Annotated in this window: 51 protein-coding genes (2 of these 51 only partly in view); 34 read left to right on the top strand and 17 right to left on the bottom strand. The window is 60.4% G+C overall.

The features are described 5' to 3' along the window. The 5 genes from plsB to M1E04_RS19345 form a co-directional block, all read right to left on the bottom strand. Positions 1–380, bottom strand: partial view of a glycerol-3-phosphate 1-O-acyltransferase PlsB gene (plsB, locus tag M1E04_RS19365; RefSeq protein WP_456291882.1) — the 5' portion only. Its footprint begins 2,113 nt before the window's first position; only the first 380 of its 2,493 coding nucleotides appear in the window; its start codon is at positions 378–380; its stop codon lies off the left edge, out of view. Between the two features lie 97 nt (positions 381–477). Then, positions 478–855, bottom strand: a complete 378-nt coding sequence (locus M1E04_RS19360) for a hypothetical protein (RefSeq protein ID WP_065989871.1) — start codon at positions 853–855, stop codon at positions 478–480. Positions 856–920: 65 nt separating this feature from the next. Then, a complete protein-coding gene (locus M1E04_RS19355; protein WP_065989870.1) occupies positions 921–1,730 on the bottom strand; it encodes a putative RNA methyltransferase in 810 nt (269 codons plus the stop codon). Next, positions 1,730–2,881 (bottom strand): succinyl-diaminopimelate desuccinylase, encoded by a 1,152-nt coding sequence (gene dapE, locus M1E04_RS19350; protein WP_192132193.1) that lies wholly within the window; start codon positions 2,879–2,881, stop codon positions 1,730–1,732. Before dapE ends, M1E04_RS19355 begins: the two co-directional genes overlap by 1 nt. A 103-nt stretch (positions 2,882–2,984) precedes the next feature. Next, the gene (locus tag M1E04_RS19345; RefSeq protein ID WP_192132191.1) at positions 2,985–5,573 is read right to left on the bottom strand and encodes a glycosyltransferase family 2 protein; all 2,589 of its coding nucleotides are present in this window, start codon (positions 5,571–5,573) and stop codon (positions 2,985–2,987) included. A gap of 231 nt (positions 5,574–5,804) precedes the next feature. On the opposite strand from M1E04_RS19345, the gene tcdA reads away from it, so the two are divergent. Further along, positions 5,805–6,623, top strand: a complete 819-nt coding sequence (tcdA, locus tag M1E04_RS19340) for a tRNA cyclic N6-threonylcarbamoyladenosine(37) synthase TcdA (protein ID WP_410934468.1) — start codon at positions 5,805–5,807, stop codon at positions 6,621–6,623. Positions 6,624–6,640: 17 nt separating this feature from the next. Here tcdA and M1E04_RS19335 read toward each other — a convergent pair whose 3' ends face one another. From M1E04_RS19335 to M1E04_RS19310, 6 genes are all read right to left on the bottom strand, one after another. Then, positions 6,641–7,045 carry a SufE family protein gene (locus tag M1E04_RS19335; protein WP_456291881.1) on the bottom strand — a complete coding sequence of 135 codons (405 nt, stop codon included), beginning with the start codon at positions 7,043–7,045 and terminating at the stop codon, positions 6,641–6,643. Next, complete coding sequence (locus M1E04_RS19330; protein ID WP_456291880.1) at positions 7,042–8,247, bottom strand: aminotransferase class V-fold PLP-dependent enzyme; 1,206 nt, start codon at positions 8,245–8,247, stop codon at positions 7,042–7,044. The genes M1E04_RS19335 and M1E04_RS19330 overlap by 4 nt, the downstream gene beginning before the upstream one ends. Positions 8,248–8,311: 64 nt before the next feature. Continuing rightward, positions 8,312–9,346 (bottom strand): 2,3,4,5-tetrahydropyridine-2,6-dicarboxylate N-succinyltransferase, encoded by a 1,035-nt coding sequence (dapD, locus tag M1E04_RS19325; protein ID WP_065989858.1) that lies wholly within the window; start codon positions 9,344–9,346, stop codon positions 8,312–8,314. 31 nt (positions 9,347–9,377) lie between these two features. Then, positions 9,378–9,740 (bottom strand): ArsC family reductase, encoded by a 363-nt coding sequence (locus tag M1E04_RS19320; protein WP_410927887.1) that lies wholly within the window; start codon positions 9,738–9,740, stop codon positions 9,378–9,380. 622 nt (positions 9,741–10,362) lie between these two features. Further along, positions 10,363–10,731, bottom strand: coding sequence for a hypothetical protein (locus M1E04_RS19315; protein WP_456291879.1), 369 nt, complete (start codon positions 10,729–10,731; stop codon positions 10,363–10,365). After that, on the bottom strand, positions 10,731–11,852 hold the full coding sequence (locus tag M1E04_RS19310; RefSeq protein WP_456291878.1) for a hypothetical protein: 1,122 nt from the start codon (positions 11,850–11,852) through the stop codon (positions 10,731–10,733). Before M1E04_RS19310 ends, M1E04_RS19315 begins: the two co-directional genes overlap by 1 nt. A gap of 382 nt (positions 11,853–12,234) precedes the next feature. Here M1E04_RS19310 and M1E04_RS19305 point away from each other — a divergent pair, with 382 nt between their 5' ends. After that, positions 12,235–13,881: a Na+/H+ antiporter gene (locus M1E04_RS19305; protein WP_456291877.1), complete on the top strand. Its 1,647-nt coding sequence runs from the start codon at positions 12,235–12,237 to the stop codon at positions 13,879–13,881. A gap of 30 nt (positions 13,882–13,911) precedes the next feature. Here the strand turns inward: M1E04_RS19305 and dapC are convergent, their stop codons facing one another. From dapC to map, 3 genes are all read right to left on the bottom strand, one after another. After that, positions 13,912–15,108, bottom strand: coding sequence for a succinyldiaminopimelate transaminase (dapC, locus tag M1E04_RS19300; RefSeq protein WP_065989852.1), 1,197 nt, complete (start codon positions 15,106–15,108; stop codon positions 13,912–13,914). Positions 15,109–15,204: 96 nt separating this feature from the next. Then, positions 15,205–17,904, bottom strand: coding sequence for a [protein-PII] uridylyltransferase (locus tag M1E04_RS19295; RefSeq protein ID WP_065989850.1), 2,700 nt, complete (start codon positions 17,902–17,904; stop codon positions 15,205–15,207). A gap of 84 nt (positions 17,905–17,988) precedes the next feature. After that, positions 17,989–18,771 carry a type I methionyl aminopeptidase gene (gene map, locus M1E04_RS19290; RefSeq protein ID WP_192132179.1) on the bottom strand — a complete coding sequence of 261 codons (783 nt, stop codon included), beginning with the start codon at positions 18,769–18,771 and terminating at the stop codon, positions 17,989–17,991. Between the two features lie 338 nt (positions 18,772–19,109). On the opposite strand from map, the gene rpsB reads away from it, so the two are divergent. The 23 genes from rpsB to ispD all read left to right on the top strand — a co-directional run bounded on the left by rpsB (position 19,110) and on the right by ispD (position 45,293). Then, positions 19,110–19,850: a 30S ribosomal protein S2 gene (gene rpsB / locus M1E04_RS19285; RefSeq protein WP_192132177.1), complete on the top strand. Its 741-nt coding sequence runs from the start codon at positions 19,110–19,112 to the stop codon at positions 19,848–19,850. A 187-nt stretch (positions 19,851–20,037) separates the two neighbouring features. Continuing rightward, the gene (tsf, locus tag M1E04_RS19280; RefSeq protein WP_065989847.1) at positions 20,038–20,901 is read left to right on the top strand and encodes a translation elongation factor Ts; all 864 of its coding nucleotides are present in this window, start codon (positions 20,038–20,040) and stop codon (positions 20,899–20,901) included. A gap of 221 nt (positions 20,902–21,122) precedes the next feature. Further along, complete coding sequence (gene pyrH, locus M1E04_RS19275; protein ID WP_037014256.1) at positions 21,123–21,866, top strand: UMP kinase; 744 nt, start codon at positions 21,123–21,125, stop codon at positions 21,864–21,866. Then, positions 21,863–22,420: a ribosome recycling factor gene (gene frr / locus M1E04_RS19270; RefSeq protein ID WP_065989845.1), complete on the top strand. Its 558-nt coding sequence runs from the start codon at positions 21,863–21,865 to the stop codon at positions 22,418–22,420. The genes pyrH and frr overlap by 4 nt, the downstream gene beginning before the upstream one ends. Before the next feature lie 16 nt (positions 22,421–22,436). Further along, positions 22,437–23,192, top strand: coding sequence for a polyprenyl diphosphate synthase (gene uppS / locus M1E04_RS19265; RefSeq protein WP_065989844.1), 756 nt, complete (start codon positions 22,437–22,439; stop codon positions 23,190–23,192). Continuing rightward, positions 23,192–24,010, top strand: a complete 819-nt coding sequence (locus tag M1E04_RS19260) for a phosphatidate cytidylyltransferase (RefSeq protein WP_065989843.1) — start codon at positions 23,192–23,194, stop codon at positions 24,008–24,010. Before uppS ends, M1E04_RS19260 begins: the two co-directional genes overlap by 1 nt. After that, positions 24,007–25,197, top strand: a complete 1,191-nt coding sequence (gene ispC / locus M1E04_RS19255; protein ID WP_296309212.1) for a 1-deoxy-D-xylulose-5-phosphate reductoisomerase — start codon at positions 24,007–24,009, stop codon at positions 25,195–25,197. The genes M1E04_RS19260 and ispC overlap by 4 nt, the downstream gene beginning before the upstream one ends. An 87-nt stretch (positions 25,198–25,284) precedes the next feature. Then, entirely contained in the window at positions 25,285–26,637 is a 1,353-nt protein-coding gene (rseP, locus tag M1E04_RS19250; protein WP_369319499.1) for an RIP metalloprotease RseP, read from the top strand. A 75-nt stretch (positions 26,638–26,712) separates the two neighbouring features. Beyond that, the gene (bamA, locus tag M1E04_RS19245) at positions 26,713–29,100 is read left to right on the top strand and encodes an outer membrane protein assembly factor BamA (protein WP_192132171.1); all 2,388 of its coding nucleotides are present in this window, start codon (positions 26,713–26,715) and stop codon (positions 29,098–29,100) included. A gap of 46 nt (positions 29,101–29,146) precedes the next feature. Continuing rightward, on the top strand, positions 29,147–29,650 hold the full coding sequence (locus M1E04_RS19240) for an OmpH family outer membrane protein (protein ID WP_037014235.1): 504 nt from the start codon (positions 29,147–29,149) through the stop codon (positions 29,648–29,650). Positions 29,651–29,655: 5 nt separating this feature from the next. Next, a complete protein-coding gene (gene lpxD / locus M1E04_RS19235) occupies positions 29,656–30,711 on the top strand; it encodes a UDP-3-O-(3-hydroxymyristoyl)glucosamine N-acyltransferase (protein ID WP_192132168.1) in 1,056 nt (351 codons plus the stop codon). Between the two features lie 111 nt (positions 30,712–30,822). Then, complete coding sequence (gene fabZ / locus M1E04_RS19230; RefSeq protein ID WP_037014232.1) at positions 30,823–31,263, top strand: 3-hydroxyacyl-ACP dehydratase FabZ; 441 nt, start codon at positions 30,823–30,825, stop codon at positions 31,261–31,263. Further along, positions 31,260–32,036: an acyl-ACP--UDP-N-acetylglucosamine O-acyltransferase gene (gene lpxA / locus M1E04_RS19225; protein ID WP_192132166.1), complete on the top strand. Its 777-nt coding sequence runs from the start codon at positions 31,260–31,262 to the stop codon at positions 32,034–32,036. The genes fabZ and lpxA overlap by 4 nt, the downstream gene beginning before the upstream one ends. A gap of 2 nt (positions 32,037–32,038) precedes the next feature. Beyond that, positions 32,039–33,175 carry a lipid-A-disaccharide synthase gene (gene lpxB, locus M1E04_RS19220; RefSeq protein ID WP_456291876.1) on the top strand — a complete coding sequence of 379 codons (1,137 nt, stop codon included), beginning with the start codon at positions 32,039–32,041 and terminating at the stop codon, positions 33,173–33,175. Between the two features lie 11 nt (positions 33,176–33,186). Continuing rightward, entirely contained in the window at positions 33,187–33,828 is a 642-nt protein-coding gene (gene rnhB, locus M1E04_RS19215) for a ribonuclease HII (protein ID WP_122622967.1), read from the top strand. Between the two features lie 71 nt (positions 33,829–33,899). After that, on the top strand, positions 33,900–37,421 hold the full coding sequence (gene dnaE / locus M1E04_RS19210) for a DNA polymerase III subunit alpha (protein ID WP_456291875.1): 3,522 nt from the start codon (positions 33,900–33,902) through the stop codon (positions 37,419–37,421). A gap of 127 nt (positions 37,422–37,548) precedes the next feature. Further along, positions 37,549–38,496, top strand: coding sequence for an acetyl-CoA carboxylase carboxyltransferase subunit alpha (locus tag M1E04_RS19205; RefSeq protein WP_065989826.1), 948 nt, complete (start codon positions 37,549–37,551; stop codon positions 38,494–38,496). Positions 38,497–38,575: 79 nt separating this feature from the next. Further along, complete coding sequence (gene tilS / locus M1E04_RS19200; protein ID WP_192132160.1) at positions 38,576–39,913, top strand: tRNA lysidine(34) synthetase TilS; 1,338 nt, start codon at positions 38,576–38,578, stop codon at positions 39,911–39,913. 272 nt (positions 39,914–40,185) lie between these two features. Continuing rightward, on the top strand, positions 40,186–41,817 hold the full coding sequence (locus tag M1E04_RS19195; RefSeq protein WP_192132158.1) for a CTP synthase: 1,632 nt from the start codon (positions 40,186–40,188) through the stop codon (positions 41,815–41,817). 14 nt (positions 41,818–41,831) lie between these two features. After that, a complete protein-coding gene (kdsA, locus tag M1E04_RS19190) occupies positions 41,832–42,677 on the top strand; it encodes a 3-deoxy-8-phosphooctulonate synthase (protein WP_065989822.1) in 846 nt (281 codons plus the stop codon). A 170-nt stretch (positions 42,678–42,847) separates the two neighbouring features. Beyond that, entirely contained in the window at positions 42,848–44,134 is a 1,287-nt protein-coding gene (gene eno, locus M1E04_RS19185; protein WP_122537377.1) for a phosphopyruvate hydratase, read from the top strand. A 159-nt stretch (positions 44,135–44,293) separates the two neighbouring features. Next, positions 44,294–44,572 carry a cell division protein FtsB gene (ftsB, locus tag M1E04_RS19180; protein ID WP_037014212.1) on the top strand — a complete coding sequence of 93 codons (279 nt, stop codon included), beginning with the start codon at positions 44,294–44,296 and terminating at the stop codon, positions 44,570–44,572. 10 nt (positions 44,573–44,582) lie between these two features. Next, the gene (gene ispD, locus M1E04_RS19175; RefSeq protein ID WP_456291874.1) at positions 44,583–45,293 is read left to right on the top strand and encodes a 2-C-methyl-D-erythritol 4-phosphate cytidylyltransferase; all 711 of its coding nucleotides are present in this window, start codon (positions 44,583–44,585) and stop codon (positions 45,291–45,293) included. Between the two features lie 5 nt (positions 45,294–45,298). Here ispD and M1E04_RS19170 read toward each other — a convergent pair whose 3' ends face one another. Continuing rightward, complete coding sequence (locus M1E04_RS19170; RefSeq protein ID WP_192132152.1) at positions 45,299–46,195, bottom strand: LysR substrate-binding domain-containing protein; 897 nt, start codon at positions 46,193–46,195, stop codon at positions 45,299–45,301. A gap of 103 nt (positions 46,196–46,298) precedes the next feature. On the opposite strand from M1E04_RS19170, the gene M1E04_RS19165 reads away from it, so the two are divergent. The 8 genes from M1E04_RS19165 to rpoS all read left to right on the top strand — a co-directional run bounded on the left by M1E04_RS19165 (position 46,299) and on the right by rpoS (position 53,580). After that, positions 46,299–47,411 (top strand): S-(hydroxymethyl)glutathione dehydrogenase/class III alcohol dehydrogenase, encoded by a 1,113-nt coding sequence (locus M1E04_RS19165; protein ID WP_065989814.1) that lies wholly within the window; start codon positions 46,299–46,301, stop codon positions 47,409–47,411. A gap of 93 nt (positions 47,412–47,504) precedes the next feature. Beyond that, positions 47,505–48,350 (top strand): S-formylglutathione hydrolase, encoded by an 846-nt coding sequence (gene fghA / locus M1E04_RS19160; protein ID WP_192132149.1) that lies wholly within the window; start codon positions 47,505–47,507, stop codon positions 48,348–48,350. 106 nt (positions 48,351–48,456) lie between these two features. Further along, on the top strand, positions 48,457–48,930 hold the full coding sequence (ispF, locus tag M1E04_RS19155) for a 2-C-methyl-D-erythritol 2,4-cyclodiphosphate synthase (protein WP_456291873.1): 474 nt from the start codon (positions 48,457–48,459) through the stop codon (positions 48,928–48,930). After that, positions 48,927–49,985 carry a tRNA pseudouridine(13) synthase TruD gene (gene truD / locus M1E04_RS19150; protein WP_456291872.1) on the top strand — a complete coding sequence of 353 codons (1,059 nt, stop codon included), beginning with the start codon at positions 48,927–48,929 and terminating at the stop codon, positions 49,983–49,985. Before ispF ends, truD begins: the two co-directional genes overlap by 4 nt. Next, complete coding sequence (gene surE, locus M1E04_RS19145; RefSeq protein ID WP_456291871.1) at positions 49,973–50,722, top strand: 5'/3'-nucleotidase SurE; 750 nt, start codon at positions 49,973–49,975, stop codon at positions 50,720–50,722. Before truD ends, surE begins: the two co-directional genes overlap by 13 nt. Positions 50,723–50,763: 41 nt before the next feature. Beyond that, a complete protein-coding gene (locus M1E04_RS19140) occupies positions 50,764–51,399 on the top strand; it encodes a protein-L-isoaspartate(D-aspartate) O-methyltransferase (protein ID WP_192132497.1) in 636 nt (211 codons plus the stop codon). Positions 51,400–51,578: 179 nt separating this feature from the next. Further along, positions 51,579–52,472, top strand: coding sequence for a peptidoglycan DD-metalloendopeptidase family protein (locus M1E04_RS19135; RefSeq protein ID WP_065989802.1), 894 nt, complete (start codon positions 51,579–51,581; stop codon positions 52,470–52,472). Positions 52,473–52,575: 103 nt separating this feature from the next. Further along, positions 52,576–53,580 (top strand): RNA polymerase sigma factor RpoS, encoded by a 1,005-nt coding sequence (gene rpoS / locus M1E04_RS19130; RefSeq protein WP_065989798.1) that lies wholly within the window; start codon positions 52,576–52,578, stop codon positions 53,578–53,580. A gap of 578 nt (positions 53,581–54,158) precedes the next feature. Here rpoS and fdxA read toward each other — a convergent pair. Both fdxA and mutS read right to left on the bottom strand, forming a co-directional pair. Next, positions 54,159–54,482, bottom strand: coding sequence for a ferredoxin FdxA (fdxA, locus tag M1E04_RS19125; RefSeq protein ID WP_065989796.1), 324 nt, complete (start codon positions 54,480–54,482; stop codon positions 54,159–54,161). Positions 54,483–54,721: 239 nt separating this feature from the next. Next, positions 54,722–57,289 (bottom strand): DNA mismatch repair protein MutS, encoded by a 2,568-nt coding sequence (mutS, locus tag M1E04_RS19120; RefSeq protein ID WP_456293216.1) that lies wholly within the window; start codon positions 57,287–57,289, stop codon positions 54,722–54,724. 260 nt (positions 57,290–57,549) lie between these two features. Between mutS and M1E04_RS19115 the strand changes: the two genes are divergently transcribed. Continuing rightward, positions 57,550–57,671, top strand: partial view of a hypothetical protein gene (locus M1E04_RS19115; protein ID WP_265386899.1) — the 5' portion only. Its footprint extends 10 nt past the window's final position; 122 of the gene's 132 nt are visible here — the first part of the coding sequence; the start codon lies at positions 57,550–57,552; the stop codon falls past the right edge of the window.

Below are 57,671 nucleotides of genomic sequence, written 5' to 3'. Positions count from 1 at the left end.
CTGACCGGAATGATTTGCGCATCTTCCGTGGCATTTTGCGTGACTGCGCCGACCAGACGTTCAAGGGTCGGTGGCGCGCCGCGTTTGTCGTGGCGGCCCAGCCAGTCGGGCTCGGGCGTCAGGTAGAAAAACGCAGCCGGCTCGGTCAGATTGCCAACCGCCACGGAGAGTACCGGGCGCGGCAGACCGGCCTTGCGGCACTCGGTGTCGAGGACGGCAAGGTCGCTCATCGAAGGGTTTTGCAGCGCGTAGAAAACCGGGCGGCTGCGGTCGAGATTGAGGGTGAAAGACGACTGGTTGATCGTCTCCGAGCGCACCCAGAGGTAAAGCAGGCGGCGCACGGTGCCGAATACAAGACGGCGAAACGGGGAACGGGTCATAGAATTCTGCTGAGAGGGGCGACGCCCGCGAGGCCGCCAGTTTGCCGTATCTGGTGGGGATGGGCAAAGCGGCGCGGGTGCCCGGCGGGATGACGTATCAGGACGTATGCCAGGTGATTTCCTCTTCACCATCAACGCTGATGCGAATCCATTGATCGGCTTCGGCGTCACTCTCTTCCTCGACCCAGGTCCCCGGCGCGCAACGCACTTCGACTTTCAACGTGGCGAAGGCGGCGCGGGCGCAGGCGATATCGTCGTCCCACGGGGTTTTGTCGCTGTCCAGGCACAGACTGTTCCACTTGCCGACGGCCTTGGGAATCCAGGTCACGGGCACGTCGCCCGCTTGGCATTTCCAGGTCTGGCCTTTCTGTGTCCAGTCGGTGCAAGGGCCGATGTCTGCGGTGAGCCAGGCGGTGATTGCCTTGTGGTCGACGTCAGCGTCTTTCAGGTAAATCTCGATATCGGGTTGGCGCATGGATGCCTCTTGGTTGTGCTGGAAAATCCACTCGCGGATTCAGTCTGTTCGGGTGCTTCAAGCCGTCAATTCAGGACGAAATAATCGTAGCGCATGGACACCGTAACCTCGAACGGCTCGGCCTGATCGACAACGTTCGCGCGGCGTTCGGCACTGGCGCGCCAGCCGTGGGGCGTCATGGCGAGCAGATTGGCGCGGGCCTGGCCGTCCACCAGTGTCAGGGTGAAGCGCAGGGTTTCGCTGTGCTGCAGGCTCATGCCTTCCGGCACCAGCGCCAGGTGCTTGTCATCGCTGTAATCGCGGACTTCGTCGTACAGGCGCTGGCGCAATTCCATCAGGTGATCATTGGTCGGTCCTACACGCATCAGGCCGCCGCCCGGCGACAGCAGACGCTTGGCCTCGGCCCAGTCCAGCGGGCTGAACACGCTGGCGATGAACTGCATGCTCGCATCCGGCAGCGGCACGCGGGCCATGCTGGCAATCAACCAAGTGATGTTCGGGTCGCGTTTGCAGGCGCGCTTCACCGCTTCGCGAGAGATATCCAGCGCATAGCCGTCAGCGTCGGGCAGGCCCTGGGCGATCTGCGCGGTGTAATAACCCTCGCCGCAACCGATGTCGAGCCAATGCGCGGGGGCGCGCTCGGCAGCCAGTTCTGCCAGCCGTTTGGCCACCGGTGCGTAATGCCCCGCGTTGAGAAAGTCGCGGCGCGCCTCGACCATCGCCTGATTGTCGCCAGGGTCGCGGCTGTTCTTGTGCTGCACGGGCAGCAGGTTCAGGTACCCCTGACGGGCGCGGTCGAAGCGGTGCCCGGCCGGGCACACGACGCCGTTATCCGCTGAATCGAGCGGGGCGGAGCAGATCGGGCAAGTCAGCATCAGGCGAGCAACTTGACCAGAGTCTGGTAGTAGATCTCGGTCAGCACGTCGAGATCGCTGGCGAGGATGCGTTCGTTGACCTGATGGATCGTCGCATTGACCGGCCCCAGTTCAACCACTTGGGTACCGAGGGTGGCGATGAAGCGACCGTCCGACGTGCCGCCGCTGGTCGACGCACGGGTGTCGCGGCCGGTGACGTGTTTGATGCTCGCCGACACTGCGTCCAGCAGCGCACCCGGTTCGGTGAGGAACGGCAGGCCGGACAGCGCCCATTCCACGTGCCAGTCCAGGTCATGCTTGTCGAGAATAGCGGCCACGCGCTGCTTGAGGTCTTCGACGGTGGATTCGGTGGAGAAGCGGAAATTGAACACCGCCACCAGATCCCCCGGGATCACGTTGGTCGCGCCGGTGCCGGAATTCAGGTTGGAAATCTGGAAGCTGGTGGGCGGGAAGAAATCATTGCCGTTGTCCCAGTGCTCGGCGGCCAGCTCGGCCAGCGCAGGTGCTGCCAGATGAATAGGGTTCTTCGCCAGATGCGGGTAGGCGACGTGGCCCTGAATGCCTTTGACGGTGAGGGTTGCGCCCAGTGAGCCGCGACGGCCGTTCTTGACCACATCGCCCACCAGTGTCGTGCTCGACGGTTCGCCGACGATGCACCAGTCGAGACGCTCCTTGCGCGCCGCCAAGCGCTCGACCACCGCTTTGGTGCCGTGGTGGGCCGGGCCTTCTTCGTCGCTGGTGATCAGGTAGGCAATCTTGCCCTTATGGTTCGGGTGGTCGGCAACGAAACGCTCGGTGGCGACAATCATCGACGCCAGGCTGCCTTTCATGTCCGCCGCGCCACGGCCGCAGAGCATGCCGTCTTCGTCGATCAGCGCGCTGAACGGATCGTTCTGCCAGGCCTGAACCGGGCCGGTCGGCACGACGTCGGTGTGACCGGCAAAACACAGCACCGGACCCTCCTGGCTGCCGTGGGTGGCCCAGAAGTTATCCACATCCTGAATACGCATAGGCTCCAGGGCAAAACCGGCATCGCTCAGGCGTTTCATCATCACGGCCTGGCAGTCGGCGTCCAGTGGCGTGACGGATGGGCGACGGATCAGGTCGCAGGCGAGTTGCAGCGTGGGCGAGAGGTCGGCTGGGGCTGTCATGAAAAGTCCGAGATATTGAGTGAAGGCAAGGCGATAAACCGGCGAATAGCTTAAAGCAAAACGGCGACCCGAAGGCCGCCGTTTAGTACAGCGCCCCATTGTTTCAGGCAGTAGCGGGTTCGTCTGCCGGTTTTGGTTTCGGCAGCGAAGACAGAAACGCCATGATCAGCGCCGCGAGGTACGGCAGCGACTGCACCAGCAGCATGATGACCCAGAAGCGCATGTCGTTGCTCGGCAGGCCCTGCACCAGACAGATGCCCAGCGCGGCGCCCCACAGCATCAGCATGATGAACAGCTCTTCGCGGGCCTCGGAAATCGCCACCAGCAAGCCATGGCTTTCGGCGTTTTTCGGGGTGCGGAAGAACGGGATGCTGGTGGTGAAGAACCCGTAGAGCACCGCTTTGGCGATGGTGTGAGACAGCGCCAGCCCCGCGAGGGCCGCATAGAACGCATCCGTGAGGTTCACGCCCACGGCGCGACGGTAAAGGAAGATGATCTTGCCGACCTTGAAGAAGAACAGCGCCAGCGGCGGGATCGCGAAAATCAGCAGCGGCGGGTCAACCCGGTTGGGCACGATGATCATCGCCGACGACCAGAGCAATGCGCCAACCGTGAAGAAGATGTTCATGCCATCGGCCACCCACGGCAGCCACCCCGCGAGGAAGTGATAACGCTGGCCACGGGTCAGTTCGGTGTCTTTGCCGCGCAGCAGGCTGGCGGCGTGACGCTTGATGATCTGAATCGCGCCATACGCCCAGCGGAAACGCTGCTTTTTGAAGTCGATGAAGGTGTCGGGCATCAGGCCCTTGCCGAAGCTGTTGTGGGCGTACGCCGCCGAATAGCCTTTTTCGAACACGCGCAGGCCCAGCTCGGCGTCTTCGCAGATGCACCAGTCCGCCCAGCCCAGTTCTTCCAGAACCGAGCGACGGGTCATGGTCATGGTGCCGTGCTGAATGATCGCGTCGCGGTCGTTGCGGGTGACCATGCCGATGTAGAAGAAGCCTTTGTATTCGGAGTAGCAGAGCTTCTTGAACGCACTTTCGTGCTGATCGCGGTAGTCCTGAGGCGACTGCACCACGGCGATTTTCGGATCGGCGAAGTGAGGGACCATGTGCTTGAGCCAGTTGCGATCAACGCAGTAGTCCGAGTCGATCACGGCAATCACTTCGGCGTCCGGCGCGGTGTGCGGGATCAGGTAGTTCAGGGCGCCGCCCTTGAACCCGGCCAGCGGTGCGACGTGGAAAAACTTGAAGCGCGGGCCGAGCATTTCGCAGTGGGCCTTGACCGGCTCCCATACGGCGGGGTCCTTGGTGTTGTTGTCGATCAGCAACACTTCGAAATCCGGGTAATCCAGTGCGGCCAGTGCGTTGAGGGTCTGTTTGACCATCTCCGGCGGCTCGTTGTAGCAGGGCACGTGGATAGAGACTTTCGGTCTGTAGGCCGAATCCCCTTCAACGGGCAGGAATTCGCGGCGGCGCTTGTGCGTCCACACCGCTTCGGCCAGTTCGTGCGCCTCGGTCAGCAGCACGATGAAAACACCGAACGCGCCCAGTGCTAGTAAAAATCCTACGAGCAGGCTGAACCAGGTGCTGTATTGCTGACTGTAGTCGTAGCCGATCCACACCAGAACCGAGCCGCACAGGAAGGCGATGAAGGTCAGGAATGTCCGGCCACGCTGACGCAGCGCCGAGCCATCAATCAGCAGCAAGGCGAGGGCCAGCATCGCCAATACCGCCGAGCCGATCGCGAGCACGCGCCACTGCGGGATCGCCACGACCGGGCCTTCGAAATTGAATTTCTGCTGGCGGGCAGCGTTGTAAACGCCCCAATAGGCGCCGACCGATCCTTCGTCGCTGGCTTTCCACGGCTGGTCGAAGGCCTCGATCACGAAGTAGTTGAAGCCCTGGCGGTTGAGCTTGTTGACGAGCGTGCGCAGGTAAACCGCTTGATCCGCCTGGGTGGCGTCCGCACCGCCACGCATGTGGCCGTTGCTCGGCCAGCCGACTTCAGAGAGCAGCAGCGGTTTTTTCGGGAACATGCGTTTCAATTCGCGGGCGCGGTCGAGCACGTACTGCCCGGCCTTATCCATCGGGATGTATTCCCAGTACGGCAGGATGTGCGCGGCGACCAGGTCAACGTGCTTGGCCAGTTCCGGGTACTTCTCCCAGATATGCCACTGCTCGGACGTGGTCACCGGGACTTTGACGGCGGCGCGCACGCGGTCGAGGGCGGCCATCAGGTCCTTGGGTTTGATCTCTTCGCGGTACAGCGCTTCGTTGCCGACCACCACGCGAACGACGCTGCGCGAGGTGTTCGCCAGTTCGATCGCCGTGGTGATTTCGCGCTCGTTTCGCTCCAGGTCCGGACTGATCCAGATGCCGAGCGTCACCCGCAGGCCGAACTCCTCGGCCAGCTTGGGGATGTCCTTGAGCGTGCCGTCCACCGAGTAGATACGGATGTTGTCCGTCTGCTTGCTCATCAGCTCCAGGTCCTGACGCATTTCTTCGTCGGACGGGTAGAGATCCTTCTGCGGATTCTGTCCCAGCCGGAAAGGCGAATAGGAAAAGCCGGAGATCTGTTCAGGCCAGTTAGGGGCGGTGACGGGGCGGTTGATCAGCGCCCAGAAGCCGGTAAACAGCGCAGCGATCGCCACGACGACAACGAGGTTGAGTCCAAATTTACGCGATGACATAGGTGCTTCAGGTTCCAAAAGGGGAACGGGAGGAGTGACAGGGTACAGCGGGCCGAAACTTTGGCAACCGACACGTGTTCAAGTTCTGTTCGGCCTCGCATGTGAGACGTTGCCAGCTCTCTGCGGGGCTGCCGGGAAAGCGCTGACTTTCAGACCAAACGCCTGCAACTCAGCGCTTTGCGAATCGCCGTCAGGGCCTATAATGCGCGCCGGTTTTTTGGGGTATTGGTCATGAGCACAGAAGATCCGCGTTTCGCTGGCGTCGCCCGCCTGTACGGCATCGAGGGCCTGGAACGCCTGCGCGCGGCCCACGTGGCAGTGGTCGGCATCGGCGGCGTGGGTTCCTGGGCGGCGGAAGCCATGGCGCGCTGTGGCGTGGGCGAGATTTCCCTGTTTGACCTGGACGACGTGTGCGTCAGCAACAGCAACCGCCAGTTGCACGCCCTGAGCAGCACCGTTGGCCGCGCCAAGGTCGAAGTCATGGCCGACCGTCTGCGGGAGATCAATCCCGATTGCGTGGTCCACGCCGTCGCCGACTTCGTCACCCGAGAGACCATGGCCGAATACATCACGCCGGACATCGACTGCGTGCTCGATTGCATCGACAGCGTCAACGCCAAAGCGGCACTCATCGCCTGGTGCAAGCGCCGCAAGATCCAGATCATCACCACCGGCGGCGCGGGCGGGCAGATCGACCCGACCCTGATTCAGGTCTGCGACCTCAACCGGACATTCAACGATCCGCTGGCGTCCAAAGTGCGTTCGACCCTGCGCCGGGACTACGGCTTTTCTCGCACCGTCACCCGCCATTACAGCGTGCCGTGCGTGTTCTCCACCGAGCAACTGCGCTATCCGAAACCGGACGGCAGCATTTGCCTCCAGAAAAGCTTCGTCGGCGACGGCGTGAAGCTGGACTGCGCGGGTGGTTTTGGCGCGGTCATGATGGTCACCGCCACGTTCGGGATGGTCGCCGCGACCAAGGCCGTGGACAAAATCGTCGCCGGCGTGCGACGCCCGTCGGAGCGGACCAAGGCGCAGCCTGCGGTCTGACGGCTGGGTAAGCGGTATCAGCCGGCCAGCTGTCGCATCTTCTGCAACACGGCATTCAGCCCGTTGCTGCGGGAGGGCGACAGCTGGCGACTTAATCCCAGCTGCGCATACCACTCAACCAGATCCACCTGTTGCAGTTCTTGCAACGACAGACCGTTGACCCGAGCCAGCAGCAACGCCACCAGCCCCCGAATCAACCGCGCGTCACTGGCGGCGCGGAACTGCCAGTGCCCGTCGATCACGTCGCCCACCAGCCAGACCTTGCTCTCGCAGCCGTCCACCCGATGCTCGTCGGTTTTTTCTTCGTCGCTCATGGGTGGCAGCCGATCGCCCCATTGCATCAGCAACCGTGCGCGCAGCTCCCAGCTCAATGACCCGTTGAAGGTTTCCAGCGCCGCATGCGCATCGGACGGCAGGCTCATCGCAACAGCTCCAACGCTTGATCCAGTGCGATGAAAAACCGCTCCAGATCATCGGAATCGTTGTACAGCCCCAGCGACACGCGGATTGCCCCAGAGAGGCCTAAACCGCTGATCAACGGGATGGCGCAGTGGTGACCGGCGCGAACGGCAACCCCTTGCTCGGTCAGCAGGTGCGCAAGATCGGCGTTGTGCACGCCCTCGACGATGAAACTCACCAGCGCCACGTGGGGATCGCCCAGCACTCGTACGCCGTCGCGCAGCATCAACCCGGCGCGCAGCCGCTCATGCAGGCGCGCCTCGTATTCGGCGACGGCGGATTGATTGAGTCCGTTGAGATAATCCAGCGTCGCGCCGAGGCCAATGACTGCGCTGATGGGCGGCGTGCCCGCTTCGAAGCCCAGCGGTGCAGGACGAAACGTCGCCGTCTGGTAACCGGTCTGCAGGACCATTTCACCGCCGAACTGCCAATGCTGCAGCTGCGCCAGCGCTTCATGTCGCCCGAACAACACGCCCACGCCATCCGGGCCATAGAGCTTGTGGCTGGAAAACACATAGAAGTCGCAGCCGATGTCTTGCACATCGTGTCGGCCATGGACGACGCCTTGGGCGCCATCAATCACCGTCAGTGCGCCCTTTGCCTGGGCCAGCGCGACGAGCTGCCGGACCGGCTGCCAGGTGCCGAGCACGTTGGACAACTGGCTGACCGCCAGCAATCGGGTGCGTGGAGTGATGAGTTCGGCGGCGGCCTCAACATCAATCACACCCGCCTCGGTGACGGGCAGGACCACCAGCTTCAGGTCGCGACGCAGGGCCAGTTGCTGCCAGGGCAACAGATTGGCGTGGTGCTCCAGCGCGCTGATGACAATCTCGTCGCCGGTCTGAAACACGTGCTCCAGGCCATAGGCGAGCAGGTTGAACGCGGACGTGGCGCCGTGGGTAAAAACGATTTGCCCCGATGCGCCGGCATTCAGCCATTCGCCGGCCTTGCGCCGCGTGTCCTCGAAGGCCTGTGTTGCCATCGCGCCCGGCAGGTGCTGGGCGCGATGCACGTTCGCCGCGCCATTGGCGTAGTAATGCACCGTGGCGTCGATCAGGGCTTGGGGCTTTTGGGCGGTGGCGGCGCTGTCCAGGTAGATCTGGCCTTGCCGTTGCAGGGCGTCGATGGCCGGAAAGTCAGCGCGCCAAGGAGAAATGAGGGGCATATCAGTCACGCTCGTTGAGGCGGGCTCGGCCCCTGAAGGAAACCGAACCCGCACGCAGCATCGATCAGTTGTGAGCGTGCAGCGCTTCGTTCAGCTCGATGGCCGACTTGTGGGATTTGCACTCCACTGCGCCGGTCTGCGAGTTGCGACGGAACAGCAGGTCTGGTTGGCCGGCCAGCTCACGGGCCTTCACGACTTTGACCAGCTCGTTTTTGTCGTCCAGCAGCGCCACTTTGGTGCCGGCGGTGACGTACAGACCGGCTTCAACGGTGTTGCGATCGCCCAACGGAATGCCGATGCCGGCGTTCGCGCCGATCAGGCAGCCTTCGCCGACCTTGATCACCATGTTGCCGCCGCCCGACAGCGTGCCCATGGTCGAGCAGCCGCCGCCCAGGTCCGAACCCTTGCCGACGAATACGCCAGCCGACACGCGACCTTCGATCATGCCCGGGCCTTCGGTGCCGCCGTTGAAGTTGACGAAACCTTCGTGCATCACGGTGGTGCCTTCGCCGATGTAGGCGCCCAGACGCACGCGCGCCGTGTCAGCGATGCGCACACCGGCCGGCACGACGTAGTCGGTCATTTTCGGGAATTTGTCCACCGAGAAGACCTCCAGAAAGTGGCCTTTCAGGCGAGCTTCCAACTGACGCTCGGCCAGTTCGCCTAGGTCGATGGCGCCCTGGCTGGTCCACGCGACGTTCGGCAGCAGGGGGAACACGCCGGCGAGGCTCAAACCGTGGGGCTTGACCAGACGATGGGACAGCAAATGCAGCTTGAGGTAAGCCTCAGGGGTGGAGGTCAGCGCGGCGTCTTCAGCCAGCAGCGTGGCAACCAGCGGGTTGTGGCTTTCGGCGAGTCGGGTCAGCAGTGCGGCCTGGGTGTCGTCGATACCCTTGAGTGCATTGGCCAGACGCGAGGACAGATCAGTGTTGAATGCGATGGCCTGATTGCCACCGGTGTAGCCCAGGATCGGCGCGATGGCGGCGACGATTTCAGCCGACGGGTTGAGCAGCGGCAGGGCGTAGAAAACCTCCAGCCAGGTGCCTTGACGGTTTTGTGTGCCAACGCCAAAGGCCAGGCTGAACAGAGAAGTGGACATGCAGATACCTCGTTATTTAGGGCTATCTCAATCAGGCGATAGCCGCAGCGTACAGTTCGGGTTTAAAGCCAATCAGGGTTTTTTCGCCAAGATCCAGCACCGGGCGTTTGATCATCGAGGGCTGGGCGAGCATCAGCTCAATGGCCTTTTCCTGGTCGAGGTCGGCTTTCTGCGCCTCCTCCAGTTTGCGAAAGGTCGTGCCGGCGCGGTTGAGGACCGTCTGCCAGCCATGCTCGTTGCACCAACGGGCCAGGTGGTCCCGATCAATGCCCTGGGTCTTGTAATCGTGGAAATCGTAATTCACCGATTTTTCATCGAGCCAGGTGCGCGCCTTCTTCATTGTGTCGCACGCCTTGATCCCAAACAGGTGCAACGTGTGGGTTTCCTTGGCCATCGGCCTGCTCCTTTCGGGACGGTTGAAAAAAACGGTGGAGGATTATGCCACGTACACGCCGGGTAAGCGCGGCGGGCCGACGCTTTGTCCGTTCGAGGTGGGTTTGCGCGGCGTGACCTGGGGCGACAATGGCCGGCTACCAGGGATGTATCAGAAACCCATGGCCGTTGTAGCCAGCGCTCAATTTGGCTTATTCAGCAGCTGCAGCCGGTATTGCCTGTAATGACGGTGCTCGTTTCAGCCGTACTTGGTCATCAGTGAGTCAGTGAGCGAACGCTCGGCAAGCGCATCGGTGCTCTTAAATTTTCTAAAAGAATCGCGTTGATGGATCACCTGCTGGATAAAGCCGCTTTCTCTGCGGCAGGTCGATCTCTCCGGTAGGGATTTTCCTGATAACGTCGGGCTTCAGATAAATCAGATAAATAAAGTTGTGGGCGTCGGCGGACTCCACTGGCATGTGCACCTAGCCTTGGTATAAGCCATAAGGAGGACAAGCATTTTCATGAGAACAAGGCGAGCGACTGGCTCACGGGCACTCAGAACTTTCGAGCCTGAAAGGACGCATTAAAAAGCCCGCTCGGTGGCGGGCCAGGTTACAGGGCGGAAGTGACGCGAGCTTTAATCAGGGCTTGAATAGCCAGTCGCGGGATTCTGCATTGGCCCGCAGGATTTTCGCCTTTTTCTCAATTTCCTTTTTCTCGAAATGGCTGAAGTCGATCAGTACGTGTTCCGGGAATTCCTCCGGATCTGCCTCAGTGGGCAGACCAAGCGCTTGGCACTCCATTGTGGTTATGGAGACTACGCCTGCTGAGCGACAATCTGCCCGGGAGGTGAAATGCGCGTATGAAGCCTCTGGGGTGATCTTGTCACCATCGTAGGAAGAAAGCTTTTTATCATCCTTGGGGGTGGGGCGAAAAACCTGCGAGGTGATTTTCCCGTCTTGCACAAAGCTGGGGTGAACCTGACGCAGCAGTTGAGTCTGATCATCCATCACACTTCACCCTTCGCGGCCTTGGAAATGAACGCTATAAGTAAGTCGACGTCACCTTTAGCTTCGAGATTTAGCTCCATAAAGGTGTCTGCGCCGTCCTTGATGTTCAGCCCATGCAATTCGGCAGTCTTATACCGGGGGTTGATTTCAAGACTCACGTCCTGGTATCCAGTCCTCCATTCGAACTGGAAACCGCCTTCGGCGGTGGGATAAATAAACGGTGTTGGTAACGTAGCTGGGTACTGATCTCGGAAAAAAGATTCGACCCAGTCGAATTCTTGAGGGCTCGGAACCACGCCACGACCATCTAACCAGCCAACTCGCAACAGTCTGAGCTCGTCCAGTCGCGCTAAAGGATCATTAGATTCGATGATCACGGCGTCCTCAATAAGGTCAAGGGAGTGAAGTTTCTCCAACCGGTCGAACCGCCCAACTCCGGAGACCGAAATCTTAAGTCCTTCGCGAAAACCCCGGGTGGCCTCAAGGATAGTGTCGAGGTGGATCGCATCCATCTTTGCGGTGATTTTCTTTCCATCAGCCAGGAGAAGCTCAAAGCTCATTTTTGCTTGGTCAATTTCGGGGACTAGACCGCGGACGGTTACTTCGTCCGTGAGAACCTGATTTTGAGATGCCAGCAGAAGTCGGCGCCGCGTCAGCTTCGAAAGCCTAGCAGGTCGTTCAGTGCCAGGCCGAAACTCAAGTATTTCTCCGTCGCGTAACCCCCTTCCGAATCGGTCGAAATAGCCAAGGAGGGCGGCTGGAATGTGCTCTGTTATCGACGAGCCATGCTCTGCGGCGTCGATTGCATTACCAATCGACTGCACCGCCTGAAAGAAATAGTCCTCGTTAGCTGCAGCAAAGAGCCCTGCGGTCGGATCGTTATATTCGATCACAATATTCGGGACTGCGCTCCCCTCAGTCACCGATGAGAGATTAATCGACAAATGATCTGTGAAGCCTTTGGGAGCGCGGACACGCCCGTGCTGCTCGACGAACTTCCATTTGGCAACCGCGACCACGAACTCTTCAAGAGCTGCTAAGTCTTTGAGCAATTCAAGAGGGATCGTGTGATCATCAAATCTTGCGCCGACCAGTCGCGGAGCGACGAATGGCTTTTTCATGCGAAATCCTTTTCCCGTGTGACGTCTATTTCGTAACCTGGAGCCATCAGATATCCCACCCCGCCGAATCACTCGACGGATGATCCGATGCTTGTTCATGTCGCCGCGGGATAGTAGCAGGCCGCATTAGTGCTTTTAGTTCTCGTTTTTGCAGCAGATGTTTCGTCAGCAGTAAAAATTCAATTCTGCTGTACCCACTGCTTTCTTCGCCCGGACTATCTACCCATCGCAGCTAGTATTCGTCGTGAGCGACGACAGGCTGGTCAGCCCTGATGTATCAGAAGCCCATGACCCCTTGCAGCCGCTATGAGGGGCACTTTGCCGGACGCATCGGGTCTGTTGCCGATGTCAGTCATGTGCCACACGCTTGGGGAAACACGCAATGCAATCAGCCTATACCGTCCTTATCTTGTTGACGCTGGTAGGTGTCTCGCGATTGCTGGCCCGGGTGATTCCGCTGCCGTTGCCGCTGGTGCAGATCGCCGCGGGCGCCTTGCTCGCCTGGCCGACGCTGGGCCTGCACGTGGCGCTCGACCCTGAGCTGTTCCTGTTTCTGTTCCTGCCGCCGCTGCTGTTTTCCGATGGCTGGCGCATGCCCAAGCGCGATCTCTGGCGCTATCGCGGCGCAATCCTGACCCTCGCGGTCGGGCTGGTGATTTTTACCGTGATCGGCGCCGGTTACTTCATCCACTGGCTGCTGCCTTCCATTCCCTTTCCTGTCGCCTTTGCCTTGGCCGCGGTGCTGTCCCCGACCGACGCCGTGGCGGTCTCGGCCATCGCCCAGGACCGGCTGCCCGCGCCGATCATGCGCATGCTCCAGGGCGAGGCATTAATGAACGACGCCACCGGCCTGGTCACCTTTAAGTTTGCCCTCGCAGCTGCCATCACAGGCGTGTTCTCCCTGACCGATGCCAGCCTGAATTTTGTGCTGGTGGCGTGTGGCGGTCTGGCCGTGGGCGTTGCGCTCAGTTGGGTGGTGGGGCGTCTGCGCAGCCGGATGATCACCCGGGGCTGGGATGATCCGGCGACCCACGTTGTCTTCATGTTGCTGCTGCCGTTCGCCGCTTACGTCCTGGCAGAGCGGCTTGAACTGTCCGGAATTCTCTCGGCGGTGGCGGCGGGGATGATGCAAAGCTGGGTCGATCTGCTGCCCCGCCAGACCACCACTCGACTGCTCAATCGTAGCGTGTGGACCCTCCTGGAGTTTGCCTTCAACGGCCTGATCTTCCTGCTGCTGGGCTTGCAACTGCCGGACATCATTACCGCCGTTACCCACCACGAAGCGACCCTGTGGCCGACACTGTTGTGGCGTTGCCTGGATGTGCTGGCGATTTTCATCGTGCTGGCGGTGTTGCGTTACATCTGGGTGCAGAGCGTCTGGCGGCTGATGATCCAGATTCGGCGCTGGCGCGGCAGGGGTGACGGCACGCTGGATCTGTCGACCCGTTCTTCATTGCTGCTGACGGTGGGCGGGGTGCGCGGTGCAGTCACGCTCGCGGGTACGTTGTCGGTGCCGCTGGTGATCAGCGCCGGCGTCGACTTTCCCGAGCGTGATTTGCTGATTTTCATCGCGGCAGGGGTGATCCTGCTGTCGCTGGTGTCGGCGAGCATTGGCTTGCCGCTGCTGCTGCGTGGGCAGGTCAATGAGCCGGACACGCGCATGAAGCGCGAAGTGCGGGATGCCTGGAAACGGACGGCTCAGGCGGCAATCAAGACACTGGAGAACGAAGCGATCCCCGCAGCCACGGATTCACCCGAGGCTGCGCAGGCGGTGCTCGCGATAGAAGTAAAGGCGCGGATCATGTCCGAGTACCGCCAGCGTCTGGATATATTCAACGACACCGCCGAGGCCCAGGCGCTGGCCTTCCAGATGGACCAACTGGAGAAACGCATGCGCCTCAACGCCCTGCGTGCCCAGCGTCTGGAGCTTTACAACCTGCACCGTCATCACCAGATCGGCGATGACGTGCTGCGCCTGGTGCTGGCGGAACTCGATCTCAACGAAGCCAATCTGGGTCTGGCGCACTGAGGCACGAGTAACGCCTCAGCAAGACAGGTATCAGCGGCTCGTGACGAAATCCCGGATGCGCTCGGCGGCTTCGATGCACTCGGCCAGCGGTGCGACCAGTGCCATGCGCACGCGGCCGGCGCCGGGGTTGAAGCCGTCGACGTCCCGGGACAGGTATGACCCCGGTACCACGGTCACGTGTTCAGTGACGAACAGATCACGGCAGAACTTCGCGTCATCAGTCCCGACGTTGGGCCACAGATAGAAGCCGCCGTCGGGGCGCTGCACGTCCATGACCGGGCTGAGGATTTCCAGCACAGCGTCAAACTTCTCCCGGTACAGCGTGCGGTTGGCGCGCACGTGTTCTTCGTCGCTCCAGGCCGCGATGCTTGCCAGTTGCGTTTGCACCGGCATTGCGCAGCCGTGGTAGGTGCGATAGAGCAGAAACGCCTTGAGAATGTCGGCATCGCCTGCGACAAAACCTGAACGCAGGCCCGGCAGGTTCGAACGCTTGGACAGGCTGTGGAACACCACGCAGCGCTTGAAATCCTGGCGACCCAGTTCCGCGCAGGCGCTGAGCAGCCCGGCCGGCGGGGTCGCTTCGTCAAAATAAAGCTCGCTGTAGCACTCGTCGGCCGCGATCACGAAATCGTGCTTGTCGGCCAGCGCAATAAGCTTCTTCAGGGTTTCCAGCGGGATCAGCGCACCGGTCGGGTTGCCCGGCGAGCACAGAAACAGAATCTGGCAGCGGTCCCAGACATCAGCACTGACCGCGTCGAAATCCGGGTTGAACCCATGTTCGGCCAGGCAAGGCAGATAGTGCGGAGTGGCGCCGGCCAGAAACGCCGCGCCCTCATAGATTTGGTAAAACGGGTTGGGGCTGATCACCAAACCGTTGTCAGCGCGATTGACGACCGTCTGGGTAAAGGCAAACAGCGCCTCGCGGGTGCCGTTGACAGGCAGCACATGTTTCGCCGCATCCAGCCAGCCGGCCGGCACGCTGAAACGGCGCTCGCACCAGTGAGCGATGGCTTCACGCAGCGCAGGAATCCCTGCCGTGGTCGGGTAGACCGCCATCTGATCGAGGTTGTCGGCCAGCGCCTTGGCCACGAACTCTGGCGACTTGTGCTTGGGTTCGCCGATCGACAGGGCGATCGGACGTTTGTCCGGATTCGGCGTGACGGCACCGAGCAAGGCGCGGAGTTTCTCGAAAGGGTAGGGCTGAAGCTGCTGCAGGGCGTTATTCATGTCGAATCGTTCTCAAGGCTGGGCGCCCGCACTCGTGTTCACGATGTGGCAGGGCGCCGTTGAATCAAGTCGGTATGGCTGGCCGTCCTGGCCGGTTCAAATGCTGATGCGCAACTCGCTGCCGGGCTCGGGATTGACGCTGAGCTGTTCGACGATTTCATCCTGCAGGCGTCGGCACAGCTGCGGATCGGACAGCGGCTGGTGGTTTTCATCGGTCAGGAAGAACACGTCTTCCACGCGCTCGCCCAACGTGGCGATCTTGGCGTTCTGCAGTGACAGATCGAACTCCAGGAAGATCTTGCCCAGTCGCGCCAGCAGCCCGGGGCGATCCGGCGCGCTGAGTTCCAGCACCGTGACTGGCCGTTGCGCGTCGTTGGAAATCGTCACCACAGGCGCGAAGGCAAAGTGCTTGAGCTGGCGCGGCACCCGGCGTTTGATGATCGTCGGGTAATCGTCGGGGTTGCGCAGCGCCTCGGTCAGTCCTTCGCGAATGGCCTTGATGCGCTCCGGGTTTTCACCGATCGAACCGCCTTCACTGTCGAGCACGATGTAGGTGTCGAGGGTGAACTGGCTGGTGGAGGTGATGACCCGGGCGTCGTGAATGTTCAGGTTCAGCTGGTCCATCGCCGCCACGGTCACGGCGAAGAAGTCATGCTGGTCGGGCGCATAAATGAATATCTGCGTGCCGCCTTCGAACTCGCGCTGGGTGGTTTCCTTGATCAGCACCAACGGGCCGCCATCGGCCGGCTGCTGCAAAATCGCGTCGCTGTGCCAGGCCACGTCACCTGCGGTGTGACGCAGGAAATAGTCATCACCCAGTTGGGACCACAATTGCTCGACGTCGTCGGGATCAGTGCCGCTGCGCACCAGAATATCCAGGGCGGCGCTTTGGGTGCGACGGATCTGCTCCTCGCGGTCGACCGGATTCTCCAGCCCACGCTTGAGTGCGCGCTTGGTCTCGGTGTACAGCTGGCGCAACAGGCTGGCCCGCCACGAGTTCCACAGCGTCGGATTAGTCGCGTTGATGTCGGCGATGGTCAGCACGTAGAGGTAGTCCAGATGCACTTCATCGCCGACGAACTGGGCGAAGTCGTGAATCACTTGCGGGTCGGACAAGTCCTTGCGCTGGGCGGTGGTCGACATCACCAGATGGTTCTGCACCAGCCAGACAATCAGCTGGGTGTCCCAGTGGGGCAGGTGATGACGAATGCCGAACGCTTCGGCATCCACCGCGCCCAGTTCCGAATGATCGCCGCCCCGGCCCTTGCCGATGTCGTGGTACAGCCCGGCCAGATAAATAAGCTCGGGCTTGGGCAGTCTGGCCATGAGCTTGCTGGCCAGCGGGAATTTCTCTGACACCTGCGTGTATTGCAGCTTACGCAGGTGCTTGATCAGGTTCAGCGTATGGGCGTCGACCGTGTAGATGTGGAACAGGTCGTGCTGCATTTGCCCGACGATGTGGCCGAACTCTGGCAGGTACAGCCCGAGAATACCGTAACGGTTCATCCGCCGCAGGTTGCGGTGGATGCCGATCTCGCATTTGAACAACTCGATGAACAGGCTGGTGTTGCGGATATCGTTGCGGAAATCGTCGTTGATCAGGTAGCGGTGTTCCCGCAGCAGCCGGATGGTGTCGGCGCGCACGCCTTTTATTTCCGGGCGCTGCGCCATCAGCACGAAGATCTCGAGCATCGCGAACGGCGTGCGCTTGAAAACGTTTGGATGAGTCGCCTCGATGTAGCCGTCATGCAGCTGGAAGCGCGAGTTGATCGTCTCGGTGACCGTGCCTTCATCGTCCGCGAGAATCACTTCTTCGAAGTGCTGGATGATCAGGTCGCTGAGCTGCGCGATGCTCATGACCTCCCGGTAGTACTTCTGCATGAAGCGCTCTATGGCCAGCTTGGCGTCACTGTCTTCGTAACCCAGCAGGCGCGCGATGCTGGTCTGGTAATCGAACAGCAGTCGGTCTTCGGAACGACCGGCCAGCATGTGCAGCGCATAACGGACCTTCCAGAGAAATTCCTGGGAGGACGCCAGCAGCGCGTTTTCGCTCTCCAGCAGAAAACCCTCGTCGGCCAGTGCGTGCAGATTCAGCGTGCCGTACTGGCGACGGGCAACCCAGAGAATGGTCTGGATATCCCGCAGCCCGCCGGGCGAGCCTTTGACGTTGGGCTCAAGGTTGTACTCGGTGTCGAAATATTTGTGATGACGGTTCTTCTGCTCGGCGCGTTTGGCCAGGAAGAACTCCTTGCTCGGCCACATTTCGCGGGTGCTGGTGACGGCGAGCATGCGTTGACGCAGTCGCTCGGGACCGGCAATCGTGCGGCTCTCCATCAAATTCGTAATGACGGTGAGATCGGCCCGTGCCTCGGTGACGCATTCGTCCACCGAACGCACGCTCTGACCGACCTCCAGGCCGATGTCCCACAGCAGCGTCAGAAAACGCTCGATGGAATCGCGGAAAACCTCATGGTCGGCGCTGTCCAGCAGGATCAGCAGATCAATGTCGGAGTAGGGGTGCAGTTCGCCGCGACCGTAGCCGCCGACCGCCAGCAGGGCGATGTCGGCGTCTTCGCTCCAGTCGAACTGATCCCAGGCCTGCTGCAGGATGTTATCGACGAACCAGGCGCGGTCTTCGATCAGGCGGCGAATTTCACGGCCTGACTTGAAGCGTCCGTCCAGCACCTCGCGCGCCTGACGGATGGCTTTCTTGAAGGCGGGTATGGGGCTGGCCTTCAGCGCCAGCTCGGCCTGAAACTGGCCGCGATCGAACAAATCTGGGTCCACCTGCGGCATCGAACTGCTTTCCTTCTATCTATACCGACCGTGCTAAACCGACCGTGCTGGCTGTACCGACGCTGATCGCAAGTGACTTCGCGATCAGGCCGAGGTGCGGGCGATGGTGTCATCGCTGCGCAGGGTGAATATTTCGTAGCCGGTCGCGGTCACCAGAATGGTGTGCTCCCACTGCGCCGACAGCTTGCGGTCCTTGGTGATGGCTGTCCAGCCGTCGCCCAGCAAGCGGGTGTCAGCCTTGCCCTGATTGATCATCGGTTCGATGGTGAAGGTCATGCCTTCCTTGAGCTCCATTCCTTTACCGGCCTCGCCGTAGTGCAGAATTTGCGGCTCTTCGTGGAAGACCCTGCCGATGCCGTGGCCGCAGTATTCGCGGACGATGGAGAAGCCGTTCTTTTCGGCATGTTTCTGGATCACTTCGCCGATATCGCCCAGGCGCGCACCGGGCTTGACCACTTCGATGCCTTTATAAAGGCACTCTTGGGTGACGCGGGACAAACGCTCGGCCCACTCAGGCACCTTGCCCACGTGGAACATCTTGCTGGTATCACCGTGGTAGCCGTCCTTGATGACCGTCACGTCGATGTTCAGCACGTCACCATTCTTGAGCGGCTTCTCGTTCGGAATGCCGTGGCAGACGACATGGTTGATCGAGGTACAGATGGATTTCGGGAAACCCTTGTAATTCAGCGGCGCCGGAATGGCTTTCTGCTCGTTGACGATGTAATCGTGGCAGAGGCGGTCCAGTTCGTCGGTGGTTACGCCAGGCTTTACATGGGCGCCGATCATTTCCAGCACGTCGGCAGCCAGGCGGCCGGCAATTCGCATCTTTTCGATGTCTTCGGGGGTTTTCAGTGTCACGGTCATTAAACAGGCTCTCTCGGCGCGGCGCAGCCACGGCTTGATACGGAAAAAACGCGATTCTACCAGACCGTCGTCAGGCGGGTTATCATCCCTTCTCCCATCGAGCAGGCAGGGTGCCTGACGGCTCGCACGAGGGAGGCAAAAGCGTCGGGAAAACAGGCTCTTATTTCGAGTTCCGTTATCCGGTTTTTTGTGATATAAAATGCGCCGCTTTACGGGGTCTGCCCCGAAAGCTCTAACCCACACACGTGTCGACACGATGACCTGGGTGCCTTCGGCTCAAGCCGCTGGTTGGTCATTGGGATACGTGGAGGCCTAACCCGACTTATCAAGGAACTATCATGTCCCAAGTCAACATGCGCGATATGCTGAAGGCCGGTGTGCACTTCGGTCACCAGACCCGTTACTGGAACCCGAAAATGGGTAAATACATTTTCGGCGCGCGCAACAAGATTCACATCATCAACCTTGAAAAAACCCTGCCTATGTTCAACGAAGCTTTGACTTTCGTTGAGCGCCTGGCTCAGGGCAAAAACAAGATTCTGTTCGTCGGCACCAAGCGTTCCGCTGGCAAGATCGTTGCTGAAGAAGCAGCACGTTGCGGTTCGCCGTACGTCGATCACCGCTGGTTGGGCGGCATGCTGACCAACTTCAAGACCATCCGCGCTTCCATCAAGCGTCTGCGTGATCTCGAAGTCCAGGCAGAAGACGGCACTTTCACCAAGCTGACCAAGAAAGAGGCGCTGATGCGCACTCGCGATCTGGAAAAGCTGGATCGTAGCCTGGGTGGTATCAAGGACATGGGCGGTCTGCCAGACGCTCTGTTCGTTATCGACGTTGATCACGAGCGCATCGCGATCACCGAAGCCAACAAGCTGGGTATCCCGGTCATCGGCGTTGTCGACACCAACAGCAGCCCTGAAGGCGTTGACTACATCATCCCGGGCAACGATGACGCAATCCGCGCCATCCAGTTGTACATGGGTTCGATGGCTGACGCTGTGATCCGCGGTCGCAACAACAATGGCGGCGGTACCGACGTTTACGCTGAAGAAGCTCCAGCGGCAACTGTTGAAGGCTGAGTAACAAACGCCTGGCGTTGACTCAGTACGCAAAAAGGGGGCTTGGCCCCCTTTTTGCCACCTCGAAAACCATCTGACGCCGCCATCGATCTTATTGTCATGTGCAGCAGTCACCATGGATTTTCAAGAATTTGAACGCCCGCATTGCGGGTGGAATGGTTGAAGACCTATCCAAGAGGATTTTGAAATGGCAGAGATTACTGCAGCGTTGGTCAAAGAACTGCGCGAGCGTACCGGCGAAGGCATGATGGATTGCAAAAAGGCCTTGACCAAGGCTGGCGGCGACATCGAGAAAGCCATCGACGATATGCGTGCTTCGGGCGCAATCAAGGCAGCCAAAAAAGCAGGCAACGTTGCTGCTGAAGGCGCCATCGCCATCAAGGACGACGGCAAAGCCGCAGTCCTGATCGAAGTCAACTCCCAGACCGACTTCCTGGCTCTGCAGGATGACTTCAAGGCATTCGTCGCTAAAAGCGTCGAGAAAGCCTTCGCTGACAAGCTGACCACCGTTGAGCCTCTGGTTGAAGCGATGGAAGCTGATCGTCTGGTGCTGGTCGGCAAGGTTGGCGAGAACGTCAACATCCGTCGTCTGGCGCGCATCGAAGGCGACGTTCTGGGTTCGTACCTGCACGGCAACAAGATCGGTGTGGTTGTCGTCCTCAAGGGCGGCGATGCAGAGCTGGCCAAAGACATCGCGATGCACGTGGCAGCGACCAACCCTGAGTTCCTGCTGCCTTCGGACGTTTCCCCGGAAGCGATCGAGCGCGAGAAGAATGTCTTCATGCAACTGAACGAAGACAAGCTGAAAGGCAAACCTGCTGAAATCGCCGAGAAGATGGTTGGCGGTCGTATCAGCAAGTTCCTGGCTGAAGCCAGCCTGGTTGAGCAAGCGTTCGTCAAGAACCCGGAAATCAAGGTCGGTGAACTGGCCAAGAAAGCCGGCGCTGAAATCGTTTCCTTCACCTACTTCAAAGTAGGCGAAGGCATCGAGAAGCCAGTCGACAACTTCGCTGAAGAAGTCGCTGCTCAAGTAGCTGCAAGCAAGCAATAAGACGGTTTCCAACTGTCGCCCCGAAGAGGCTGCCCGCTCACGCGCGCAGCCTCTTTGTCAAAGCGGTACGCGGAATTGTTATGGCTGCACGTAATTTGTTTTTGCAGGAAGTTGGGCCTACGAGGCTGCAATTCCCTGAAGCAGTGACCTAGAGTGAGCGCAGGTCGAAAACGGCCCGCAACTCGAACGATTTTTTTCAAACGCCGCAGGAGAGATTCGCAATGGCTCAGCAGGGCAGTGGCTATCAAGCTCGCTATAAACGCATTCTACTCAAGCTCAGCGGCGAGGCCCTGATGGGGTCGGAAGAGTTCGGCATCGACCCCAAGGTGCTGGATCGCATGGCCCTTGAAGTTGGTCAGTTGGTCGGCATCGGCGTTCAGGTCGGCTTGGTCATCGGTGGCGGTAACCTGTTCCGCGGCGCAGCGCTGAGCGCGGCCGGCATGGATCGGGTCACTGGCGACCACATGGGCATGCTGGCCACCGTGATGAATGCGCTGGCCATGCGTGACGCGCTGGAGCGCGCCAACATCTCGGCCATCGTAATGTCGGCCATTTCCATGGTGGGCGTGACCGATCACTACGACCGTCGCAAAGCCATGCGTCACCTGAATGCCAAGGAAGTCGTGATTTTCGCGGCCGGTACCGGCAATCCGTTCTTCACCACGGATTCGGCAGCGTGCCTGCGCGCGATCGAGATCGACGCTGATGTCGTGCTGAAAGCAACCAAGGTCGATGGTGTGTACACTGCCGATCCATTCAAGGACCCGCATGCCGAGAAGTTCGATCGTCTGACCTATGACGAAGTGCTGGATCGCAAGCTGGGTGTAATGGATCTGACAGCCATCTGTCTGTGTCGTGACCACAAGATGCCACTGCGTGTCTTCAATATGAACAAGCCCGGCGCCCTGCTGAACATCGTGCATGGCGGAGCGGAAGGTACTTTGATCGAGGAAGGCGAACAATGATCAACGAAATCAAGAAAGACGCTCAAGAGCGGATGAAGAAATCCCTTGAGTCCTTGGCCCATGCATTCGGCCAGATCCGTACCGGCAAGGCCCACCCGAGCATTCTCGGCAGTGTGATGGTGCCGTACTACGGTTCCGACACCCCGTTGAGCGGCGTGGCCAACGTGACCGTGAAGGACTCCCGTACGCTGCAGGTCGTGGCGTTCGAGCGCAACATGCTTTCTGCGGTCGACAAGGCCATTCAGAGTGCTGGTCTGAACCTCAACCCGACCAACCTGGGCGAGATGCTGTTGATCTCCATGCCTGCTCTGACGGAAGAGACCCGCAAGGGTTTCACCAAGCAGGCACGCAGTGCCGCAGAAGACGCTCGCGTTGCCGTGCGTAACATCCGTCGTGACGCTTTGGGTGAACTGAAGAAGCTGGTCAAGGACAAGGAAATCAGCGAAGACGAAGAGCGCCGCGCTGCTGCCGACATCCAGAAGCTGACGGACAAGGCTGAGGCTGACATCGACGCCGCGACCAAGTCCAAAGAAGCGGACCTGATGGCCGTATAAGGGCCGGGAAGCTTTCATGGATAAGACAAAGCTGGCTGCGCCGGCATCGGTGCCGCGTCATGTCGCGATCATCATGGATGGGAACAACCGCTGGGCCAAAAAGCGCCTGCTACCCGGTGTAGCGGGCCACAAGGCCGGGGTCGATGCTGTTCGTGCCGTGATTGAAGTCTGTGCAGAGGCCAAGGTCGAAGTGCTGACCTTGTTCGCGTTCTCCAGCGAGAACTGGCAGCGCCCGGCGGAAGAGGTCGGCGCGCTGATGGAGTTGTTTTTCACGGCGCTGCGTCGCGAAACCAAGCGCCTGAACGAGAACGGCATCAGTCTGCGCATCATCGGCGACCGTTCGCGGTTTCATCCCGAGCTTCAGGCCGCCATCCGCGAAGCCGAGCAGCGCACGGCTGAAAACAGCCGCTTTGTTTTGCAGATTGCCGCCAACTACGGCGGTCAGTGGGATATCGCTCAGGCAGCCCAGCGGCTGGCCCGTGAAGTTCAGGCAGGCCACTTGCGGCCGGACGACATCACTCCGGAGCTTCTGCAGACGTGCCTGGCCACTGGCGATCTGCCGTTGCCCGACCTCTGCATCCGCACGGGCGGCGAGCACCGCATCAGCAACTTCCTGCTCTGGCAGCTGGCCTATGCCGAGCTGTATTTCTCCGACCTGTTCTGGCCGGACTTCAAACACGATGCCATGCGCACTGCGCTGGCCGATTTCGCTTCTCGCCAACGCCGCTTCGGGAAAACCAGCGAGCAGGTAGAAGCTGGAGCCCGCGCTTAATGCTTAAACAACGAATCATCACTGCGCTGATCCTTGCGCCGCTGGCCCTGTGCGGTTTCTTCCTGCTCGAAGGCGGCAGCTTTGCATTGTTCATTGGTGCAGTCGTCGTGCTCGGCGCATGGGAGTGGGCGCGTCTCTCCGGCTTCGAGGCGCAATCTTCCCGCGTTCTGTACGCCGTGGTGGTCGCTGCGCTGCTGTTTCTGTTGTACCTGTTGCCCGACCTCGCGCCTTGGTTGCTGGTGGCGGCGCTGATCTGGTGGCTGGTGGCAACCTGGCTGGTGCTGACCTATCCCGAGTCCAGCGAGCACTGGTCCAGTGCCATCTGCAAGCTGCTGATCGGTTTGCTGATACTGCTGCCGGCGTGGCAGGGTCTGGTGCTGATCAAGCAAATGCCGCTGGGCAACTGGCTGATCCTGTCGGTGATGATTCTGGTGTGGGGTGCCGACATTGGCGCCTATTTCTCCGGCAAGGCATTCGGCAAGCGCAAGCTGGCGCCGAAGGTCAGCCCGGGTAAAAGCTGGGAAGGCCTTTATGGTGGTCTGGCGGCGTGCCTGCTGATCACTGCGGCGGTGGGTGTCTATCGCGGCTGGTCGCTGGGCGAAATCATCTTCGCGCTGGTGTGCGCGGCGATCGTCGTGCTGATCTCGGTCGTCGGTGACCTCACTGAGAGCATGTTCAAGCGCAAATCCGGGCTCAAGGACAGCAGCAACCTGCTGCCAGGCCACGGTGGTGTGCTGGATCGCATCGACAGCCTGACCGCTGCCATTCCGGTGTTCGCATTGCTGCTCTGGGCTGCCCAGGACTGGGGCGTGATGTGAGTACGCCTCAGCTCATTACCGTGCTTGGCGCGACGGGCTCGGTCGGGTTAAGTACGCTGGACGTCATTGCACGGCACCCGTCGCGGTACCAGGTGTTTGCCCTGACGGGCTACACGCGTCTGGCCGAGCTGCTGGCGTTGTGCGTTCGACATACCCCGCAATTCGCCGTGGTTCCGACGACAGCCGCCGCGCGGCAGTTGCAGGACGACCTGCGCGCCGCGGGTCTCGATACCCGCGTGCTGGTGGGGGAGGGCGGGCTCTGTGAAGTGTCTGCACACCCTCTGGTGGATACCGTGCTGGCCGCGATCGTCGGTGCCGCCGGTTTGCGTCCGACCCTGGCCGCTGTCGAGGCGGGCAAGAAGGTCCTGCTGGCCAACAAAGAAGCGCTGGTCATGTCCGGCGCCTTGTTCATGCAGGCTGTTCGTCGCAGTGGGACGGTGCTGCTGCCGCTTGACAGCGAACACAACGCGATCTTCCAGTGCTTGCCGCGTGATTACGAAAGCGGTCTCGAGAAGGTTGGCGTCAGGCGCATTCTGCTGACCGCATCCGGTGGCCCGTTCCGGCAGACACCGCTCGCCGAGCTGGAGCACGTTTCCCCGGATCAGGCCTGCGCCCATCCCAACTGGTCCATGGGCCGCAAGATTTCCGTCGATTCCGCCAGCATGATGAACAAGGGCCTTGAGCTGATCGAAGCCTGCTGGCTGTTCGACACGACGCCCTCGCGGATCGAGGTGGTGATTCACCCTCAGAGCGTGATCCATTCGATGGTCGATTACGTCGACGGCTCGGTGCTCGCGCAGTTGGGTAATCCCGACATGCGTACGCCGATTGCCCACGCGCTGGCCTGGCCCGAGCGCATCGACTCAGGTGTCTCGCCGCTGGATCTGTTCAGCATCGCGCGGCTGGACTTCGAGGCACCGGACGAAGTGCGCTTCCCATGCCTGCGTCTGGCACGGCAAGCTGCTGAGGCGGGCGACAGTGCACCTGCGGTACTGAATGCTGCCAATGAAGTCGCGGTCGCGGCGTTTCTGGACAAGCGCATTCGCTACCCGGAAATCGCGAGTATGATCGACGAGGTTCTGAACCTTGAGCCCGTCGTCGCCGTGTCCGAGCTGGAGACGGTTTTCGAGATCGATGCGCGAGCGCGTGCGCTGGCTGAGCAATGGCTAGGGCGCAATGGTCGCTAGGCAGTCGGGTCAGGCAGTAATGTTTCTTATGATTCGCAGGCAATGTGGGCTTCAACGCACCGCTAGATCGGTACCCGGAGAGCAGCGATGAGCGCGCTATACATGATTGTCGGCACCCTGGTTGCGCTGGGCGTGCTGGTGACGTTTCACGAGTTCGGCCACTTCTGGGTGGCCCGCCGCTGTGGTGTCAAAGTCCTGCGTTTTTCGGTGGGCTTTGGCATGCCGTTGTTGCGCTGGAGTGATCGCAAGGGCACCGAATACGTCGTGGCGGCGATTCCGCTCGGCGGCTACGTGAAAATGCTCGACGAACGGGAGGGCGACGTCCCCCCCGAGCTGGCTGATCAGTCTTTTAACCGCAAGTCGGTCTACCAGCGTATCGCTATCGTGATTGCCGGCCCGGTCGCCAACTTTCTGCTGGCGATTGTATTTTTCTGGGTACTCGCCATGCTGGGCAGCCAGCAGGTGCGGCCTGTGGTGGGCGGCGTCGAGCCAGGCAGTATTGCGGAAAAGGCCGGGCTGAGTTCCGGTCAGGAAATTGTCTCGGTGGATGGCGAAGCCGTCACCGGGTGGGCCGGCGTGAACCTGCAACTGGTGCGTCGCCTGGGTGAGAGCGGCAGCATCGCGTTGAAGGTTCGCGAGCAGGGTTCTGACGTGGAAACCCCACGTTCGCTGGTGCTCAACGACTGGCTCAAGGGCGCAGCCGAGCCGGACCCTATTCGTTCGCTGGGTATTCGTCCCTGGCGTCCAGCCCTGCCGCCGGTTCTGGCAGAGCTCGATCCGAAAGGCCCTGCACAAACCGCAGGTCTTAAAACCGGTGACCGTCTGCTGGCCCTTAATGACGAGCCTGTCGACGAATGGCAGAAGGTCGTGGACTGGGTTCGTGTCCATGCCGATACGCGGATTTCCGTGCGCGTCGAGCGTGACGGCGCTCAGCTGAATGTGCCTGTCGATCTGGTTACACGGGGCGAAGGCGCTGCGGCGACCGGGTATCTGGGTGCGGGCGTGAAAGGTGTGGATTGGCCGCCGGAGATGTTGCGCGAGGTGAGCTATGGCCCTGTAGCCGCCGTGGCAGAAGGCGCGCGGCGTACCTGGACCATGAGCGTGCTCACGCTCGATTCGCTGAAGAAAATGTTGTTCGGCGAGCTCTCGGTAAAAAACTTGAGCGGACCGATAACCATTGCTAAAGTGGCGGGCGCTTCGGCCCAGTCAGGCGTAGGTGACTTCCTGAATTTCCTCGCTTATCTGAGCATAAGCCTGGGTGTTCTCAATTTGCTGCCCATACCCGTGCTGGATGGGGGGCACTTGCTGTTTTATCTGATCGAGTGGGCGCGTGGTCGACCACTGTCAGAGAAGGTGCAGGGCTGGGGGGTTCAGATCGGTATCAGTCTGGTGGTTGGAGTGATGTTGCTCGCACTGGTCAACGATCTGGGACGACTGTAAAAGCTACGCCGAATTGTGAATCTGCCGCATTTTGCGGCAGTTTGTTTATTGCCAGTTGGAATAAGAAAGGACTTCATGAAACGTCTGCTGCTAACTGCGGTTCTTGCCGTACTGATGATCGCCGAAGTTCACGCCGAGTCCTTCACTATCTCCGATATCCGTGTCAACGGTCTGCAGCGGGTTTCCGCCGGCAGCGTGTTTGGCGCGCTGCCGTTGAACGTGGGTGAACAGGCCGATGATGGGCGTCTTGTCGACGCAACTCGCGCGCTGTTCAAAACCGGATTTTTCCAGGACATCCAGCTGGGCCGCGACGGCAACGTCCTGGTCATCACAGTTGTCGAGCGTCCGTCGGTTTCGAGTATCGAGATCGAAGGCAACAAAGCGATCACCACCGAGGACCTGATGAAGGGTCTGAAGCAGTCGGGTCTGGCCGAAGGCGAGATTTTCCAGCGTGCAACGCTGGAAGGCGTGCGCAACGAGCTGCAACGTCAGTACGTTGCACAGGGTCGTTACTCTGCAGAAGTCGCCACCGAAGTCGTGCCGCAGCCGCGTAACCGTGTGGGTCTGAAGATCAACATCAACGAGGGCGCAGTTGCCGCCATCCAGCACATCAACGTGGTGGGCAACTCGGTCTTCCCTGAAGACGATCTGGTGGATCTGTTCGAACTGAAGACCACCAACTGGCTTTCCTTCTTCAAGAACGACGACAAGTACGCCCGTGAGAAGCTCTCCGGTGACCTGGAACGTCTGCGTTCGTACTACCTCGACCGCGGCTATATCAACATGGATATCGCCTCGACTCAGGTATCCATCACGCCCGACAAGAAGAGCGTGTACATCACCGTCAACATTCATGAAGGCGAGAAGTACAGCGTCAAGTCGGTCAAGCTGAGCGGTGACCTCAAGGTCCCTGAAGATCAGGTCAAATCGCTGCTGCTGGTCAAGCCGGGCCAGGTGTTCTCCCGTAAGGTGATGACCACCACCTCCGAGCTGATCACCCGCCGTCTGGGTAACGAGGGTTACACCTTCGCCAACGTCAACGGTGTGCCGACCCCGAACGATGAAGACCACACGGTCGATATCACTTTCGTCGTCGATCCGGGCAAGCGTGCTTACGTCAACCGCATCAACTTCCGTGGCAACACCAAGACAGCAGACGAAGTGCTACGCCGCGAAATGCGTCAGATGGAAGGCGGCTGGGCCTCCACTTACCTGATCGACCAGTCCAAGACCCGTCTTGACCGTTTGGGCTTCTTCAAGGAAGTGAACGTTGAAACCCCGGCGGTGCCTGGCACCGACGATCAGGTAGACGTGAACTACGCCGTTGAAGAGCAGGCGTCCGGTTCGATCACCGCCAGTGTCGGCTTTGCGCAGAGCGCGGGTCTGATCCTCGGTGGCTCCATCAGCCAGAACAACTTCCTGGGTACGGGTAACAAGGTCAGCATCGGCCTGACCAAAAGCGAATACCAGACCCGTTACAACTTCAGCTACGTCAATCCGTACTTCACGCCGGACGGTGTGAGCCTTGGCTACAGCGCGTTCTACCGCAAGACCGACTACGACGACCTTGACGTCGACGTAGCGAGCTATTCGGTTGACAGCCTGGGTGCCGGCATCAACATGGGCTACCCGATCAGCGAGACTTCTCGCCTGAACTTCGGCCTGTCGGTACAGAAGGATGAACTGAGCACCGGTAAATACACCGTTGATGAGATCTTCGACTTCATCGAGAAGGAAGGCGACAGCTTCACCAACTTCAAGGCGTCGGTGGGCTGGTCCGAGTCGACCCTGAACAAAGGCACCTTGCCAACCCGTGGTAGCTCCCAGAGCCTGACCCTGGAAACCACCATTCCGGGCAGCGACCTGTCGTTCTTCAAACTTGATTACCGCGGTCAGTTGTTCCACCCGATCACCAACAACTACACCCTGCGTCTGCACTCGGAGCTGGGCTATGGCGACGGTTATGGTTCCACGTCCGGTCTGCCGTTCTACGAGAATTACTACGCCGGTGGTTTCAACTCGGTTCGCGGCTTCAAGGACAGTACGCTCGGTCCGCGCAGTACACCAAGTCGTAGTGCTGAGAACGGCGGTAAGCCAGGAACCATTGCTGACCCGGATCAAGATCCGCTGCCGTTCGGTGGTAACGTCCTGATCACCGGTGGTGCGGAAATCCTGTTTCCGCTGCCATTCATCAAGGACCAGCGTTCGCTGCGTACCTCGATCTTCTGGGATGTGGGTAACACCTTTAACACCAACTGCGGTTCCCAGAAGACGACGACTGACGGTCAGAAGGTCGAATGTAATGGCCCTGATCTCTCCGGCCTGGCGAGCTCCGTCGGTGTCGGCGTGACGTGGGTCACTGCACTGGGTCCGTTGAGTTTTGCCCTGGCGATGCCGGTCAAGAAACCGGACGACAGCACCGAAACCCAGGTCTTCCAATTCTCTCTCGGTCAGACCTTCTAAGGGTCTGATCACTGCTAACGACAACGGATTCTGTAGGAGTTACATCGTGCGTAAGTTGACCCAATTGGCATTGCTGGCAACGGTTCTGATCGCAGGCCCGGCATTTGCTGACATGAAAATCGCAGTACTGAACTACCAAATGGCCCTGCTCGAATCCGACGCAGCCAAACGGTACGCCGTGGATGCAGAGAAAAAATTCGGACCTCAGCTGACCAAACTCAAGGCTCTGGAAAGCAGCGCCAAAGGCATTCAGGATCGTCTGGTCGCCGGTGGCGACAAAATGGCCCAGCCTGAGCGCGAGCGTCTGGAACTGGACTTCAAGCAAAAAGCCCGTGATTTCCAGTTCCAGTCCAAAGAGCTGAACGAAGCCAAGGCTGTTGCTGACCGCGACATGCTCAAGCAACTCAAGCCCAAGCTGGACCAGGCTGTGGAAGAAGTGATCAAGAAAGGCGGCTTTGACCTGGTGTTCGAGCGCGGTGCCGTGATTGACGTCAAGCCGCAATACGACGTCACTCGCCAGGTCATCGAGCGCATGAATCAGCTGAAGTAAGTTTCATGACTATGACGACCACACTCGGCCACTTGGCCGAGTTCCTCGGCGCCACTCTGCGTGGCCCGGCGGACAAGCAAATCACGGGACTGGCAACCTTGCAGGAAGCCGGTCCCGATCAGGTCAGCTTTCTGGACAATCCCAAGTACCGAAAATTCCTCGCGACCACCCACGCCGCTGCCGTGCTGCTCAAGCCGGCGGATGCAGAAGGGTATGCCGCCGACGCGTTGCTGGTGCCTGATCCGTATCTGGCCTACGCCCGTATTTCCCATCTGTTCGATCCCAAGCCCAAAGCTGCCGTCGGCGTACACCCGACTGCAGTAGTGGCCGCAGACGCTTTCGTCGACCCGGCGGCCAGCGTCGGCGCTTATGCTGTCATCGAGAGCGGAGCGCGGATTGCGGCCGGTGTGACCATTGGTGCCCATTGCTTCATCGGTGCCCGCAGCGTGATTGGCGAGGGTGGCTGGCTTGCACCGCGCGTCACGCTGTATCACGACGTTCGCATCGGGCAGCGGGTGGTCATTCAGTCCGGTGCGGTATTGGGTGGCGAAGGTTTTGGTTTCGCCAACGAGAAAGGCGTCTGGCAGAAGGTCGCGCAGATTGGCGGTGTGACCGTCGGTGACGATGTCGAAATTGGCGTGAACACCGCGATCGACCGCGGCGCCATGGACGATACGCGCATCGGCAACGGCGTGAAGCTGGATAACCAGATTCAGATCGCCCACAACGTCCAGATCGGCGACCACACGGCCATGGCTGCGTGTGTTGGCATTTCGGGCAGCGCCAAGATCGGCAAACACTGCCAGTTGGCCGGCGGTGTCGGGCTGGTGGGCCATATCGAGCTTTGTGATGGGGTTGTCGTCACCGGCATGACCATGGTGACGCGGTCGATCACAGAGCCGGGCTGGTATTCTTCCGGGACAGCCATGCAGCCGGCCGCGGAGTGGCGCAAGAGCGCGGCACGCATGCGTCATCTCGACGACATGGCGCGACGTCTGCAGCATCTGGAAAAGATTGTCGAGGCGGTGACCTCAGGCGGTAAGCCTTCATCTGATAGCTGATACTTTTTCTTATCAAGCGTGCACAGCCGATAAACTGCCTCCTTGATTTGCTAGAGGAGTGACGCGCGTTAGTCGCGCCCTCCCACTCTTTACTACAGGCTTCCTTTCGAAATGATGGACATCAACGAAATCCGCGAATATCTGCCGCACCGTTACCCGTTCCTGCTTGTGGACCGTGTGGTGGAGCTGGATGTCGAGACCAAGAGCATTCGTGCCTACAAGAACGTCAGCATCAACGAGCCTTTCTTCAACGGTCACTTTCCGCAGCACCCGATCATGCCGGGCGTGCTGATCATTGAGGCCATGGCTCAAGCTGCCGGCATCCTGGGTTTCAAGATGCTCGATGTGAAGCCTGCCGATGGCACCCTGTATTACTTCGTCGGCTCCGACAAGCTGCGCTTCCGCCAGCCCGTGCTGCCGGGTGATCAGCTGATCCTCGAAGCGAAGTTCCTGAGCTGCAAGCGGCAGATCTGGAAGTTCGAGTGCCAGGCATCGGTTGATGGCAAGCCGGTGTGCTCGGCTGAAATCATCTGTGCGGAACGCAAACTATGAGTTTGATTGACTCTCGCGCAATCATCGATCCGACGGCCGTGCTGGCCGACAATGTGGAGGTCGGCCCGTGGTCGATCGTCGGACCTGGTGTGGAAATCGGCGAGGGTACAGTGATCGGTCCGCATGTGATCCTGCGCGGCCCGACCAAGATCGGTAAACACAACCACATCTACCAGTTTTCTTCGGTAGGTGAGGACACGCCTGATCTGAAATACAAAGGTGAAGCGACGCGTCTGGTAATCGGTGACCACAACGTCATCCGCGAAGGCGTGACGATCCACCGTGGCACCATTCAGGACCGTGCGGAAACCACCCTGGGTGACCACAACCTGATCATGGCCTACGCGCACATCGGCCATGACAGCGTCATAGGCAATCACTGCATTCTGGTCAACAACACGGCGTTGGCCGGTCATGTGCACGTGGATGACTGGGCCATTCTGTCCGGGTTTACCCTGGTGCATCAGTATTGCCACATCGGCGCGCACAGCTTTTCCGGCATGGGCACTGCCATCGGCAAGGACGTTCCGGCGTTTGTCACCGTGTTTGGCAACCCTGCCGAAGCCCGCAGCATGAACTTCGAAGGCATGCGTCGTCGGGGGTTCTCCGAGGAAGCGATTCATGCGCTGCGCCGCGCCTACAAGACCGTCTACCGTCAGGGCCTGACCGTGGAACAGGCGATGGTCGAGCTGAGCGAACCCGCTGCGCAGTTCCCCGAAGTCGAGCTGTTCCTCACGTCCATCCAGTCTTCGACTCGCGGCATCACCCGCTGACCATGGCTCGCTTGCGTATTGCGCTGGCGGCCGGAGAGGCCTCCGGCGACATCCTCGGCTCCGGCTTGATGCGTGCGATCAAGGCGCGGCATCCGGACGCCGAATTCATCGGTGTCGGCGGGCCGCTCATGGAAGCCCAGGGCATGACGTCGTATTTTCCGATGGAGCGCCTGTCGGTCATGGGCCTCGTGGAAGTGCTGGGTCGCCTCAAAGAGCTGCTCGCCCGGCGCAAGTTGCTGATTCAGACCCTCATCGACGCAAAGCCGGACGTGTTCATCGGTATCGACGCGCCGGATTTCACCCTCAATATCGAACTCAAGCTGCGTCAGGCCGGCATCAAGACCGTACACTACGTCAGCCCCTCCGTGTGGGCGTGGCGGCAGAAGCGTGTCCTGAAAATCCGCGAAGGCTGCGACTTGATGCTGACCTTGCTGCCGTTCGAAGCCCGTTTCTATGAAGAGAAGGGCGTGCCGGTGCGCTTTGTCGGGCATCCGCTGGCCGACGCCATTCCGCTGCAGGCGGATCAACGGGCCGCGCGTGCTGAACTTGGCCTGGGCGAAGGTCCGGTGGTTGCGTTGATGCCGGGCAGTCGCGGTGGCGAAGTCGGACGCCTCGGTGCGCTGTTTTTTGACGCAGCCGAGCGCCTGCTGGCCGCGCGCCCCGACATCCGTTTCGTGCTGCCCTGCGCCAGCCCTCAGCGCCGTGAACAGATTGAGCAACTTCTGCAAGGCCGCGATCTTCCGCTCACCCTGCTCGACGGCCAGTCCCACGTGGCGCTGGCCGCGTGCAATGCCGTGCTGATCGCTTCCGGCACAGCGACCCTGGAAGCGTTGCTGTACAAACGACCGATGGTGGTTGCCTATCGTATGGCGCCACTGACTTACTGGATACTCAAGCGGATGGTGAAGAGCCCGTACGTGTCGCTGCCGAACCTGCTGGCCCAGCGGTTGCTGGTCCCGGAGCTTCTGCAGGACGCGGCGACCGCCGAAGCCCTGGCGCAGACGCTGTTGCCGTTGCTGGATAACGGCGACGCACAGACGGCTGGCTTCGACGCGATTCACCGAACCTTGCGTCGCGATGCGTCCAATCAGGCCGCCGAAGCGGTGTTGAACCTGATTGGCGCAACGCCTTCACAATGAGCAGGCAATCAATGCAAATGGGTCTGGACTTCAATCTTGTCGAGGATCTGGTCGCCGGTGTCGACGAAGTCGGCCGCGGCCCACTGTGTGGCGCCGTTGTCACTGCGGCCGTCATTCTTGATCCCAAGCGTCCGATTCTGGGCCTGAACGATTCGAAGAAGCTCACCGAAGCCAAGCGCGAAAGACTGTTCGACGAGATCTGCGAGAAAGCGCTGTGCTGGCACATCGCGCGGGCCGAGGTCGAAGAGATCGATGAGCTGAATATTCTTCACGCCACCATGCTGGCGATGAAGCGCGCGGTAGAAGGCTTGATCATCACGCCGAAGCTGGCGCTGATCGACGGCAATCGCTGCCCGCAGCTGTCGGTGCCCAGCGCGCCGGTCATTCAGGGCGATGCTCACGTGCCGGCCATTGCCGCCGCCTCGATTCTGGCCAAGGTCAGTCGCGACCGGGAAATGGCGCGCATGGAGCTGCTTTATCCGGGCTACGGCATCGGCGGCCATAAAGGTTATCCCACCGCCGTGCACCTCGAAGCACTGGCGCGGTTGGGGCCTACGCCGATTCATCGGCGTTCGTTCGGTCCGGTCCGTCAGGCCTGGGCTGCACGGGACATGATGGTCTCCACCGGCTTCATGTCGCTGCCACTCAGTTGATCGCGGGCTGATGTTTTTCTGAATGGCCGGTACAATCCGGCCTTCGTTTTTTGTGCACCATAGGATCACCCATGCCGGCTTCTTTCGTTCATCTACGCCTGCACACCGAATACTCCCTCGTTGATGGTCTGGTCCGTGTAAAACCGTTGGTCAAGGCGCTCACGGCCATGAACATGCCGGCCGTGGCGGTGACCGATCAGCACAACATGTGCTCGCTGGTGAAGTTCTACAAAGCGGCCATGGGCGCGGGCATTAAGCCGATCTGCGGCGCCGACGTCTGGCTGGCCGGGCGTGACCGCGATGCACCGCTCAGCCGTTTGAGCCTGTTGGTGATGAACCCCAAAGGCTACCTCAACCTCACAGAGCTGATTTCCCGAGGCTTCATGCATGGCCAGCGCAATGGCCTGGTAGTGATCGAGCGCGAGTGGGTGGCCGAGGCCAGCGAAGGGCTGATTGCCCTGTCTGCGGCCAAGGAAGGCGAGATCGGCATGGCCCTGCTCGGCGGCAATCCGGCGGAAGCCGATGAGTTGCTGAAAGAGTGGCTGACGGTTTTCCAGGACCGCTTCTACATCGAAGTCCAGCGCACCAACCGCATCAATGATGAAGAGCACCTGCACGCCGCCGTCGCCCTGGCCGAGCGCCACGGCGTGCCGCTGGTCGCCAGCAACGACGTGCGTTTCATCAAGCAGGAAGATTTCGAAGCCCACGAGACCCGCGTGTGCATCGGCGAAGGCCGGGCGCTGGATGATCCGCGCCGCTCGCACAACTACAGCGACCAGCAGTACCTGAAGAGCGCGGAGGAGATGGCTGAGCTGTTCAGCGATCTGCCGGACGCCCTCGCCAACACCGTCGAGATCGCCAAGCGTTGCAATATCGACGTCAAGCTGGGCACGCACTTTCTGCCCAACTTCCCGATCCCCGATGGCATGACCATCGACGAGTATTTCCGCAAGGTGTCCTTCGAGGGGCTGGAAGAGCGCCTTGCCGTGCTCTGGCCGAAAGAGACCACGCCGGACTACGAGGCCAAGCGACAGGTTTACGTTGACCGCCTGAATTTCGAGCTGGATATCATCATCCAGATGGGGTTCCCCGGTTACTTCCTGATCGTTATGGACTTTATCCAGTGGGCCAAGAGCAACGGCGTGCCGGTGGGTCCGGGCCGGGGGTCGGGTGCCGGCTCGCTGGTGGCCTATGTGCAGAAGATCACCGACCTCGACCCGCTGGAATACGACCTGCTGTTCGAACGTTTCCTTAACCCCGAGCGGGTTTCCATGCCCGACTTCGACGTCGACTTCTGCATGGACGGTCGCGATCGGGTCATCGAGTACGTGGCCGAAAAATACGGTCGCAACGCGGTCAGCCAGATCATCACCTTCGGTTCCATGGCCGCGAAGGCGGTGGTCCGTGACGTGGCGCGGGTGCAGGGCAAGTCCTACGGATTGGCCGATCGTCTGTCGAAGATGATCCCCTTCGAAGTCGGCATGACCCTTGAAAAAGCCTACGAGCAGGAAGAGATCCTGCGCGACTTCCTCAAGGTGGATGAGGAAGCGGCGGAAATCTGGGAAATGGCGCGCAAGCTCGAAGGCGTTGTGCGTAACGTCGGCAAGCACGCCGGCGGCGTGGTCATCGCGCCGACCAAACTGACTGACTTCTCGGCGATCTACTGCGATGAAGAGGGCGGCGGCCTGGTCACCCAGTTCGACAAGGATGACGTCGAGGCAGCCGGTCTGGTGAAGTTCGACTTCCTCGGTCTGCGCACCCTGACCATCATCGACTGGGCACTGAAGACGATTAACCGCGACCGCGCCAAGGTCGACGAAGAACCCCTCGACATCGCGTTCATCCCGCTGGACGACATGCCGACCTACGAGCTGCTGCAGCGCGCCGAAACCACGGCCGTCTTCCAGCTTGAATCCCGCGGCATGAAAGAGCTGATCAAAAAGCTCAAGCCTGACTGCCTGGAAGACTTGATCGCACTGGTGGCGCTGTTCCGCCCCGGTCCTTTGCAATCGGGCATGGTTGACGACTTCATCAACCGCAAGCACGGTCGTGCGGAGCTGTCGTACCCCCACGTCGATTACCAGTACGAAGGCCTCAAGCCGGTGCTTGCGCCGACCTACGGCATCATCCTGTATCAGGAACAGGTGATGCAGATTGCGCAGGTCATGGCCGGCTACACCCTCGGCGGCGCAGACATGTTGCGTCGTGCAATGGGTAAAAAGAAGCCCGAGGAAATGGCCAAGCAGCGCGGCGGTTTCATTGAGGGCTGCAAGACCAACAATATCGACCCGGACCTGGCCGGTAACATTTTCGACCTGGTAGAGAAATTCGCCGGTTACGGTTTCAACAAGTCGCACTCGGCGGCCTACGGGCTGGTGTCGTACCAGACTGCCTGGCTCAAGCGTCACTACCCGGCGCCATTCATGGCGGCGGTGCTTTCAGCGGACATGCACAACACCGACAAGGTCGTGACCTTGATCGAAGAAGTGCGGATCATGAAACTGCGCCTGGATGCGCCGGACGTGAACAACTCCGAATTCAAGTTCACCGTGAACGACGACGGCCGTATCGTCTATGGCCTCGGTGCGATCAAGGGCGTCGGCGAAGGCCCGGTGGAAGCCATCACCGAAGCGCGTCAGGAAGGCCCGTTTGCCGATCTGTTCGATTTCTGCGCCCGCATCGACCTCAAGCGCGTGAACAAGCGCACCCTCGATGGCCTGATTCGCAGTGGTGCCCTGGACCGTCTCGGCCCGTTCTTCTATGACGAACCGAAACAGTACCAAGCCAACATTGATCGCAATCGCGGCGTGCTGCTGGCCGCGCTGGAAGAAGCCATTCAGGCCGCCGAGCAGACCGCGCGCAGTCACGACAGCGGCCATGCCGATCTCTTCGGCGGCCTGTTCGTCGAAGCCGACGCCGACGTTTACGCGAACCATCGCAGCGCCAAAGAGGTCACGCTCAAGGAACGGCTGCGTGGCGAGAAAGAAACCCTGGGCCTGTACCTGACCGGCCACCCGATCGACGAATACGAAGGTGAGATCCGCCGCTTCGCGCGCCAACGTATTGTTGATCTGAAACCCTCGCGGGAAACCCAGACCATTGCCGGTCTGATCATCGCGCTGCGGGTGATGAAAAACAAAAAGGGCGACAAGATGGGCTTCATCACCCTGGACGACCGTTCAGGGCGTATCGAAGCGTCGCTCTTTGCCGATTCGTTCCAGGCCGCCCAGTCGCTGCTGCAAACCGACGCCATGGTGGTGGTGGAAGGGGAGGTCAGTACCGACGATTTCTCCGGGGGCTTGCGGTTACGCGCCAAACGGGTGATGAGCCTGGAAGAAGCGCGCACCGGGCTGGCGGAGAGTCTGCGCCTGAACGTGCGTGCCGAAGCGCTCAAGGGCGACCGGCTGCGCTGGCTGGGCGAACTGTGCAAGAAGCACCGCGGCGCGTGCCCGATCACCCTTGACTACACCGGGCAGGAAGCCAAGGCACTGCTGCAGTTCGGCGAAGCGTGGTGGATCGATCCCGCAGACAGCCTGATTCAGGCGCTGCGTGACCAGTTCGGACGAGAGAACGTCTTCCTGCAGTATCGCTGACACCGATCAGCTCAATATTGATGACTCGACACTTTAAACTCGACCGAAAGGCGCCCGCTCCATTAAGGTAGGGCGCTTATCGGATCAACCGGCCGGCCTCTTGGCCGTCGACCCAAGACGGATGCCTATGAACCCGAATTTTCTGGATTTCGAACAGCCGATTGCTGACCTGCAAGCCAAGATTGAAGAGCTACGTCTGGTGGGCAATGACAACTCGCTGAACATCGGCGACGAAATCTCTCGACTGCAAGAGAAGAGCAATACGCTCACCGAAAGCATTTTCGGCAACCTGACCAGTTGGCAGATCGCGCGCATGGCGCGTCATCCGCGTCGTCCGTACACCCTGGACTACATTCAACACATCTTCACCGAGTTCGACGAGCTGCATGGCGATCGCCACTTCTCCGACGACGCCGCAATCGTCGGCGGTATTGCCCGTCTTAACGACCAGCCGGTGATGGTGATCGGTCATCAGAAGGGGCGAGAAGTACGCGAAAAGGTTCGCCGCAACTTCGGCATGCCGCGTCCTGAAGGCTATCGCAAGGCCTGCCGCCTGATGGAAATGGCCGAGCGCTTCAAGATGCCGATTCTGACCTTCATCGACACGCCGGGCGCTTATCCTGGCATCGACGCCGAGGAGCGTAACCAGAGCGAAGCCATCGCCTGGAACCTGCGCGTAATGGCGCGGTTGAAGACTCCGATCATTGCCACCGTGATTGGCGAAGGCGGTTCGGGCGGCGCACTGGCCATTGGCGTGTGCGATCAACTGAACATGCTGCAGTATTCGACCTACGCGGTGATCTCGCCGGAAGGCTGCGCGTCCATTCTGTGGAAAACCGCCGAGAAGGCGCCGGACGCCGCCGAAGCGATGGGCATCACTGCCGAGCGTTTGAAGGGCTTGGGCATCGTCGACAAGGTGATCAACGAGCCACTGGGCGGCGCGCACCGTGACCCGGCCGCTGCCGCTGCATTGATCCGCGAAGAATTGAGCAGCCAACTGAGCATGCTCCAGAAATTCGATAACGACGCGCTGCTGGCCCGCCGTTACGACCGCCTGATGAGCTATGGCCTTTAACCGGACCGTTCTGCATGAAGAGCGTCACCGAACCCGGTGACGCTACCGGTCCGGCGAGCTTTAAGCAGGGTTAACCAGCATGAGCAAACCGGACAGCATCGCACTCGCACTCTCCAGACGTCTGCTGTCACGCCTTGAACCCTGGCGTGATGCAGCCGGCTGGCGGGTCGCTTTCTCTGGTGGGCTCGATTCCACTGTCCTGCTTCATATGCTGGCCGAACTGGCCAGGGTTCACGCGCTTCCCCCTCTGACTGCGGTTCACGTCAACCATGGCCTTCAGGCTGTGGCGGCCTCGTGGCCGGTGCATTGTCGGCAGATGTGCCAGATTCTGGGCGTGCCGATGCAGGTCATCGACGTCCAGGTGCGCCCCGGTGCAAGCCTTGAGCAAGCGGCACGCGACGCTCGCTACGCCGCATTCAACTCAACCCTGGGGCCCGGCGAGGTGCTGCTCACGGCCCAGCACCGTGACGATCAGGCTGAAACCTTGCTGTTCCGACTGCTACGTGGCGCCGGGGTGCGCGGACTGGCCGCCATGCCGGCGCAGCGTCCGTTGGGCGCAGGACAGTTGCTTCGGCCGCTGCTGGACGAATCCCGCGCCACCCTCGAGGCCTATGCCCGGGAACAGGGTTTGAGCTGGATCGAGGACCCGAGCAACAAAGACAGCCGTTTTTCGCGCAACTACCTGCGCAGCCATGTGCTGCCGCTGGTGACGAGCCGCTGGCCGCAAGCGATTGCGAGTATGGCCCGCAGCGCCGGGCATCTGGCCGAAGCCCAGCAGTTGCTGGACGAACTGGCGGTGCAGGATCTGGCTCTGGCCGATACCCCGTGCCCCTGGCCCTGGCTGGACATGCCGTCTCTTGAGCTCGCGCCGCTCGAAGCGCTGTCTCCTGCCCGGCAACGCAATGCATTGCGCCACTGGCTGGCGCCGCTCACTCGATTGCCCGATACCGATCACTGGGCGGGCTGGGACTCGTTGCGCGATGCCGGTCCGGACGGTCGGCCCATCTGGCGACTGGCCGAGGGTCAGATGCACCGGGCCGAGGGGCGCATCTGGTGGCTGTCGGGGATCTGGCTGAAAAATGTCGCCGGCTCGCAACACTGGTCCCTGGCCTCGCAACCCCTCACGCTGCCGGGCAACGGCATGCTGCAGATCCTCGGCGCTGCGCCGGCGGGCGGTCTGCACGTGCACTACCGCCAGGGCGGCGAAACCTTCGATGTGCCGGACCGTGGACGTCGAGACCTGAAAAGGCTGCTCAACGAGAAGGGCGTGCCGGTGTTTCTGCGCGGCCGATTGCCGCTGTTATACCGCGGCGAGCAGTTATTGGCCGTGGCAAACCTGCCGGGACTGGACGCCAGCCCCCGTGGCGACTGGCGATTGCACTGGTTGCCACCGACGAATGACCAAAGTTTGAGCTGAATGGGCGTTTCCGGTAGACTACGCTCCCTTCTTGATACAGCTTATGTCGATCCTTCCGGAACGATGCAAGTTGCCGATTACCAGCCAGTCTTTACTGGGCGATTCTCAAAAAAGTGGCGAGCCACGGACAGACCTTTTCAAGGTCGGTCGTTGACTTGGGCGCAACAGATTCGAAACCGCACAGTGAAACACGCGGGTTGTCGGGGGCTTCGGCCTTCCTTCGCTTTCCCCGGCGGCTCTGACCGCTTTAACGCAGACTTCTAGGGTTTTTCATGACGCGCTACATCTTCGTCACGGGCGGTGTTGTTTCTTCATTGGGGAAAGGCATCGCCTCGGCTTCATTGGCGGCCATCCTGGAGGCGAGGGGACTTAAGGTCACCATGCTCAAGCTGGACCCCTACATCAACGTCGATCCCGGCACCATGAGTCCGTTCCAGCACGGTGAGGTGTTCGTCACCCACGACGGCGCCGAAACTGACCTGGACCTGGGTCACTACGAGCGTTTCATTCGCACCACCATGACCCAGAACAACAACTTCACCACCGGCCGTGTGTACGAACACGTCCTGCGCAAAGAGCGCCGTGGTGATTATCTGGGCGCGACCATTCAGGTGATCCCGCACATCACCGACGAAATCAAGCGTCGCATCATCAAGGGCGCCGGCGATGCTGACGTCGCCATGGTCGAAATCGGCGGCACCGTGGGCGACATCGAGTCGCAACCGTTCCTCGAAGCGATCCGTCAGCTGCGTTTCGAAGTGGGCGCCAAGCGCGCCATGCTCATGCACCTGACGCTGGTTCCGTACATCGCCACTGCGGGCGAGACCAAGACCAAGCCGACTCAGCATTCGGTGAAGGAACTCCGTTCGATCGGCCTGCAGCCAGACGTACTGGTCTGCCGTTCCGACCACCCGATCGACATCTCGTCGCGCCGCAAGATCGCGCAGTTCACCAACGTTGAAGAGCGTGCGGTCATCGCCCTCGAAGACGCCGACACCATCTACAAGATCCCGGGCATCCTGCATTCCCAGGGCCTTGATGATTTCGTCGTCGAGCGCTTCGGTCTGCAGTGCGGCAGCGCCGACCTGTCCGAGTGGGAAAAGGTCGTCGACGCCAAGCTCAATCCGGAACACGAAGTCACCATCGCAATGGTCGGCAAGTACATGGAGCTGCTCGATGCGTACAAGTCGCTGATCGAAGCGATGAGTCACGCCGGCATCAGCAACCGCACCAAGGTCAACCTGCGCTATATCGATTCCGAAGACATCGAAAACCAGGGCACCGGCCTGCTCGAAGGCGTTGACGCGATTCTCGTACCGGGCGGCTTCGGTCTGCGTGGCGTCGAGGGCAAGATCACGGCGGTGCAGTTCGCTCGCGAAAACAAGGTGCCGTACCTGGGGATCTGCCTGGGCATGCAGGTGGCGGTCATCGAGTTCGCCCGTAACGTGCTGGGCTGGAAAGACGCCAACTCCACCGAGTTCGATCGCGCCAGCCAGCATCCTGTCGTCGGTCTGATCACCGAATGGGAAGACGCCACCGGTGCTGTCGAAACCCGCACCGAGACCTCGGACCTGGGCGGCACCATGCGTCTGGGCGCCCAGGAGTGTCTGCTGGAGCCGGGTTCGCTGGTGCACGATTGCTACGCAAACGACGTCATCGTCGAGCGCCATCGTCACCGTTATGAAGTGAACAACAATCTGCTGCCGCAACTGGTCGAGGCCGGTCTGAAAATCTCCGGTCGCTCCGGTGATGGCGCGCTGGTTGAAGTGGTCGAGTCTCCTGACCATCCGTGGTTCGTGGCGTGCCAGTTCCACCCCGAGTTCACCTCTACGCCCCGCGATGGCCACCCGTTGTTCAGTGGTTTCGTCAAGGCAGCGCTTGCTCAACACCAGAAGAACGGCTGACAGGGATTTATCACATGGCACAGAAAATCATCCGCGTCGGCTCGATCGACATCGCCAACGACAAGCCTATGGTTCTGTTCGGCGGCATGAACGTCCTGGAGTCGCGCGACATGGCGATGCAGGTCTGTGAAGAATACGTGCGAGTGACCGAGAAGCTCGGCATTCCCTACGTGTTCAAGGCCAGCTTCGACAAGGCCAACCGTTCTTCGGTGACTTCGTACCGTGGTCCGGGCCTTGAAGAAGGCATGCGGATTTTCCAGGACATCAAGCAAGCCTTCGGCGTGCCGATCATCACCGACGTGCACGAGCCTGATCAGGCCGCGACCGTGGCGGAAGTCTGCGACATCATTCAGTTGCCGGCCTTCCTGTCCCGCCAGACTGACCTGGTCGTGGCCATGGCCAAGACCGGCGCCGTGATCAACATCAAGAAAGCCCAGTTCCTCGCGCCTCACGAGATGAAGCACATCCTCGCCAAGTGCGTGGAAGCGGGTAACGATCAGTTGATCCTGTGCGAGCGTGGTTCGAGCTTCGGTTACAACAACCTGGTCGTCGATATGCTCGGTTTCGGCATCATGAAATCGTTCGAATACCCGGTGTTTTTCGACGTGACCCACGCCTTGCAGATGCCGGGCGGTCGCTCCGACTCTGCTGGCGGTCGTCGCGCCCAAGTGACCGATCTGGCCAAGGCCGGGATGAGTCAGGGCCTGGCCGGTCTGTTTCTGGAAGCCCACCCGGATCCGGACAACGCCAAATGTGACGGTCCCTGCGCCCTGCGCCTGGACAAGCTGGAGCCGTTTCTGGCCCAGCTCAAGGCGCTCGACGAACTCGTTAAAAGCTTCCCGACGATCGAAACGGCGTAAAACCCGCTTCTCCGGCGCCGAGCCCTCCGGTAGAGTGCCGTTCGTTGTTTTCCCGACCAAAGGGTCGGGAAAATTGTCGTTTCAGGGCCTGCCCGTTGTCCTAGAGCCCTGAGACGCCGAATCGTTTTCCCAGCTGCGTCGTTTTCGTCAATCTTGGAGTGTTAACAACAATGGCAAAAATCGTCGACATCAAAGGTCGTGAAGTTCTCGACTCCCGTGGCAATCCCACCGTGGAAGCAGACGTGCTCCTCGACAACGGCATCATCGGCAGCGCCTGCGCGCCGTCCGGTGCTTCCACCGGCTCGCGTGAAGCGCTTGAGCTGCGTGATGGCGACAAGAGCCGTTACATGGGCAAGGGCGTTCTGAAGGCTGTGGCCAACATCAATGGCCCGATCCGCGACCTGCTGCTGGGCAAAGACCCGGTTGACCAGAAAGCCCTGGATCACGCGATGATCCAGCTGGACGGTACCGAGAACAAAGCCAGCCTGGGCGCCAACGCGATCCTCGCTGTGTCCCTGGCTGCTGCCAAAGCGGCCGCTCAGGACCAGGATCTGCCGTTGTACGCGCACATCGCCAACCTGAACGGCACGCCGGGTGTTTACTCGATGCCGGTCCCGATGATGAACATCATCAACGGTGGCGAGCATGCCGATAACAACATCGACATCCAGGAATTCATGATTCAGCCGGTGGGCGCCAAGACCTTCTCCGAAGGCCTGCGCTGGGGCACCGAGATTTTCCACCACCTCAAAGCGGTATTGAAAGCGCGCGGCCTGAACACTGCCGTGGGCGACGAAGGTGGCTTCGCACCGAACCTGAACTCCAACGGTGACGCACTGGACGCCATCGCTGAAGCCGTTGCCAACGCGGGCTACAAGCTGGGCACCGACGTGACCCTGGCGCTGGACTGCGCAGCGAGCGAGTTCTACAAGAACGGCAAGTACGTGCTGAGCGAAGAAGGCGAATACGACTCCGCCGGTTTCGCCGACTACCTGGCTGATCTGGTCAGCAAGCACCCGATCATCTCCATCGAAGACGGTCTGGACGAATCGGACTGGGATGGCTGGAAAGTCCTCACCGACAAAATCGGCGACAAGATCCAGTTGGTGGGCGACGATCTGTTCGTGACCAACACCAAGATCCTGAAAGAAGGCATCGACAAGAAGATCGGTAACTCGATCCTGATCAAGTTCAACCAGATCGGCACGCTCACCGAAACGCTGGAAGCCATCCAGATGGCCAAGGCTGCGGGTTACACCGCCGTGATCTCGCACCGTTCCGGCGAAACCGAAGACTCCACCATTGCCGACCTGGCCGTGGGCACCGCTGCCGGCCAGATCAAGACCGGTTCGTTGAGCCGTTCCGACCGTATCGCCAAGTACAACCAGCTGCTGCGTATCGAAGAGCAACTGGGCGCCAAAGCGGTGTACCGTGGTCGCGGCGAGTTTCGCGGCTGATTGCAAAGGTGGTAAAAAGGCAGCAGGCGTTGTAGGAGAAGTCTCTTAAAGGTGACTTCTCTTGTCGTCCTGATCCATGAGCCCGGTGACCACCGGGCTTATGGGCATTTGAAATGGTCGGTTTTGCTGTCTTTATTCGCCGGGTAACAGATATTCACAATGCGCAGTCCTAACTGGTTGTTCCTCGTTCTGCTTTTGATGCTCGCTGGCTTGCAGTATCGCCTATGGGTAGGTAACGGCAGTCTCGCGCAGGTGGCCAGTCTGACGCAGCAAATCGCCGATCAACACGCCGAAAACGATGCTCTGCTGGAGCGTAACCGAGTCCTGGACGCGGAAGTGCTGGAGCTGAAAAAAGGCCTCGAAACCGTTGAAGAGCGTGCCCGTCATGAATTGGGCATGGTCAAGGACGGCGAAACCCTTTATCAGTTGGCACAGTGACGTTGGCGTAATGACTCAATCCCTTCCTGCCTTCTGGGCAGTGATTCCCGCAGCGGGCGTTGGCGCGCGCATGGCGGCGGACCGTCCCAAGCAATACCTGCAATTGGGCGGCCTCACGATTATTGAACACAGCCTGCTTTGTTTTCTCGATCACCCCCGGCTCAAGGGCCTGGTGGTCAGTCTGGCTGTGGATGACCCGTATTGGCCTGCATTGCCTTGCGCGCTGGATTCCCGGATTCAGCAGGTTGCAGGGGGCAAAGAGCGTGCGGACTCGGTGCTCAATGCACTGCTGCACCTGCACGCCAATGGCGCCGATGACAACGACTGGGTGCTGGTGCATGACGCAGCACGCCCGAATCTGGCGCGGTCGGACCTCGATCGTCTGCTCGGCGAACTGGCGGATGATCCGGTCGGCGGCCTGCTGGCGGTGCCGGCCAAAGACACCCTCAAGCGCGCCGATGCCGATGGCCGCGTGACCGAAACGGTGGATCGCAGCCTGATCTGGCAGGCCTATACGCCGCAGATGTTTCGTCTGGGGGCGCTGCATCGCGCGCTGGCGGACAGTCTGGTGTCGAATGTGGCGATCACCGATGAAGCCTCGGCCATCGAGTGGGCCGGGCAATCCCCGCGTCTGATTGAAGGGCGCGCGGACAACATCAAGGTAACCCGCCCGGAAGACCTCGAATGGCTGCGCCAGCGGCGTGTGGAATTCAACGGCTAATCCGCCTACAGGCTGTACTCCTCCCGGGAAGCCAGTCCCGCCTTCAGGTAGTCCACCAGCTTCCTCACCTTGGGCGACAGATGCCGCTGCTGCGGGTACAGCGCCCAGACGGCGGTGTTCGGCGGCTGATGGGCATCCAGCAGCGACACCAGCGCACCGCGCTTGAGATGTTCCAGCACGTAGTAATCCGGAAGCTGACACAGCCCGACCCCGCGCAATGCCGCATCCAGCACTGCCTGCCCACTGTTGCAGCGCCAGTTGCCTTGCACCCGCTGGGAAAATTCCCGTCCGTTTTGTTGCAATAGCCAACTGTCCGAGCTGCCGATCAGGCAGTTGTGTCGCGCCAGTTCCGACACGCTGTGGGGACGGCCATAGCGTTCGAGATAGGCAGGGGAGGCGCACAGGTACATCTTGCGCGGCGCCAGCCGGGCGGCCACCAGTCGCGATTCCTGCAACCGACCCAGCCGGATCGCCAGGTCCAGACCTTCATGCACCAGATCCAGCGTGTTGTTGGTCAGCTCGATGTCCACGCGCAGTTGCGGGTAGTCCTCCATGAAGCGTGTCACCAGCGGGGCGATGAACCGCTCGCCGTACGCCACGGCGCAGGTCATCCGTAGCAACCCCTTCGGCTCGCTGGTCAGGTCTGTCACCGCGCGCAGCGCTTCTTCTCGCCCGTCCTGCAAGCGCTGGCAATGATGCAAAAACGTCTGGCCGGCTTCGGTCAGCGCGACCTTGCGGGTGCTGCGATAGAGCAAGCGTGTTTGCAAGCGCTCTTCCAGCCGCGCGATCTGTCGACTGATGTGCGATGAAGACACCCCTAGTCGCTCAGCCGCGGCGGTGAACTGCCCGCACTCGGCGACGGCGACGAACTCGTCCAGACCTTCCCAGCGATTGACCTGCATAGATTGTCCCTGGACAGCATTAATGTTTTGCTTTCAGGCCGATTATTAATCAGCCAGCACTGCATTACACTCATGGCTCGTTTTTATTTAGCTGGAGATCATGATGATCAAGTCACGTGCTGCCGTAGCTTTCGCGCCTAATGAACCACTGCAGATCGTCGAAGTGGACGTTGAGGCCCCTAAAGCCGGCGAAGTGTTGATTCGTAACGTGGCATCCGGCGTTTGCCACACCGATGCCTACACCCTGTCCGGTGCTGATTCCGAAGGCGTCTTCCCGTGCATCCTCGGTCACGAAGGTGGCGGCGTTGTGGAAGCCATCGGCGAAGGCGTGACCTCACTCGCCGTGGGCGACCACGTCATTCCGCTGTACACCGCCGAATGCCGCGAGTGCAAATTCTGCAAATCCGGCAAGACCAACCTCTGCCAGAAAGTCCGCGCCACCCAGGGCAAAGGCCTGATGCCCGACGGCACCACCCGTTTCAGCTACAACGGCCAGCCGATCTACCACTACATGGGCTGCTCGACGTTCTCCGAATACACCGTGGTCCCGGAAATCTCCCTGGCAAAAATCCCCAAGGAAGCGCCTTTGGAGAAGGTCTGCCTGCTCGGTTGTGGCGTGACCACCGGCATCGGCGCGGTGCTGAACACGGCCAAGGTCGAGGAGGGCGCCACTGTGGCGGTCTTCGGTCTGGGCGGTATCGGCCTGGCCGCGATCATCGGCGCAAAAATGGCCAAGGCCTCGCGCATCATCGCGGTCGACATCAACCCGTCCAAATTCGACGTGGCTCGTGAACTGGGTGCAACAGAATTCGTCAATCCAAAGGACCACGACAAGCCGATTCAGGAAGTCATCGTTGAAATGACCGACGGCGGCGTCGATTACAGCTTCGAGTGCGTAGGCAATGTGAATCTGATGCGTGCGGCGCTGGAATCGTGCCACAAGGGCTGGGGCGAATCGGTGATTATCGGCGTCGCTGGCGCAGGTCAGGAAATCTCCACACGTCCGTTTCAACTGGTGACCGGTCGCGTCTGGCGCGGCTCGGCTTTCGGCGGCGTCAAAGGCCGCACCGAACTGCCAAGCTACGTCGAAAAAGCGCAGGCCGGCGAGATCCCGCTGGACACCTTCATCACCCACACCATGGGCCTGGACCGGATCAACGAAGCCTTTGACCTGATGCACGAAGGCAAAAGCATCCGTACCGTCATTCATTTCTGAGGAGCAGCGGCAAGCTTAAAGCTGTAAGCAGCAAGAGGGGCGTGTCATGACCTCTGCCGCTCGAGGCTTGAAGCTTGCCGCCCGGAGAAGCCCATGAGTCTGGAAAACATCTCGTGCCAGAAAAGCTTCGGCGGCTGGCACAAGCGTTACAAACATCACTCTGATGTGCTCGGTTGCGACATGGTGTTCGCGGTGTATCTGCCTCCGCAAGCGGAGCAGGGCGGCAAGCTGCCGGTGGTCTACTGGTTGTCAGGGCTGACGTGCACCGATGAAAACTTCATGCAGAAGGCCGGTGCGCTGCGCGTGGCGGCGGAACTGGGGTTGATCATCGTGGCGCCGGACACCAGCCCCCGCGGTGCCGACGTGCCGGATGACCCGGAACAGGCCTACGATTTCGGTCTGGGCGCCGGTTTTTACCTGAACGCCACCGAGCAACCGTGGGCGCGGCACTACCGCATGTACGATTACGTGATCAGCGAGCTGCCTGCGTTGATCGAGGCGCACTTCCCGGCCTCGGACAAACGCAGCATCAGCGGGCATTCCATGGGTGGCCACGGCGCGCTGGTCGGCGCATTGCGCAATCCGGGCCGCTATCAATCGGTGTCGGCGTTCTCGCCCATCTGCAACCCGATGGATTGCCCGTGGGGACAAAAAGCGTTTTCCCGCTACCTGGGCGAAGACCGTTCGCGCTGGCGTGAATGGGACGCCAGCGTGCTCATTGCCGAAGCCACCGAACGCTTGCCACTGCTAGTGGACCAAGGCGATCGCGACGACTTCCTCGGCAATCAGCTCAAGCCGGAATCGTTGGTTCAGGCGGCGAAGGCGGCCGGTCATCCTCTGGAATTGCGCATGCAGCCGGGGTACGACCACAGCTATTACTTCATCGCCAGCTTCATCGAAGACCACCTTCGCCATCACGCCCGAGCCCTGGCCGGCTGAAGTCTTCGCCTTCAATTGCAGCGTCACGGGCAATTGAGCGCGGGCCGACCCTAATCTCGGTCAAAGTAGGTAGAATCACGCCCTGACTTTTTCAGGGCGTTTTTTTATGCGTATTGGCCACGGCTACGATGTGCACCGTTTCGCTGAAGGCGATTTCATTACCTTGGGCGGCGTGCGCATTGCGCACACGTCGGGTCTGCTCGCGCATTCCGATGGCGATGTGGTGCTGCATGCGCTGAGCGATGCCCTGTTGGGTGCTGCCGCGCTGGGCGACATCGGCAAGCATTTCCCGGACACCGATCCGCAATTCAAAGGCGCCGACAGCCGGGTCCTCCTTCGCCACGTGCTCAAGCAGGTGCAGGGCAAGGGCTGGAAGGTCGGCAACATCGATGCCACCATCGTTGCCCAGGCGCCGAAGATGGCCCCGCACATCGAAAGCATGCGCGCCTTGATTGCCGAAGACCTGCAAGTCGACATCGACCAGGTCAACGTCAAGGCCACCACCACTGAAAAGCTGGGCTTCACCGGTCGTGAAGAAGGCATCGCGGTGCACGCCGTTGCGTTGTTGATCAGCGCATGACCGAGCTCGAACTTCTGGGCCCGAGGGCTTACGGCGACGCACTGGGTACGGCCGTGCTGAAAGCCAGCGCCGAAGACTTTCAGGTCGATGAAGTCCTCGACATCCCGCTGTCCGGGGATGGCGAGCACCTGTGGCTGTGGGTCGAAAAGCGCGGCTTGAATACCGAGGAGGCCGCCCGGCGTCTGGCCAAGGCGGCCGGCGTGCCGTTGCGAACCGTCGCCTATGCCGGTTTGAAGGATCGTCAGGCGTTGACCCGCCAGTGGTTCAGCATTCAGTTGCCGGGCAAGGCCGATCCGGACATGTCAGTGGCTGAAAACGATTCCCTGAAAATTCTCGACAGCAAGCGCCACAAGCGCAAGCTGCAGCGGGGCGCCCACGCGGCCAATGGTTTCACGCTGCGTCTGACGCAATTGCAGGCCGACAAAGCCGGGCTCGATGCGCGTCTTGAGTTGATCAAGCAACACGGCATCCCCAATTATTTTGGCGCCCAGCGTTTCGGCCATGAGGGTGGGAATCTGGGTGAAGCCCGGCATTATGCCGAGCGTCAAGCTTTGCCCGAGCAGCGCAATGTGCGCTCTCGGCTGCTCTCCACCGCCCGCAGTTACCTGTTCAATCAGGTCTTGGCCGCCCGGGTTGCCGACGGCAGCTGGCAGCGAGCGCAAGTGGGCGATCTGCTGGCGTTCACTGACAGCCGCAGTTTTTTCCCCGCAGGCGAAGCCGAGTGCAGCGACCCGCGACTGGCCATCCTCGATCTGCACCCCACCGGGCCGCAGTGGGGCGAGGGCGATTCTCCGGCGTCCGGCGCTACCGCCGAGCTTGAAAACAGCATGGCGGTGCGCGAGGCGTCGCTCAGTAACTGGTTGATAAAAGCGGGAATGGAGCATGAACGGCGCATCCTGCGACTGCCCATCGGGCGGTTGACGTGGCATTATCCCGAGCCTGACATTCTGCAACTGGAATTCGTCCTGCCGGCCGGATGCTTCGCCACCGCATTGGTGCGTGAACTCGTCGATCTCGCGCCGGCAGGGCAGACGGACAGCTCATGCGTATTCTGATTTCAAATGATGACGGGGTCATGGCGCCCGGGCTCGTTGCGCTGCATGGCGCACTGGCCGGGTACGCCGAGTGCGTGGTGATTGCGCCCGATCAAGACAAAAGCGGCGCGAGCAGTTCGCTGACGCTGGACCGTCCGTTGCACCCGCATACCTTGGACAACGGCTTCATCAGCCTCAACGGCACGCCCACCGATTGCGTCCACCTCGGACTCAACGGCTTGCTGCCCGATCAGCCGGACATGGTCGTTTCGGGCATCAACCTGGGCGCCAATCTGGGCGACGATGTGCTCTATTCAGGCACCGTCGCCGCAGCGCTGGAAGGTCGTTTTCTGCAACGTCCGTCATTTGCCTTTTCATTTTTGTCGCGTCAGGTCGATAACCTGGCAACCGCCGCGCATTTTGCCCGGCTTTTGGTCGAAGCCCACGAGTGCCTCGACCTCCCACCCCGTACCGTATTGAATGTGAATATCCCTAATCTGCCGCTGGCGCACGTGCGCGGTATCCAGCTGACCCGTCTTGGCCACCGCACCCGTGCGGCGGCGCCTGTGCGCGTGGTCGATCCGCGCGGAAAGGCCGGTTACTGGATTGCTGCCGCCGGAGATGCCGAAGACGGCGGGCCGGGCACCGATTTCCACGCTGTGATGCAGGGTTACGTGTCGATCACCCCGTTGCAGCTGGATCGTACCTATCAGGACGGTTTCAACAGCCTGAACGCATGGCTGGAGGGAATGGCCTGATGTCGCGTGAGCAAGATGATCTGTTACGACGTGGCGTGGGGATGACTTCCCAGCGCACCCGCGAGCGTCTGATTCAACGGTTGTGCGAAGAAGGCATCGCCAATACCCAGGTGCTGGACGTCATTCGCAAGACCCCCCGTCACCTGTTTGTCGACGAAGCTCTGGCGCACCGCGCCTACGAAGACACCGCGCTGCCGATCGGCAACAACCAGACGATTTCCCAGCCTTACATGGTGGCGCGCATGAGCGAGCTGCTGCTGGCGGCGGGTCCGCTGGACAAGGTGCTGGAGATCGGCACCGGCTCGGGTTATCAGACCGCGGTGCTGGCGCAGCTGGTGGAGCGGGTTTTCTCCGTTGAGCGCATCAAGGTGCTGCAGGACCGTGCCAAGGAACGCCTCGTCGAGCTGAACCTGCGCAACATGGTGTTTCGCTGGGGCGACGGCTGGGAAGGCTGGCCGGCGCTCGCGCCCTACAACGGGATCATCGTCACCGCGGTTGCCACTGACGTACCTCAGGCGTTGCTGGACCAACTGGCCCCCGGCGGTCGCTTGGTGATTCCAGTGGGCTCGGGTGAAGTGCAGCAACTGATGCTGATCATCCGCGAGGAAAGCGGCTTCTCCCGGCATGTGCTGGGCGCCGTTCGTTTCGTCCCGCTGCTCAACGGCCCGCTGGCCTGAGCGCTATTTTGCAGCGGCAATGAATTCCACAGAACGCAGTCGGTCTACAGGCTGGCGTTTTGCAACGATGCTTCGGCCAACTGCCGCAGCGCCGTCTCACACCATTTTTTTCATGGCTGCCTGGTCTTTTCACGATGCAGGGCAGTTTCTTCTTCAGTCACCGGTAAAGGGAGTGGCGGGTGAGTCTCACAGTCATTCGGCAGCGTAGTTCTTCAACAAGTTTTCAGCGTCTGGTGATTGGAGTTGCCCTGAGTATCCTTCTGGTCGGCTGCTCCAGCACGCCAACAGGCGGCGTGCGCGTTGTTGACCGTAACGGCAAATCGACGGTGCCGACGCGTCAGCCGGTCACCACTGGCCAGTACGTTGTGAAGCGCGGCGACACGCTTTTTTCCATTGCATTCCGTTACGGCTGGGACTGGAAAGCGCTGGCCGCACGCAACAGCATTCCAGAGCCGTTCACCATTCATGTCGGTCAGACGATCCGCTTTGACGGGCGCGCCAACTCGCCATCCACGGCAGTGGCCGCTGCGCCGGTCGGCGTTCCGCAGACCAGGACCAGCAGTTCTACATCGCCTTCCGGGTCGCTGAAGACCACTGTGATCTCAAGGCCGGTAGGCGCCGTTGCAGCGACGACGCCTCCGCCAACCAGCAACTCGACGACCACGCCGGTCAACACAACAGTGGTCACCGGCGCCCGCTCGCCAAGCGGCTGGACATGGCCGACAAGCGGCGTTTTGATCAGTAAGTTCTCTTCAAACGGTAGTTTGAATAAAGGAATTGATATCGCTGGTGATTTGGGACAGCCTGTTTTGGCCGCGTCTGATGGGGCAGTGGTATACGCCGGGAGTGGTTTAAGGGGCTACGGCGAGCTGGTCATCATCAAACACAGCGATACCTACGTCAGTGCCTACGGTCATAACCGTCGGCTCTTGGTTCGGGAGGGACAACAGGTCAAGGCAGGGCAGAGTATTGCCGAGATGGGCTCGACGGGAACGGACCGGGTGAAACTGCATTTCGAGATTCGCCGCCAGGGTAAACCTGTAGATCCACTGGAATTTTTGCCACGTCGCTGATCGGTTGTCAGCCTGTTCCTGCGTAGAGGGGACAGGCTCAAGTGCTGCCACGGAAGAAGGCGTCACTGGAGCTTGAGGTCGAACTCACCAAAGGACTATAACAATGGCTCTCAGCAAAGAAGTGCCGGAGTTTGACATAGACGACGAGGTTCTCCTCATGGAGCCCGTAATCGTCCTGGATTCTGCAACGGATGAGAAGCCAGCTACACCTTCTGTTCGTGCAAAACCCAAAAACTCTGCAGCGCTCAAACAGCATAAGTACATTGACTACACTCGGGCACTGGATGCTACGCAGCTGTATCTCAATGAAATCGGCTTTTCCCCCCTGCTCTCCCCGGAAGAAGAAGTCCACTTTGCGCGACTGTCGCAAAGCGGCGATCCGGCTGGGCGCAAACGTATGATTGAGAGCAATCTGCGGCTGGTCGTGAAAATCGCCAGGCGCTACGTCAATCGTGGTCTTTCATTGCTGGACCTGATCGAAGAGGGCAATCTGGGCCTGATTCGAGCAGTCGAAAAATTCGATCCGGAGCGCGGATTCCGGTTCTCGACCTACGCCACCTGGTGGATTCGTCAGACCATCGAGCGCGCGATCATGAATCAGACGCGCACGATTCGTTTGCCGATCCATGTCGTCAAAGAGCTCAACGTCTACCTGCGCGCCGCGCGGGAGCTGACGCAAAAGCTGGATCACGAACCCTCTCCCGAAGAAATCGCCAACCTGCTGGAGAAGCCGGTCGGTGAGGTCAAGCGCATGCTGGGCCTCAATGAGCGCGTGTCTTCGGTGGATGTGTCGCTGGGCCCCGATTCTGACAAGACGCTGCTCGACACGCTGACGGACGATCGTCCGACCGATCCGTGCGAGTTGCTTCAGGACGACGATCTCTCCCAGAGCATCGACCAGTGGCTGTCCGAGTTGACCGACAAACAGCGTGAAGTCGTTGTCCGGCGATTCGGGCTGCGCGGGCATGAAAGCAGCACCCTTGAAGACGTCGGGCTGGAAATCGGCCTGACCCGAGAGCGTGTGCGGCAGATTCAAGTGGAAGGGTTGAAACGCCTTCGCGAGATTCTCGAGAAGAATGGGTTATCCAGCGAGTCACTCTTTCAATAAACCGCCGATGGTTGGCGGAAGTCAGATAGCAGCAACATGAAAGCCCCGACGCGTCGGGGCTTTTTTTATGTCAGCTGAATGCGCTTTAGATGGATGTCACGTGACACCGACCGGACAGGCCGATGGTCTTTTTCACAATCGGGTAAGTGATGCTTACTCCTCCTGTAAGCCGTTTCTTACGCGTAATGTGAGTTATCGTCTCTTCTTTGGAGGATCAGGTCTCCGTCAGTTGAGAGCCGATGGTTATCCCATTGATTTAACTATCAATTTAAAATGAGCGTCGGTCAGCGGCTGAATTTTTCTGCAAACTCTCGGCGCTTGCCCTCACCGTTTAAATCACTAAGATCAGTCCTGTACCGACGGATTGGTACAAGCGGTCAAGGACGACTGCTCAAGGACATCGCAGGACGCGATTCATCAGGACGATGAACAAGGATTAAAGGGATTATGGAAAAAATGTGGGCGGGTCATACCGCCCCTTTTTTCGTCTGCAGAAAAGTGCGACCGCAACCGGTCCACCCTGCAAAAAGGCCCCGAGGGGCCTTTTGTGTCAGCAGAATGCGCAGCGCTCCAGACGCTTAGCGCTCCAGATCGGCGATCTTGCCGGTCTTGCCATCCCACTGCGCAGCATCCGGCAGCGCATCCTTGCGTTCCGTGATGTTGGGCCAGACGTCAGCCAGCTCTGCGTTCAGCTGAATGAAATTCTCCATGCCGGCCGGAATCTCGTCTTCCGAGAAGATCGCATTCGCAGGGCATTCAGGTTCGCAAAGGGCACAGTCGATGCACTCGTCCGGGTGAATCACCAGGAAGTTTGGGCCTTCGTAAAAGCAGTCCACCGGACAGACTTCTACGCAGTCGGTGTACTTGCACTTGATGCAGTTGTCGGTGACGACGAAGGTCATTTCTAATTCTCTCCTCAGGCGGCGGCAGCAAGGCCGTTCAGTCCGGCTTGCCAGGTACGGGACGTCCCCCGGCCGTAAAACTCAGCTTCTCGAGCAACGCGGCAGGCAAGGTGTCCTGCGCGGCGATGTCCGACCTTGGTTCGCTGCGTTCAAACGCGGCCAGGTGCGCTGTAAAGCCAGGCTAAAAGCTCACAGCGTCCCGAACCGCGCGGGATTCTAACAGCTTGTTACGAATCACGTTAGATGCGAGTTTTCATCGAATACAACAACTCAAGCGCCTGGCGCGGCGTCAGGTCGTCGATCTTCAGGTTCGACAACTCGTCCAGAACAGGGTGCGGCAAACTTGCGAACATATCGCTCTGCATCGGTAGCGGCGGTTTGCCCGGCTTGGCCTTGGGCTGTTCGTGGGGCAGGCTGGTGGTCTCCAGACGCAACAGATGCTCCTTGGCCCGGGTGATGACGCGCCCTGGCACGCCGGCCAGTTGCGCCACGGCAAGGCCATAGCTCTGGCTCGCCGGGCCCGGCAGCACGCGGTGCAGGAAGACAATCCGTTCGTTGTGCTCGGTGGCATTCAGATGCACGTTGGCCACCAGCGGCTCGCTCTCCGGCAGCACCGTCAGCTCGAAGTAGTGCGTGGCGAACAGCGTGTACGCACGCAGCTGGGCAAGGCATTCCGCCGCCGCCCACGCCAGCGAGAGCCCGTCGAAGGTGCTGGTGCCACGTCCGACTTCATCCATCAGCACCAGGCTTTTGTCGGTGGCGTTGTGCAGAATGTTCGCCGTCTCGCTCATTTCCACCATGAAGGTGGAGCGTCCGCCGGCCAGGTCATCGCTTGAACCGATCCGAGTGAAGATACGGTCGACCAGCGAAAGCTCGCAGCTCGCCGCCGGCACGAAGCTGCCGATATGCGCCAGCAGCACGATCAGAGCGGTCTGGCGCATGTAGGTGGATTTACCGCCCATGTTAGGACCGGTAATCACCAGCATGCGCGTGCTGTCGTTCAGGTCCAGGTCATTGGCCACGAAAGGCGACGACAGAACCTGCTCCACCACCGGGTGACGACCCTGCTCGATGCGCATGCACGGCTCATCGGTGAAACGCGGACGGTTCAGGTCCAGATCCAACGCCCGCTCGGCCAGGTTGCTCAGCACATCCAGCTCGGCCAGCGCCGCGGCGGTGTCCTGCAGCGGCGCAAGGTGCCCGATCAGGTCTTCCAGCAGCGTCTCGTACAGCATTTTTTCCCGAGCCAGCGCGCGGCTCTTGGCCGACAACGCCTTGTCTTCGAATTCCTTGAGCTCGGGGGTGATGAAACGCTCGGCGCCCTTGAGCGTTTGACGGCGGATGTAATCGGCCGGCGCCTGTTCCGCCTGCTTGCTCGGCAGCTCGATGAAGTAGCCGTGCACGCGGTTGTAGCCGACCTTGAGGTTGGCCAGCCCGGTGCGCGCCTTCTCCCGTGTTTCAAGATCAATCAGGAACTGCCCGGCGTTCTCGCTCAGGGACAGCAACTCGTCGAGCTCGGCGTCGTAACCGGTCTTCAGTACGCCGCCGTCGCGAATGACGGCAGGCGGATTGTCGATGATTGCGCGTTGCAGCAGGTCGGCGAGCTCCGGGTAGGTGCTCGCGGTTTTCGCCAATTGCTGAATGTGCGGCGCTTCAAGCTCTGCCAGCGCCAATTGGAGTTCGGGCAACGCGCTCAGGGCATCACGCAGACGCGCGAGGTCACGGGGACGGGCGTTACGCAGGCCGATGCGCGCGAGAATGCGCTCGATGTCGCCGATTTCTTTCAGTTGCGGCTGCAGGTTCTCGAAGCGATAGCGTTCAAGGAAGCAACCGATTGATTCCTGCCGGGCCTGAAGGATGCGCAGATCGCGCAATGGCCGGTTCAGCCAGCGGGTCAACAGGCGCGTGGCCATGGCGGTCTGGCAGCGATCCATGACCGATTGCAGTGTGTTGTCGCGCCCGCCCGCCAGGTTGGTGTCGAGTTCCAGATTGCGACGGCTGGCGCCGTCCAGAATCACCGTATCGTCGAGGCGCTCATGGCGCAGGCTGCGCAAGTGAGGCAATGCCGTGCGCTGGGTTTCCTTGGCGTAACTCAGCAGACAGCCGGCCGCGCCGATTGCCAGGGTCAGGTTCTCGCAGCCGAAGCCTTTCAGGTCCTGAGTGGAGAATTGCTGGCACAGGCTTTTATGCGCCGAATCGCGTTCGAAATCCCACGGCGCGCGACGACGGGCTCCGCGACGTTTTTCCGCTGGCAGGCCCTGGGGCCAATCATCGGGAATCAGCAGCTCGACCGGGTTGATACGCTCAAGCTCGGCCAGCAGGTTTTCCCAGCCCTTGATTTCCAGCACCGTGAAATTGCCGCTGGTGATGTCGAGCACGGCAAGGCCGAACAGGCGCTCGTCGCCCAGTACGGCGGCGATCAAGTTATCCCGACGCTCGTCCAGCAACGCTTCGTCGCTGACGGTGCCCGGCGTGATGATGCGCACCACCTGACGATCAACCGGGCCTTTGCTGGTCGCCGGATCGCCGATCTGTTCACAGATGACCACGGACTCGCCCAATTTCACCAGCTTGGCCAGATAGCCTTCCGCTGCGTGATAGGGGATGCCGCACATGGGAATGCTTTGCCCTGCTGACTGGCCCCGGGCGGTCAACGTGATGTCGAGCAGCTTGGCCGCCTTCTTGGCGTCTTCGTAGAAGATCTCGTAGAAGTCACCCATGCGATAAAACATCAACTGGTCGGGGTGCTGATTTTTCAGCCGCCAGTACTGCTGCATCATGGGGGTGTGCGAGGAGAGGTCGGAAATTGCTTTATTCATCAGTTATTTAGGCAAATTCTGTAGGAGATTGAGGCAAGTTTCGGGCGACGACGTGGATTCCACCTACGTGGCTCGACGTCATGTCCGATTGCTTTTGCGATGGCGGCAAGGTTACCACGCACGTTCGCGGGCCGCAGGTCCGGCTGATTCGTCACGGCGCGTTTCCGAACCGACACGAAACGCTTCGAGCTGGCTAGGATGTCGAGCACCGCCCGACTGGAGGCGGCATCATCGACAAGGATTGCACCATGCAACGCAAGCGAGGACGAGATTCAACCAACGGCCGTTTCATCCCTCTGGAGGAGGCCAAGCGACGTCCACGGGAAACCATCGTGGAAACCGTCAAGAAACCCTGCCCCGAAAAACCGGA

This window comes from Pseudomonas sp. AK106, assembly GCF_053903055.1.
Note: the sequence above shows the minus strand (reverse complement) of the source record. Positions and strands in the feature narration are given on the sequence as shown.

Coding starts and splice junctions, on each gene's coding strand:
- M1E04_RS19360 (WP_065989871.1), bottom strand. CDS start 855: ATGCGCCAACCCGATATCGAGATTTACCTGAAAGACGCTGACGTCGAC.
- M1E04_RS19355 (WP_065989870.1), bottom strand. CDS start 1,730: ATGCTGACTTGCCCGATCTGCTCCGCCCCGCTCGATTCAGCGGATAAC.
- dapE (WP_192132193.1), bottom strand. CDS start 2,881: ATGACAGCCCCAGCCGACCTCTCGCCCACGCTGCAACTCGCCTGCGAC.
- M1E04_RS19345 (WP_192132191.1), bottom strand. CDS start 5,573: ATGTCATCGCGTAAATTTGGACTCAACCTCGTTGTCGTCGTGGCGATC.
- tcdA (WP_410934468.1), top strand. CDS start 5,805: ATGAGCACAGAAGATCCGCGTTTCGCTGGCGTCGCCCGCCTGTACGGC.
- M1E04_RS19335 (WP_456291881.1), bottom strand. CDS start 7,045: ATGAGCCTGCCGTCCGATGCGCATGCGGCGCTGGAAACCTTCAACGGG.
- M1E04_RS19330 (WP_456291880.1), bottom strand. CDS start 8,247: ATGCCCCTCATTTCTCCTTGGCGCGCTGACTTTCCGGCCATCGACGCC.
- dapD (WP_065989858.1), bottom strand. CDS start 9,346: ATGTCCACTTCTCTGTTCAGCCTGGCCTTTGGCGTTGGCACACAAAAC.
- M1E04_RS19320 (WP_410927887.1), bottom strand. CDS start 9,740: ATGGCCAAGGAAACCCACACGTTGCACCTGTTTGGGATCAAGGCGTGC.
- M1E04_RS19315 (WP_456291879.1), bottom strand. CDS start 10,731: ATGGATGATCAGACTCAACTGCTGCGTCAGGTTCACCCCAGCTTTGTG.
- M1E04_RS19310 (WP_456291878.1), bottom strand. CDS start 11,852: ATGAAAAAGCCATTCGTCGCTCCGCGACTGGTCGGCGCAAGATTTGAT.
- M1E04_RS19305 (WP_456291877.1), top strand. CDS start 12,235: ATGCAATCAGCCTATACCGTCCTTATCTTGTTGACGCTGGTAGGTGTC.
- dapC (WP_065989852.1), bottom strand. CDS start 15,108: ATGAATAACGCCCTGCAGCAGCTTCAGCCCTACCCTTTCGAGAAACTC.
- M1E04_RS19295 (WP_065989850.1), bottom strand. CDS start 17,904: ATGCCGCAGGTGGACCCAGATTTGTTCGATCGCGGCCAGTTTCAGGCC.
- map (WP_192132179.1), bottom strand. CDS start 18,771: ATGACCGTGACACTGAAAACCCCCGAAGACATCGAAAAGATGCGAATT.
- rpsB (WP_192132177.1), top strand. CDS start 19,110: ATGTCCCAAGTCAACATGCGCGATATGCTGAAGGCCGGTGTGCACTTC.
- tsf (WP_065989847.1), top strand. CDS start 20,038: ATGGCAGAGATTACTGCAGCGTTGGTCAAAGAACTGCGCGAGCGTACC.
- pyrH (WP_037014256.1), top strand. CDS start 21,123: ATGGCTCAGCAGGGCAGTGGCTATCAAGCTCGCTATAAACGCATTCTA.
- frr (WP_065989845.1), top strand. CDS start 21,863: ATGATCAACGAAATCAAGAAAGACGCTCAAGAGCGGATGAAGAAATCC.
- uppS (WP_065989844.1), top strand. CDS start 22,437: ATGGATAAGACAAAGCTGGCTGCGCCGGCATCGGTGCCGCGTCATGTC.
- M1E04_RS19260 (WP_065989843.1), top strand. CDS start 23,192: ATGCTTAAACAACGAATCATCACTGCGCTGATCCTTGCGCCGCTGGCC.
- rseP (WP_369319499.1), top strand. CDS start 25,285: ATGAGCGCGCTATACATGATTGTCGGCACCCTGGTTGCGCTGGGCGTG.
- bamA (WP_192132171.1), top strand. CDS start 26,713: ATGAAACGTCTGCTGCTAACTGCGGTTCTTGCCGTACTGATGATCGCC.
- lpxD (WP_192132168.1), top strand. CDS start 29,656: ATGACTATGACGACCACACTCGGCCACTTGGCCGAGTTCCTCGGCGCC.
- fabZ (WP_037014232.1), top strand. CDS start 30,823: ATGATGGACATCAACGAAATCCGCGAATATCTGCCGCACCGTTACCCG.
- lpxA (WP_192132166.1), top strand. CDS start 31,260: ATGAGTTTGATTGACTCTCGCGCAATCATCGATCCGACGGCCGTGCTG.
- lpxB (WP_456291876.1), top strand. CDS start 32,039: ATGGCTCGCTTGCGTATTGCGCTGGCGGCCGGAGAGGCCTCCGGCGAC.
- rnhB (WP_122622967.1), top strand. CDS start 33,187: ATGCAAATGGGTCTGGACTTCAATCTTGTCGAGGATCTGGTCGCCGGT.
- dnaE (WP_456291875.1), top strand. CDS start 33,900: ATGCCGGCTTCTTTCGTTCATCTACGCCTGCACACCGAATACTCCCTC.
- M1E04_RS19205 (WP_065989826.1), top strand. CDS start 37,549: ATGAACCCGAATTTTCTGGATTTCGAACAGCCGATTGCTGACCTGCAA.
- tilS (WP_192132160.1), top strand. CDS start 38,576: ATGAGCAAACCGGACAGCATCGCACTCGCACTCTCCAGACGTCTGCTG.
- M1E04_RS19195 (WP_192132158.1), top strand. CDS start 40,186: ATGACGCGCTACATCTTCGTCACGGGCGGTGTTGTTTCTTCATTGGGG.
- kdsA (WP_065989822.1), top strand. CDS start 41,832: ATGGCACAGAAAATCATCCGCGTCGGCTCGATCGACATCGCCAACGAC.
- eno (WP_122537377.1), top strand. CDS start 42,848: ATGGCAAAAATCGTCGACATCAAAGGTCGTGAAGTTCTCGACTCCCGT.
- ftsB (WP_037014212.1), top strand. CDS start 44,294: ATGCGCAGTCCTAACTGGTTGTTCCTCGTTCTGCTTTTGATGCTCGCT.
- ispD (WP_456291874.1), top strand. CDS start 44,583: ATGACTCAATCCCTTCCTGCCTTCTGGGCAGTGATTCCCGCAGCGGGC.
- M1E04_RS19170 (WP_192132152.1), bottom strand. CDS start 46,195: ATGCAGGTCAATCGCTGGGAAGGTCTGGACGAGTTCGTCGCCGTCGCC.
- M1E04_RS19165 (WP_065989814.1), top strand. CDS start 46,299: ATGATCAAGTCACGTGCTGCCGTAGCTTTCGCGCCTAATGAACCACTG.
- fghA (WP_192132149.1), top strand. CDS start 47,505: ATGAGTCTGGAAAACATCTCGTGCCAGAAAAGCTTCGGCGGCTGGCAC.
- ispF (WP_456291873.1), top strand. CDS start 48,457: ATGCGTATTGGCCACGGCTACGATGTGCACCGTTTCGCTGAAGGCGAT.
- truD (WP_456291872.1), top strand. CDS start 48,927: ATGACCGAGCTCGAACTTCTGGGCCCGAGGGCTTACGGCGACGCACTG.
- surE (WP_456291871.1), top strand. CDS start 49,973: ATGCGTATTCTGATTTCAAATGATGACGGGGTCATGGCGCCCGGGCTC.
- M1E04_RS19140 (WP_192132497.1), top strand. CDS start 50,764: ATGACTTCCCAGCGCACCCGCGAGCGTCTGATTCAACGGTTGTGCGAA.
- rpoS (WP_065989798.1), top strand. CDS start 52,576: ATGGCTCTCAGCAAAGAAGTGCCGGAGTTTGACATAGACGACGAGGTT.
- fdxA (WP_065989796.1), bottom strand. CDS start 54,482: ATGACCTTCGTCGTCACCGACAACTGCATCAAGTGCAAGTACACCGAC.